The organism is Ruegeria sp. AM4 (assembly GCF_056540665.1).
Genome location: NZ_JBQFXD010000003.1, coordinates 110,769 through 166,097 on the forward strand (window position 1 = coordinate 110,769; position 55,329 = coordinate 166,097).

General features: G+C 59.1%; 56 protein-coding genes and 1 tRNA gene (2 of these 57 running past the window's edge). 24 read left to right on the top strand and 33 right to left on the bottom strand.

Annotation, left to right across the window (positions count from 1 at the left end; translation table 11 throughout):
• Positions 1 to 484, bottom strand: the 5' portion of a protein-coding gene (locus tag ACR0JA_RS08330) for a nitroreductase family protein (protein ID WP_480572674.1). It extends 95 nt beyond the left edge of the window; only the first 484 of its 579 coding nucleotides appear in the window; it begins with the start codon at positions 482 to 484; its stop codon lies beyond the left edge, outside the window.
• Positions 485 to 624: 140 nt separating this feature from the next.
• Positions 625 to 873, bottom strand: a complete 249-nt coding sequence (locus ACR0JA_RS08335; RefSeq protein WP_480572676.1) for a hypothetical protein — start codon at positions 871 to 873, stop codon at positions 625 to 627.
• Between the two features lie 121 nt (positions 874 to 994).
• Here ACR0JA_RS08335 and ACR0JA_RS08340 point away from each other — a divergent pair, with 121 nt between their 5' ends.
• From ACR0JA_RS08340 to ACR0JA_RS08355, 4 genes are all read left to right on the top strand, one after another.
• The gene (locus tag ACR0JA_RS08340) at positions 995 to 1,699 is read left to right on the top strand and encodes a M48 family metallopeptidase (RefSeq protein ID WP_480572678.1); all 705 of its coding nucleotides are present in this window, start codon (positions 995 to 997) and stop codon (positions 1,697 to 1,699) included.
• A complete protein-coding gene (locus tag ACR0JA_RS08345; protein WP_480572680.1) occupies positions 1,696 to 2,064 on the top strand; it encodes a YigZ family protein in 369 nt (122 codons plus the stop codon). Before ACR0JA_RS08340 ends, ACR0JA_RS08345 begins: the two co-directional genes overlap by 4 nt.
• Before the next feature lie 69 nt (positions 2,065 to 2,133).
• The gene (locus tag ACR0JA_RS08350) at positions 2,134 to 2,385 is read left to right on the top strand and encodes a DUF6455 family protein (RefSeq protein WP_480572682.1); all 252 of its coding nucleotides are present in this window, start codon (positions 2,134 to 2,136) and stop codon (positions 2,383 to 2,385) included.
• Complete coding sequence (locus ACR0JA_RS08355) at positions 2,385 to 2,666, top strand: DUF6455 family protein (protein ID WP_480572684.1); 282 nt, start codon at positions 2,385 to 2,387, stop codon at positions 2,664 to 2,666. The genes ACR0JA_RS08350 and ACR0JA_RS08355 overlap by 1 nt, the downstream gene beginning before the upstream one ends.
• Positions 2,667 to 2,735: 69 nt before the next feature.
• Here the strand turns inward: ACR0JA_RS08355 and ACR0JA_RS08360 are convergent, their stop codons facing one another.
• A complete protein-coding gene (locus ACR0JA_RS08360; protein ID WP_480572686.1) occupies positions 2,736 to 2,978 on the bottom strand; it encodes a CDGSH iron-sulfur domain-containing protein in 243 nt (80 codons plus the stop codon).
• Between the two features lie 229 nt (positions 2,979 to 3,207).
• Between ACR0JA_RS08360 and ACR0JA_RS08365 the strand changes: the two genes are divergently transcribed.
• On the top strand, positions 3,208 to 3,396 hold the full coding sequence (locus ACR0JA_RS08365) for a hypothetical protein (protein ID WP_480572688.1): 189 nt from the start codon (positions 3,208 to 3,210) through the stop codon (positions 3,394 to 3,396).
• 113 nt (positions 3,397 to 3,509) lie between these two features.
• Positions 3,510 to 3,866, top strand: coding sequence for a diacylglycerol kinase (locus ACR0JA_RS08370; RefSeq protein ID WP_480572690.1), 357 nt, complete (start codon positions 3,510 to 3,512; stop codon positions 3,864 to 3,866).
• Positions 3,867 to 3,872: 6 nt separating this feature from the next.
• On the opposite strand, the gene rimO is transcribed toward ACR0JA_RS08370, so the two are convergent.
• A complete protein-coding gene (gene rimO, locus ACR0JA_RS08375; protein WP_480572692.1) occupies positions 3,873 to 5,270 on the bottom strand; it encodes a 30S ribosomal protein S12 methylthiotransferase RimO in 1,398 nt (465 codons plus the stop codon).
• 97 nt (positions 5,271 to 5,367) lie between these two features.
• On the opposite strand from rimO, the gene ACR0JA_RS08380 reads away from it, so the two are divergent.
• Positions 5,368 to 7,329, top strand: a complete 1,962-nt coding sequence (locus ACR0JA_RS08380) for an AsmA family protein (protein WP_480572694.1) — start codon at positions 5,368 to 5,370, stop codon at positions 7,327 to 7,329.
• Between the two features lie 29 nt (positions 7,330 to 7,358).
• On the opposite strand, the gene ACR0JA_RS08385 is transcribed toward ACR0JA_RS08380, so the two are convergent.
• From ACR0JA_RS08385 to ACR0JA_RS08400, 4 genes are read right to left on the bottom strand one after another with little or no spacing between them, the layout of a single operon-like run.
• On the bottom strand, positions 7,359 to 8,855 hold the full coding sequence (locus ACR0JA_RS08385; RefSeq protein ID WP_480572696.1) for a phosphomannomutase/phosphoglucomutase: 1,497 nt from the start codon (positions 8,853 to 8,855) through the stop codon (positions 7,359 to 7,361).
• Positions 8,856 to 8,870: 15 nt separating this feature from the next.
• Complete coding sequence (gene kdsA / locus ACR0JA_RS08390) at positions 8,871 to 9,704, bottom strand: 3-deoxy-8-phosphooctulonate synthase (protein ID WP_480572698.1); 834 nt, start codon at positions 9,702 to 9,704, stop codon at positions 8,871 to 8,873.
• 6 nt (positions 9,705 to 9,710) lie between these two features.
• Positions 9,711 to 11,279, bottom strand: a complete 1,569-nt coding sequence (locus tag ACR0JA_RS08395; protein WP_480572700.1) for a KpsE/RkpR family capsule polysaccharide export protein — start codon at positions 11,277 to 11,279, stop codon at positions 9,711 to 9,713.
• On the bottom strand, positions 11,257 to 11,916 hold the full coding sequence (locus tag ACR0JA_RS08400; RefSeq protein WP_480572702.1) for an ABC transporter ATP-binding protein: 660 nt from the start codon (positions 11,914 to 11,916) through the stop codon (positions 11,257 to 11,259). The genes ACR0JA_RS08395 and ACR0JA_RS08400 overlap by 23 nt, the downstream gene beginning before the upstream one ends.
• Positions 11,917 to 12,120: 204 nt before the next feature.
• On the opposite strand from ACR0JA_RS08400, the gene ACR0JA_RS08405 reads away from it, so the two are divergent.
• Both ACR0JA_RS08405 and ACR0JA_RS08410 read left to right on the top strand, forming a co-directional pair.
• Positions 12,121 to 12,708: a uracil-DNA glycosylase family protein gene (locus tag ACR0JA_RS08405; RefSeq protein WP_480572704.1), complete on the top strand. Its 588-nt coding sequence runs from the start codon at positions 12,121 to 12,123 to the stop codon at positions 12,706 to 12,708.
• Positions 12,701 to 13,489 (top strand): SseB family protein, encoded by a 789-nt coding sequence (locus ACR0JA_RS08410; protein ID WP_480572706.1) that lies wholly within the window; start codon positions 12,701 to 12,703, stop codon positions 13,487 to 13,489. Before ACR0JA_RS08405 ends, ACR0JA_RS08410 begins: the two co-directional genes overlap by 8 nt.
• Positions 13,490 to 13,502: 13 nt before the next feature.
• Here ACR0JA_RS08410 and yghU read toward each other — a convergent pair whose 3' ends face one another.
• A complete protein-coding gene (gene yghU, locus ACR0JA_RS08415; RefSeq protein ID WP_480572708.1) occupies positions 13,503 to 14,378 on the bottom strand; it encodes a glutathione-dependent disulfide-bond oxidoreductase in 876 nt (291 codons plus the stop codon).
• Positions 14,379 to 14,624: 246 nt separating this feature from the next.
• Between yghU and ACR0JA_RS08420 the strand changes: the two genes are divergently transcribed.
• Positions 14,625 to 15,143 (top strand): YHS domain-containing (seleno)protein, encoded by a 519-nt coding sequence (locus tag ACR0JA_RS08420; protein WP_480572709.1) that lies wholly within the window; start codon positions 14,625 to 14,627, stop codon positions 15,141 to 15,143.
• Between the two features lie 66 nt (positions 15,144 to 15,209).
• Here the strand turns inward: ACR0JA_RS08420 and ACR0JA_RS08425 are convergent, their stop codons facing one another.
• Together ACR0JA_RS08425 and metF are read right to left on the bottom strand one after the other, a co-directional pair.
• Entirely contained in the window at positions 15,210 to 15,872 is a 663-nt protein-coding gene (locus tag ACR0JA_RS08425) for a J domain-containing protein (protein WP_480572711.1), read from the bottom strand.
• A 143-nt stretch (positions 15,873 to 16,015) separates the two neighbouring features.
• Positions 16,016 to 16,882 (bottom strand): methylenetetrahydrofolate reductase [NAD(P)H], encoded by an 867-nt coding sequence (metF, locus tag ACR0JA_RS08430; protein ID WP_480572713.1) that lies wholly within the window; start codon positions 16,880 to 16,882, stop codon positions 16,016 to 16,018.
• 95 nt (positions 16,883 to 16,977) lie between these two features.
• Between metF and ACR0JA_RS08435 the strand changes: the two genes are divergently transcribed.
• Positions 16,978 to 17,883: a LysR family transcriptional regulator gene (locus tag ACR0JA_RS08435; protein ID WP_480572714.1), complete on the top strand. Its 906-nt coding sequence runs from the start codon at positions 16,978 to 16,980 to the stop codon at positions 17,881 to 17,883.
• Positions 17,884 to 17,979: 96 nt separating this feature from the next.
• Complete coding sequence (locus ACR0JA_RS08440) at positions 17,980 to 18,765, top strand: inositol monophosphatase family protein (RefSeq protein ID WP_480572716.1); 786 nt, start codon at positions 17,980 to 17,982, stop codon at positions 18,763 to 18,765.
• A gap of 56 nt (positions 18,766 to 18,821) precedes the next feature.
• Here ACR0JA_RS08440 and bhcD read toward each other — a convergent pair whose 3' ends face one another.
• From bhcD to bhcA, 4 genes are all read right to left on the bottom strand, one after another.
• Positions 18,822 to 19,787 carry an iminosuccinate reductase BhcD gene (gene bhcD / locus ACR0JA_RS08445; protein ID WP_480572718.1) on the bottom strand — a complete coding sequence of 322 codons (966 nt, stop codon included), beginning with the start codon at positions 19,785 to 19,787 and terminating at the stop codon, positions 18,822 to 18,824.
• 84 nt (positions 19,788 to 19,871) lie between these two features.
• Positions 19,872 to 21,035: a 3-hydroxy-D-aspartate aldolase BhcC gene (gene bhcC / locus ACR0JA_RS08450; RefSeq protein WP_480572720.1), complete on the bottom strand. Its 1,164-nt coding sequence runs from the start codon at positions 21,033 to 21,035 to the stop codon at positions 19,872 to 19,874.
• Positions 21,036 to 21,046: 11 nt separating this feature from the next.
• On the bottom strand, positions 21,047 to 22,018 hold the full coding sequence (bhcB, locus tag ACR0JA_RS08455) for a beta-hydroxyaspartate dehydratase BhcB (protein ID WP_480572722.1): 972 nt from the start codon (positions 22,016 to 22,018) through the stop codon (positions 21,047 to 21,049).
• Positions 22,019 to 22,028: 10 nt separating this feature from the next.
• Entirely contained in the window at positions 22,029 to 23,219 is a 1,191-nt protein-coding gene (gene bhcA, locus ACR0JA_RS08460) for an L-aspartate--glyoxylate aminotransferase BhcA (RefSeq protein ID WP_480572724.1), read from the bottom strand.
• Between the two features lie 204 nt (positions 23,220 to 23,423).
• Between bhcA and ACR0JA_RS08465 the strand changes: the two genes are divergently transcribed.
• Entirely contained in the window at positions 23,424 to 24,245 is an 822-nt protein-coding gene (locus ACR0JA_RS08465) for an IclR family transcriptional regulator (RefSeq protein WP_480572726.1), read from the top strand.
• Between the two features lie 9 nt (positions 24,246 to 24,254).
• On the opposite strand, the gene ACR0JA_RS08470 is transcribed toward ACR0JA_RS08465, so the two are convergent.
• A complete protein-coding gene (locus tag ACR0JA_RS08470; RefSeq protein WP_480572728.1) occupies positions 24,255 to 24,998 on the bottom strand; it encodes a rhomboid family intramembrane serine protease in 744 nt (247 codons plus the stop codon).
• Positions 24,999 to 25,040: 42 nt separating this feature from the next.
• The gene (putA, locus tag ACR0JA_RS08475) at positions 25,041 to 28,442 is read right to left on the bottom strand and encodes a bifunctional proline dehydrogenase/L-glutamate gamma-semialdehyde dehydrogenase PutA (protein WP_480572730.1); all 3,402 of its coding nucleotides are present in this window, start codon (positions 28,440 to 28,442) and stop codon (positions 25,041 to 25,043) included.
• A gap of 103 nt (positions 28,443 to 28,545) precedes the next feature.
• Here putA and ACR0JA_RS08480 point away from each other — a divergent pair, with 103 nt between their 5' ends.
• A complete protein-coding gene (locus ACR0JA_RS08480) occupies positions 28,546 to 29,034 on the top strand; it encodes an Lrp/AsnC family transcriptional regulator (RefSeq protein ID WP_480572732.1) in 489 nt (162 codons plus the stop codon).
• A 69-nt stretch (positions 29,035 to 29,103) separates the two neighbouring features.
• On the opposite strand, the gene ACR0JA_RS08485 is transcribed toward ACR0JA_RS08480, so the two are convergent.
• The gene (locus tag ACR0JA_RS08485; protein WP_480572734.1) at positions 29,104 to 30,993 is read right to left on the bottom strand and encodes a PhoX family protein; all 1,890 of its coding nucleotides are present in this window, start codon (positions 30,991 to 30,993) and stop codon (positions 29,104 to 29,106) included.
• 232 nt (positions 30,994 to 31,225) lie between these two features.
• On the opposite strand from ACR0JA_RS08485, the gene ACR0JA_RS08490 reads away from it, so the two are divergent.
• The 4 genes from ACR0JA_RS08490 to ACR0JA_RS08505 all read left to right on the top strand — a co-directional run bounded on the left by ACR0JA_RS08490 (position 31,226) and on the right by ACR0JA_RS08505 (position 36,263).
• A tRNA-Gly gene (locus ACR0JA_RS08490) sits at positions 31,226 to 31,299 on the top strand.
• A gap of 158 nt (positions 31,300 to 31,457) precedes the next feature.
• Positions 31,458 to 33,278 (top strand): ABC transporter transmembrane domain-containing protein, encoded by a 1,821-nt coding sequence (locus tag ACR0JA_RS08495; protein ID WP_480572736.1) that lies wholly within the window; start codon positions 31,458 to 31,460, stop codon positions 33,276 to 33,278.
• Between the two features lie 156 nt (positions 33,279 to 33,434).
• Entirely contained in the window at positions 33,435 to 35,324 is a 1,890-nt protein-coding gene (locus tag ACR0JA_RS08500; RefSeq protein ID WP_480572738.1) for an acyl-CoA synthetase, read from the top strand.
• Between the two features lie 15 nt (positions 35,325 to 35,339).
• Positions 35,340 to 36,263 (top strand): alpha/beta hydrolase, encoded by a 924-nt coding sequence (locus ACR0JA_RS08505; protein WP_480572740.1) that lies wholly within the window; start codon positions 35,340 to 35,342, stop codon positions 36,261 to 36,263.
• Between the two features lie 4 nt (positions 36,264 to 36,267).
• On the opposite strand, the gene ACR0JA_RS08510 is transcribed toward ACR0JA_RS08505, so the two are convergent.
• The 12 genes from ACR0JA_RS08510 to ACR0JA_RS08565 form a co-directional block, all read right to left on the bottom strand.
• Positions 36,268 to 37,104 (bottom strand): alkaline phosphatase family protein, encoded by an 837-nt coding sequence (locus tag ACR0JA_RS08510; protein WP_480572742.1) that lies wholly within the window; start codon positions 37,102 to 37,104, stop codon positions 36,268 to 36,270.
• A gap of 144 nt (positions 37,105 to 37,248) precedes the next feature.
• A complete protein-coding gene (locus tag ACR0JA_RS08515; protein ID WP_480572744.1) occupies positions 37,249 to 38,886 on the bottom strand; it encodes an ABC transporter ATP-binding protein in 1,638 nt (545 codons plus the stop codon).
• Positions 38,883 to 39,698 (bottom strand): ABC transporter permease, encoded by an 816-nt coding sequence (locus ACR0JA_RS08520; RefSeq protein WP_480572746.1) that lies wholly within the window; start codon positions 39,696 to 39,698, stop codon positions 38,883 to 38,885. Before ACR0JA_RS08520 ends, ACR0JA_RS08515 begins: the two co-directional genes overlap by 4 nt.
• Complete coding sequence (locus ACR0JA_RS08525; protein ID WP_480572748.1) at positions 39,695 to 40,651, bottom strand: ABC transporter permease; 957 nt, start codon at positions 40,649 to 40,651, stop codon at positions 39,695 to 39,697. Before ACR0JA_RS08525 ends, ACR0JA_RS08520 begins: the two co-directional genes overlap by 4 nt.
• A gap of 12 nt (positions 40,652 to 40,663) precedes the next feature.
• Complete coding sequence (locus ACR0JA_RS08530; protein WP_480572750.1) at positions 40,664 to 42,253, bottom strand: ABC transporter substrate-binding protein; 1,590 nt, start codon at positions 42,251 to 42,253, stop codon at positions 40,664 to 40,666.
• 356 nt (positions 42,254 to 42,609) lie between these two features.
• Positions 42,610 to 43,047, bottom strand: a complete 438-nt coding sequence (gene dtd, locus ACR0JA_RS08535; RefSeq protein ID WP_480572752.1) for a D-aminoacyl-tRNA deacylase — start codon at positions 43,045 to 43,047, stop codon at positions 42,610 to 42,612.
• A gap of 113 nt (positions 43,048 to 43,160) precedes the next feature.
• Positions 43,161 to 44,252, bottom strand: coding sequence for a TFIIB-type zinc finger domain-containing protein (locus ACR0JA_RS08540; protein ID WP_480572754.1), 1,092 nt, complete (start codon positions 44,250 to 44,252; stop codon positions 43,161 to 43,163).
• Between the two features lie 39 nt (positions 44,253 to 44,291).
• Positions 44,292 to 45,440 (bottom strand): SPFH domain-containing protein, encoded by a 1,149-nt coding sequence (locus ACR0JA_RS08545; RefSeq protein WP_480572756.1) that lies wholly within the window; start codon positions 45,438 to 45,440, stop codon positions 44,292 to 44,294.
• A 21-nt stretch (positions 45,441 to 45,461) separates the two neighbouring features.
• Positions 45,462 to 46,418, bottom strand: a complete 957-nt coding sequence (locus ACR0JA_RS08550) for a DUF2927 domain-containing protein (protein WP_480572758.1) — start codon at positions 46,416 to 46,418, stop codon at positions 45,462 to 45,464.
• Between the two features lie 7 nt (positions 46,419 to 46,425).
• Positions 46,426 to 47,616 (bottom strand): toxic anion resistance protein, encoded by a 1,191-nt coding sequence (locus tag ACR0JA_RS08555; protein ID WP_480572760.1) that lies wholly within the window; start codon positions 47,614 to 47,616, stop codon positions 46,426 to 46,428.
• 29 nt (positions 47,617 to 47,645) lie between these two features.
• Complete coding sequence (locus tag ACR0JA_RS08560; protein ID WP_480572762.1) at positions 47,646 to 48,560, bottom strand: 5-bromo-4-chloroindolyl phosphate hydrolysis family protein; 915 nt, start codon at positions 48,558 to 48,560, stop codon at positions 47,646 to 47,648.
• Between the two features lie 173 nt (positions 48,561 to 48,733).
• Entirely contained in the window at positions 48,734 to 49,549 is an 816-nt protein-coding gene (locus ACR0JA_RS08565) for a pseudouridine synthase (protein WP_480572764.1), read from the bottom strand.
• A 61-nt stretch (positions 49,550 to 49,610) separates the two neighbouring features.
• On the opposite strand from ACR0JA_RS08565, the gene ACR0JA_RS08570 reads away from it, so the two are divergent.
• Positions 49,611 to 50,060 carry a nucleoside deaminase gene (locus ACR0JA_RS08570; protein ID WP_480572766.1) on the top strand — a complete coding sequence of 150 codons (450 nt, stop codon included), beginning with the start codon at positions 49,611 to 49,613 and terminating at the stop codon, positions 50,058 to 50,060.
• 2 nt (positions 50,061 to 50,062) lie between these two features.
• Here the strand turns inward: ACR0JA_RS08570 and ACR0JA_RS08575 are convergent, their stop codons facing one another.
• Entirely contained in the window at positions 50,063 to 50,755 is a 693-nt protein-coding gene (locus tag ACR0JA_RS08575; protein ID WP_480572767.1) for a metal-dependent hydrolase, read from the bottom strand.
• 57 nt (positions 50,756 to 50,812) lie between these two features.
• Between ACR0JA_RS08575 and ACR0JA_RS08580 the strand changes: the two genes are divergently transcribed.
• Positions 50,813 to 51,469, top strand: a complete 657-nt coding sequence (locus tag ACR0JA_RS08580; RefSeq protein ID WP_480572769.1) for a ceramidase domain-containing protein — start codon at positions 50,813 to 50,815, stop codon at positions 51,467 to 51,469.
• Between the two features lie 108 nt (positions 51,470 to 51,577).
• On the opposite strand, the gene ACR0JA_RS08585 is transcribed toward ACR0JA_RS08580, so the two are convergent.
• Positions 51,578 to 52,141, bottom strand: a complete 564-nt coding sequence (locus ACR0JA_RS08585; protein WP_480572771.1) for a DUF4202 domain-containing protein — start codon at positions 52,139 to 52,141, stop codon at positions 51,578 to 51,580.
• A 148-nt stretch (positions 52,142 to 52,289) separates the two neighbouring features.
• On the bottom strand, positions 52,290 to 52,454 hold the full coding sequence (locus tag ACR0JA_RS08590) for a hypothetical protein (protein ID WP_480572773.1): 165 nt from the start codon (positions 52,452 to 52,454) through the stop codon (positions 52,290 to 52,292).
• Between the two features lie 196 nt (positions 52,455 to 52,650).
• Here ACR0JA_RS08590 and gatC point away from each other — a divergent pair, with 196 nt between their 5' ends.
• The 4 genes in view from gatC to ACR0JA_RS08610 are tightly spaced (at most 41 nt apart) and all read left to right on the top strand, a layout consistent with a single transcriptional unit that may run on beyond the window.
• Entirely contained in the window at positions 52,651 to 52,938 is a 288-nt protein-coding gene (gatC, locus tag ACR0JA_RS08595) for an Asp-tRNA(Asn)/Glu-tRNA(Gln) amidotransferase subunit GatC (RefSeq protein WP_170325838.1), read from the top strand.
• A gap of 3 nt (positions 52,939 to 52,941) precedes the next feature.
• Positions 52,942 to 54,429: an Asp-tRNA(Asn)/Glu-tRNA(Gln) amidotransferase subunit GatA gene (gene gatA, locus ACR0JA_RS08600; protein ID WP_480572775.1), complete on the top strand. Its 1,488-nt coding sequence runs from the start codon at positions 52,942 to 52,944 to the stop codon at positions 54,427 to 54,429.
• Positions 54,430 to 54,470: 41 nt separating this feature from the next.
• Complete coding sequence (locus ACR0JA_RS08605; protein WP_480572777.1) at positions 54,471 to 55,163, top strand: hypothetical protein; 693 nt, start codon at positions 54,471 to 54,473, stop codon at positions 55,161 to 55,163.
• On the top strand, positions 55,147 to 55,329 hold the beginning of the coding sequence (locus ACR0JA_RS08610; protein ID WP_480572779.1) for an N-acetylmuramoyl-L-alanine amidase. It continues 474 nt past the right edge of the window; the window shows 183 of its 657 coding nt (coding positions 1–183); it begins with the start codon at positions 55,147 to 55,149; its stop codon lies beyond the right edge, outside the window. The genes ACR0JA_RS08605 and ACR0JA_RS08610 overlap by 17 nt, the downstream gene beginning before the upstream one ends.

The following is a 55,329-nucleotide window of genomic DNA, read 5'->3' on the forward strand; positions in this document are numbered from 1 at the left end:
CGCGTTCGTTTTTGGCCAGTCCCAAAGCCTGTTCACAGAACTCGCGATCATGAGCTTGCCAGCCCGTCAGCCAGTTGGCGCCCCAGCCCGCGGCCAACGCCGCATTGAGCAGCGCAAGGCAGACCGCCCCGGTGGAATACGTCTGTTCGATGGCAGGGATCTTTTCCGAGGGTTTCTGTACCTCGATCACCGCGACGGCCAGCTGACCCATATCGAACTGGCTGCGGGCCTTGGCGATGTCATCTTCGCCCTTGCCCAAAGCCCGCGCACGCATTTCGGTCAGATCAGCCAACCGCGACATGGCACCTTTTTCAAGGACGACAAAGCGCCAAGGCTCAAGCTTGCCATGATCCGGGCTGCGTGCCGCAGCGGTCAAAAGTGGCATAAGCTCGTCCCGCGTGGGTGCAGGGCCGGTCAGCGTTTTTGCAGGTCGCGACCGGCGGGTCAGCAGAAATTCAAGCGCTGCGGGATTCTTGAGGGACATATGTTAACTCTCTTTACATGGGGCGAGCTTTATCTCGGCCCAAATGGGTCGGGTTTCAAGGGCGAATTGAACGAAATACCGCCGCAAATTCAATCGCACCCCCCGGGGTCAGTCCAAGCGGGCAGGCAAATGGCGGAGGCTTAAGAATCCTGAGGGTCGGTTTCGCGAATTTGATAGACACCTTCGGGCAAATCCAGCGCAGCGGCCAGATCACGGACCTGTTCGGGCGACAGGGTTATCTTTTGGATCTTGTCGGTGCGCGGGTCGAATTGCTCGAGCGTAACGCATTCGGCAAAGCTGTTGATAACGATGTCCTCTTGCAAAGGCTTGGGGCCTTCGTCCACCAGCGTAATCACCGTCGAGTCGAATTCATGCTCAATAGAAAACATGACGTCACACTGCCGGGCGACGGGCGGTATTGCAACCCGTTGCGGTCGAATTCGACGGTGGCCCCTCTGTGAAGGCCGCGTTATGGTTGCTTGCTGGCAGGACTGACTGAAAGGAAATGGAATGCGCCGTCTGGCCCTGATGCTGGTCCTGTTTCTGGCGGCGTGTGACACAACGTCGGTTGTAGCCATTCCGGTGCAAGAGTGGACCCCTTCGTCTCCGAATCTGCGTGCTGTTGCACCTGCTTTCAAACAGGTGAGCACTTCGGTTGGCGCTGCGTCTCGTTCAGAATGCCAGCGTCGCGCCCGCGCAGTGAACTGCGATTTCGTGGTTCTGGTGGACTTGGATCCGCGCGCGCCTGCAAACGCCTTTCAGACATTGGATGAAAATGGCCGCCCGCTGATCATCTTCACTCAGGAAATGATCCTGTCGACCCGAAACGCCGATGAGATGGCATTTGTCATGGGGCATGAGGCAGCACATCACGTTCTGGGCCATATCGCGCGACAGGCCGAGAATGCCAAGGAAAGTGCGCGGATTTTTGGGGAGCTGGCACGCAGTCAGGGCAAGGACGCCGCCGAGATCGAGCGCGCCCAGGAAATCGGAGCCGAGGTTGGCGCGCAGTATTATTCGCGCGCGTTCGAGCTGGAGGCCGATCAGCTTGGCACCATCATCACCAATTCTGCCGGATACAATCCCCTGATCGGGGCCGAATATTTCCAGCGTATCCCCGACCCTGGCGACCGGTTTCTGGCATCGCACCCGCCCAATGCTGCGCGGGTTCAGGCGGTTCTGCAGACGGCGACCGAGTTGGGGCTGACGCGATGACAAACATGGCGCGCCTTGGAGTGATTCTGACGGATCGAGGGTCGAAATACGCGGTCTCTGGCGGGTCCGCCAGCAGCCGCGCTGATGTTGATGCGATGCTGGCCGAGCTCAAATCCGACAAAGCCTATGCCAAGGCTACGCATAACACCTGGGCGGCGGTTCTGCCGACAGGCGCGCTCAAGGCGGATGACGGAGAGGCAGGGGCAGGAATGGTCATTCTGCGAATGATGGAACGGGCCGAGCTTGCAAATCATCTGATCGTGGTGACGCGCTGGTATGGTGGCAAAAAGCTGGGCGGGGACCGGTTCCGCCGCGTTCAGGACGCGACGCGGGCGTATCTGGATCACCTCGATTCCGGTCCTTGACCTGAATCAAAGGCGTAGTCCCCAAACCCCGATACCTTTCCTCTGTAGGCACAACGGAAAGGACTGCGTATGCCTGACCGCAAACAACTGAAGCATCACGCGGGTCTTGTCGATCGAATGGCCCAGAAACTTGGTGTCGACCTGCAGGACGCAGCGATCGCCGGTGCCATCGAAATCGACGAGATCTCTGAGGCCGTGTTGCGATGCACCAACTGCCCCAATCCGGGGCACTGTGAGACGCTTCTGGATCAGGCACAGCCCTCGCGCCGCACTCCGGAATATTGCCGCAACCAGGAATTGCTGCACAGGCTGCAACCCTAGTGCTGCGGACGCCGCAACTGGGTCGTGCCATGACCCACCTCCGACTGGTGTTGCGTATGGGGCAGGCCACCGGCAGCGATATTGTCGCTGCGTATCAAGACGGGCACCTCACACAGCAGGAATGGGCCGAGATGGTTCAAGCATGCCGGGGGTGCGAATGGGCCCGGCATTGCCCGGACTGGCTGGACAGGAACGAAACTTTGAAACAAACGCCGATGGAGTGCGCGAACAGGGACAGGTTTGCCACCCTCCGGGTCAGACAGTCGCGGGTAGGCGGCTGACGCAAACCGATTCTCCCGAGTGGGCCTCATTTGCGGCAAAAAACCACTCAACCACTGGATTTGATTGGATCAAAGCTTGGCGTGCGTGCCGTCGCAAAGTGGTGGTTTGCCGCAGTGTTTGCAGCCGCAAAAAAACACTTTCTTGCTGGCCTCGGCGGTGTATTTCACCGGCTCGAACCCGGTATCCTTATGTGACCCATCGCAAAACGGTTGTCGCTTGGATTTTCCGCATGCGCACCAGAAATAGGATTTACCTTCGACAACATCGACAGGATATGGGGTCTTTTGGGCAATTACCGGGGGTTCGGACATGTGGCTACTCCGTCTTTTGCTGATGTCACGGGCAAAGTGTAAGCCGGTGATCAAAAATTGGTAGCCTGCCGTAAGATTTCTGGCCCCTCGGATCGTCGATGCAGCGTGGTTTCGCCTTAAATCACGGTGTTGTGATCAACGCTGTTGCCAGAGCGATAACTTGCGCCTATCCTGATCGCGGCCCCGAAAAACTGGGCAATATCAGAAAAGTAATAGAGGACTGACGGACATGAAACTCAAATTCGCTGCCATCTGCGCTACGGCCTTTGTACTGACCGCTTGCTCGCAGCAGGAAGAGCCGACCCCGGTGTACATCACACCTGAGTATGACAAGTACGGCTCTCCAAGCTGTCCGGCTGGTTACGATGTGGCCACGACCGAAGCAGGCCAGACCGTCTGTAACCCGGCTGCTCAATAAACAGTTTCGCAGGCGGTCCCATTTCGGGCCGCCTGCCTCCGCCAGACGAGAAACCGCCCACTGGGCGGTTTTTCTTCGTCAGACGATGGCACGCACAATTCAGGAGCTGGAAGATGCGCAATTTCTTTGTCCGGCTGCGTGACCGCACCCGCTGGAGCTGGCAGGGACTGGCAGCGACGTTCCGAGAAGAGTATTCGTTTCGGACCTGGGTCTGGGCCAACGTGATCTCGGCGGTGCTGGCGATCTGGTTGCCCGTTGATGGGGGTCTTCGGGCGTTGATCCTTGTTCTGGGTCTGCTGGTTCTCGTGGCCGAACTGTTCAACACCGCAATCGAGCGCGCAGTTGACCATACCTCGACCGACCATCACACGTTGGCGGGGCAAGCCAAAGATGCCGCAAGTGCTGCGGTTGCTTTGACCGCCATCGCTGCGGGCGTGGCATGGGCCGCAGCGTTGCTCAGCCTGATCTGATCGAAGCTATGCGCCGCCGGACAGGCGGCCCCAAAGGTCGTACTCGCCCGCCTCGTCAACCTCGACCGTCACGATGTCTCCGGGGTTCAACCCTTCAAAGCCCTCGTCAATGAACAGGTTGCCGTCGATTTCGGGCGCATCTGACTTTGTGCGGCAAGTTGCGGCCTCAGCATCGACCTCATCGACGACGACCTGCAGGGTCTGGCCGACCTTGGCCGCCAGTTTGGCCTCGGAAATGGCCTGCGCCTTTTCCATGAAACGCTCCCACCGGTCCTGTTTGATTTCGGCCGGGACGTGATCGGGCAGATCGTTCGACCGCGCGCCGTCGACGTTTTCGTACTGAAAACAGCCGACGCGATCCAACTGCGCCTCATCCATCCAATCCAACAGGGTCTGAAATTCAGCATCGGTCTCGCCGGGGTAGCCCACGATGAAGGTCGAGCGCAGGGTGATGTCCGGGCACACCTCGCGCCATGCGGCGATTTCATCCAGCGTCTTCGCTGCGGCCGCAGGGCGGGCCATGCGTTTCAAGACATCCGGATGAGCGTGCTGGAACGGGATATCCAGATAGGGCAGAACATTGCATCCGGCATCCGCCATCAGTGGGATCAACTCGCGCACATGGGGGTAGGGATAGACGTAATGGAGACGCACCCAAGCGTCGAACTGGCCCAGCTCACGCGCCAAACCTGTGATGTGGCTACGCACCTCACGGTCTTTCCACGGGTTCACATCGTACTTGCGATCCAATCCATAGGCCGAAGTATCCTGCGAGATCACCAGCAATTCGCGCACGCCGTTTTCGACCAGCTTCTCGGCCTCACGCAGAACTGCATGGGCTGGACGGCTGGCCAGTTTACCGCGCATGTCCGGGATGATGCAGAACTTGCACTTGTGGTTACAGCCCTCGGATATCTTGAGATAGCTGTAATGGCGCGGTGTCAGCTTGACGCCCGAAGCTGGTAACAGATCGACGAACGGATCGGGATCGGGCGGCACGGCGGTGTGTACCGCGTCCAGCACCTGTTCATATTGATGCGGCCCGGTAACAGCCAGAATGCGGGGGTGATGTTCGCGGATGTAATCCGGTTCTGCCCCAAGACAGCCTGTCACGATGACCTTGCCGTTTTCGACCAAAGCCTCGCCGATCGCGTCCAGCGATTCGGCTTTGGCGCTGTCGAGAAATCCGCAGGTGTTCACGATCACGGCATCCGCCCCTGCGTAGTCAGGTGAGATGCCGTACCCTTCTGCCCGCAGGCGGGTCAAAATACGCTCGCTGTCGACCAGAGCCTTGGGACAACCAAGGGACACCATACCAAGGGTGGCCTGGCCGCGGCGCGGCGCATCGGTGATCCGGGCGGCAGGTGCCAGATCGGGTCGGAGGTTCGGCGGGTTCGTACTCATGGCCGGGCATATAGTGGGGAAAGCTTCCCCTTGCAAATGTCGCGCTCTGGGCCGACCCTGAACAGGAGCAGAAAAGCCGAAAAGGCAGGTGGCGGATATGAAGTGGCTGATACGACTCCTATTCATTCTTGTTGCGGTGTTTGGACTGGTCATCGGTGCCTTGCTGCTGATGCCCGCCGACAAGCTGGGCAAGATCCTTGCAGAACAGGTCAAGGCGCAGACCGGACGCGATCTGACGCTGTCAGGTGAAGTCAAGCTCTCCATCTGGCCCGTACTGGGAATGGAAACCGGACCTGTGACTTTTGGCAACGCATCCTGGGCCGGGCCGGAACCGATGCTGAGTGCACAGAGCCTTTCGGTCGGCGTTGATGCATCGGCGCTGCTGTCCGGTGAAATGCGGATCAAGCGTGTTGTCGCCGACAATCCCGTTCTGCGGCTTGAGGTGTCGGACGGGCGCGGGAACTGGGTGCTGGGCAATCCGACGTCCGGCACGGCGGCAACGTCGGGCGGAACCTCCGCACCTGCAGCTGAAAGCAAGCCGGTTACGCTGGACCGGTTGGAACTGTCCGACGCCAAGCTGATCTACATCGAAAACGGCGCCACCAGCATGGATTTTGCCGAGGTCGATCTGTTTGCCAGCTGGCCCGACGTGTCTTCGCCGATGGAGATGCAGGCGCAGATGCCAGTTACCGGAGGCACGGTGCAGGTGGATATGACGATCCCGGACCTGCCGGCGTTCTCATCAGGCGTCGTGACGCCTTTGCAGGTGTCTCTTCTTGCACCGGGTGGAAGTGTCGAGTTTTCGGGCCGTGTAAATCTTGCCGGCGAAATGGACGGCAAGATGACCGTTACCGCCAAAGACACGCATAAGATGCTTGCGGCTTTCGGGCAGGGTGGCGTCAGCGTTCCCCAAGGGTTGGGCCGGGTCGCAAAGGTCGACGGCCAAATGACCTATACGCGAGAGGGGCGCATTGCGCTGCGGGAAATGACAGCGCAACTGGATCACAACCGTCTGACGGGAGAGGCCGACATTGTCATTGCGGATCCGCCGCAGGTCACCGCGCGCCTTGATGCGGGGGACCTTGATTTGTCGCGCGTCGCTGATAGCGAAAGCTCTGGTACTGGCTCGGGTGGCGGCGCTTCCGGTGCCAGCGCTCCGGATGGATGGTCGAAAGACCCTATTGATGCCTCAGCGCTGGCGCTGGCAAATGCGTCAATCCGGTTACGTGCGGATTCGATCGCAGTGCCAGACATGACGCTTGGAAAAAGTGATCTTACGCTGTCTCTGGACCGATCGCGCGCGGTTCTGAAAATGCATCCCGCGACGCTGTTTTCCGGTCAGTTGAACGGTCAGGTCGTGGCGAACAACCGCAATGGGTTGTCGGTCGGCGGTGATCTGACGGCCAAAGACATCGATCTGAAACAGGCGCTGGAAACATTGGGAGACATCAAGCGGCTGTCTGGCAAAGCCTCTGGGTCTTTGCAGTTTCTGGGCGTTGGCCAGACCGAGGATCAGATCATGCGGTCCCTCAGTGGCAAGGGGGATATTGCGGTGGGCAAGGGCGTGATCTCGGGGTTTAACCTTGACCGACTGATGGGCCGGGGCGGCGGGTCGGGCGGAACAACCGTGTTCAACAGCCTGACGGCCAGCTTCACGATGACAGATGGCGATCTGAAGAATGATGATCTGCTGATGAAGCTGGACAATTTCCGGGCCGACGGCAAAGGCCGCGTTGGGATCGGTAAGCGCGACATCGACTATCTGTTCACGCCTGTCGCATTGCGCGTCAATTCGGGCGAGGGCATCTCGGTTCCGGTGCGCATCAAGGGACCGTGGAGCGACCCTTCGATCAAGCCAGATCTGACCAAAGTGATCGAAGCGGCAGCTGAGGGTAAGGTCAAAGAACTGGAAGATGACGCCAAACAGAAGGTTCTGAAAAAGGTCGGGAAGGAATTGGACACAACAATCACTGACAGTGATCAGATCGAGGATGCGCTGAAAAACAAGCTTGAAGACGAGGCCAAGAAAGGGCTGCTGAAACTGTTTGGCGGCGATTGAAGGGGCGCGTGGGTTGCGCCCCGGCCTGTTCAGATCGTCTGGTCGTAGTCACCGACACCGGGTTCGGTGCGGATGACAGCATCGATATCGGCAAAGATGGCGCGCATTTCCTGCTCGCTTTCGCTGCTTTCGCAGACCACCACAAGATTGGGCGTGTTCGAGGATGCGCGCACCAGACCCCAGCTGCCATTGTCCAGGATGACCCGCGCGCCGTTGACGGTCACGACCTCTTTGATGGTGCGCCCGGCAAAACTCTCTCCGGCCTCTGCCTTGGCAACCAGCTTGTCGACCAGCCGTTGCAGAATGTCATACTTTTCGGTGTCCGAGGCATAGGGTGACATGGTTGGGGTCGACCACGTTTTCGGCAGGGCTTTGCGCAGATCAGACATGCTCTGATCCGGGTTGCGGTCCATCAGTTTGCAAATCTCGACCGCCACGCGCATTCCGCAGTCGTAGCCGCGCCCGATGGGTTCGGCCAGAAAGTAGTGACCGGACTTTTCAAAGCCCGCCAATGCGCCGATTTCCTTGACCCGTCGCTTCATATGGCTATGACCGGTTTTCCAGTAATCCGCCGTGACGCCCTGTGCCTGCAGTTCTGGGTCGCTGGCGAACAGCCCGGTGGATTTCACGTCCGCCACAAAGGTTGCACCTGGATGCAGTTTGGACAGATCGCGGGCCATGATGACGCCAACCTTGTCGGCAAAGATTTCTTCGCCCTCGTCATCGACAACGCCGCAACGATCGCCGTCGCCATCAAATCCCAGCGCCAGATCGGCACCGCTGGATTTGACCGTATCTGCCATGTCATGCAGCATTTCCATCGCTTCGGGGTTCGGGTTGTAGTTAGGGAATGTATAGTCCAGCCGGTTGTGGCTAGGTACAACCTCAACGCCCATACGTTCGAAAATCTCGGGCGCAAAGGCCGACGCGGTTCCGTTGCCTGTGGCGCAGACAACCTTGAGGGGCCGGGTCATTTTGAAGTCACCGACCAGATCGTCGATATAGGCGTCCTTCACCCCATCAACGAATTCATAAGATCCGCCCTCGCGTGCGACACCTTCGCCGTTCAGGACGATGTCGCGCAGCTCGGACATCTCATCCGGGCCGTGGGTTAGCGGACGCTCGAAACCCATCTTGACCCCGGTCCAACCATTCGGGTTGTGGCTGGCGGTCACCATGGCGACGGCAGGCACATCCAGATGGAACTGAGCGAAATACGCCATCGGGCTGAGCGCGGGGCCAATGTCCTTGACCTGAATGCCCGCTTGCATCAGCCCAAGGATCAGCGCGTTCTTAACGGATAGCGAATAATCACGATAGTCGTTTGCAACCGCGATCACCGGTGCAATGCCGCGCTTGTGCATCTGGGTTCCAAGCCCCAGACCCAGCGCAGTCATGCCGGGCAGGTTGATCTCATCCGGGTATTTCCATCGGGCATCATATTCACGAAAGCCGGTGGGCTTGATCATGGGGTCACGCAGGAAATTCCAGGTGTTCGGGGTCACCTCGGGGGCTGGTTTGGTCATAACAATTCTCGGTCGTTAAATCTGAACAGGATTGGCTTTCGCCAGCGCATCAAAGCGCATCAATGTGTCAATCAGTTGGCCCATTTGGTCCAGCGGGATCATATTTGGCCCGTCCGACGGGGCGGTGTCGGGGTCCTGATGCGTCTCGATAAATACGGCCCCGACGCCCAGCGATACCGCCGCGCGCGCCATGACCGGAGCGAACTCGCGCTGCCCGCCCGACGATCCACCTTGGCCGCCCGGTTGTTGCACCGAATGGGTCGCGTCCATAACCACCGGGTAACCGGTCTTGGCCATCTGCGGCAAAGACCGCATATCCGCCACCAGCGTGTTGTAGCCGAACGAGGTTCCACGCTCGGTCAGAAGGATGTTCTGATTGCCGGTGCTTTCGATCTTGGTGACGATGTTTGGCATCTCCCACGGGGAAAGGAACTGCCCCTTTTTCACGTTCACCGCTTTACCGGTGCTTCCAGCGGCCAGCAGCATATCTGTCTGGCGGCACAGGAACGCAGGGATTTGCAGGATATCCACGGCTTCAGCGGCGATGGCACATTGTGCTTCGGTATGAACATCGGTCAGGACCGGGATGCCCATACCCGTACGGATATCATCGAGAACCTTGAGGCCCGCATCGATCCCCATGCCGCGCTTGCCGGAAAGTGAGGTGCGATTGGCTTTGTCATATGAAGCCTTGAAAACATACTGCGCGCCTACGGCCTCGCAGGCTTCTTTCATTGCGCCCGCGATCATCTGCGCGTGATCTGCTGTTTCAAGCTGGCAAGGACCGGCAATGACGGTCAGCGGAAGATCGTTGCCGACGGTGATGTCGGCGATTTTTACATGTTTCATGGGTCTTTACGAGGATACCTGTTCACGAAGGACCGACGCGGTAAGCGAGATCATCAGGTAGATACCAGCAAACAACAGGAAAGCCAAAATCGTATTTTCGAACTTGCGCGGATAGGTGGGCGACTGACTGGCAACGGGGTTCACCGAGACGGTCAGATAGCGCACCTTGCGGTTCGCTTCGGTCCGCGTGGTTTCCACTTGCTGCATTGCCGATTGCAGCATCATGTCCCGCGCAGCAAGGTCCGCCTGCGCCATCTGAATCCGGACGTTCAGGCGCGCCAGCGAGTTTTCGCCGGCAGAGACATCCAGCATTTCGGCATTCAATTCTGCCAGAACCGCCTCGAGGCGTTCAATATCGGCACGAACACCATCCACCTTGGCCTGATTGGGCCGCAGATTGTCCAACAAAGCCGCCAGTTGCAGCTCTTTGTCCTGAAGCTGAAGCTCGAACTGGTCGATACGGGTCCGCAGGCTGAGAATCACGCTTTGCGGGTCCAGCACCGCGCCTTGCAGTTGCAACTCGATCAGGTCCTCCTGCGCCTGTTTGCGCGCGGCCTGCGCATTTTCAAAGCTGTTGAGCGCCTCGCGCATCTGATCCTCGCGTTTCAGCTCGGACAGGTTGTTGATGGTTTCTTCTGCGTATTGGATCAGGCGTTGCGAAACCTCGACCGAATAGTCCGGGTCTGGCGTCGCCACCTCCATACGGACGATGCCGTCCGAAGGGTCATATCCGATGGTGACCACTTTCTTATAAAGCTTGTATTCTTCTTCGAGCGTCGCGTCGGGCGACAGGCGCTGGATCGGGTCGATCCAAGATTGTTTGAACACATCCTTGAACCCAAGGTCACCGTTCAGCCGTTGGAGCGCATCCTTGGACTCCAGAAACTCCTGACTGGCAACTGAGTCCTGCGCCGTCGCATATTGGGTGCCGGATAGAAACCCGCCAATCGCGCCTGCCGCCCCATCCGCCTGAAGAATCGAAAAGGCTGAAGAGCTGGCATACATTGGGGTCGCCACGCGATAGAAGTAATAGCCGACAACAAGGGTGGGCAGAAAAACAAACACCGCCAGTCGCGCGAACATGGCAAACAGTTTGCGCTTGCGCCGCCGGGCGATGTCCTTCTGGATCTGGCCGATCTCGAATTCCCGGCGCTGGCTTGGGGTCAGTTCGGGGCCGGGCAGATTTTTGGGCGCATCACCCATCGTCTGCGGCAATTGTACTTTAACCTTTGCCGCGTCCGACTTGGGTTGGTCATTGGCTGCCAGATCCAGAAGGTTCGCCCGCTGAAACGGATCAATGCCCTTTTGCCGCAACAGGCGCACCGCGTCATAGTCCGAGGTGGCCGGCAACCCGTTCTTTTGCGCCAGCCGCCGTGCGACGCGTAATTGTCGCCCAGTCAGACCTTCGCGTTTGATTGCGTCGATATCGGTCGCGGGGCTGACCTCTTGCGGCTGGTCCTGATCCTGGGTTGCACGCCTGATCCGGGCAATTGCGTCGGAACGCGCCTCAGCCGTGCCTTCACCGCTGGGCGAGCGATTGGGATTGTATTTTCTAGCCTTGGGTTTGGTAGTCATAGAGCTGCTTCGCCTCTTCCAAGGAATCAAACATATACAATTGCCCGTCCAGCAAAACGGCTGCCTGACGGGCAAATTTTTCCAGAACCGAGGGGTTGTGGGACACCAGTACCAATGTTGTTGTGCGCAGCCGTTCCCGCAGGATGTCGCCCGCCTTTTTGTTGAATTCGACATCTGTAGTCGACGGCATTCCTTCGTCAATCAGGTACATGTCGAAATCCAGCGCCAGCATAAGCGCAAACGTGAACCGGGCTCGCATCCCTGACGAGTATGTGCCCAGCGGTTGATCGAAATACTCACCCAGATTGCACAGCCACTTGCAATACGCTTCGACGTAATCAGGGTCCATGCCGTAGATATTCGCGATATAGCGCGCGTTTTCCAGCGCGGACAGACGTTTAGCGACGCCACCCGTAAAGCCCATCGGAAAGGACACGCGACAATCGCGGCGGATCACGCCTTCATCCGGTTTTTCCAGACCGGCCATCATGTTGATCAGCGTCGTCTTTCCTGTACCGTTCGGGGCCAGCACACCCAGCGAGGTGCCAAGTTCGACGCGAAACGAGACCCGGTCCAGAATCACCTTGCGGCGCGTTCCGGTCCAGAAGGACTTGCTGACATTCTCAAATTCCAGCATGCGAGGCCTGTATTTCTTTGTTTTGCGTCGGTTTGAAGACGTGGGTTCTACCGATCCATGTTGGCTACATTATGTCGAATTATGAAACAAATGATCAATGCGCGTCCGCAAGCCATCAGGCAGGTGTGATCTCGGGATGGTTCTGGACCCAGTCGTCTGGGGTTATATGTTCATCCGATAGCCGATGGAACGCGCGACCGAGACATGACCAACCTGATCAAAGCCATTGAATCCTGCCGGATCTGCGAAGACCGGTTCGCCCGGACCGCAACAGCGCATCAGCCGCGGCCGGTTGTCTGGTTTCGACCCGGCGCGCGTCTGCTAATTGCCGGGCAGGCACCTGGGGCGCGCGTGCACGAGTCTGGTCGGCCCTTCACCGATCCCTCCGGGGATCGGCTGCGCGACTGGCTTGGTTTGACCGAGCAGACTTTTTACGACCTTTCCGTTGTATCAGTCGTCCCGATGGCATTTTGCTTTCCCGGCTACAACGACCGAAAGGCCGACTTGCCGCCGCCTGCGGTTTGCCGCCGAACCTGGCATGACAAGGTGATGGCCACGTTGGGCGAGGTGCCCTTGACCGTCCTGGTCGGCGGGCACGCGCATACCTATCATCTCGGCTCCAAAACATCGGTAACGGAGACAGTGCGGAACTGGCGGGACCATGCGCCGCGGGTCTTTGCCTTGCCTCATCCGTCCTGGCGCAATACGGCTTGGCTGAAGAAAAACCCCTGGTTCGAGGCCGGCCTGTTGCCGGTTCTGCGGGCCCGGGTGCAAGAGGTGCTGAATGACTGACACAACCGCATTGGACAGGGCGCATGCTGCGATGGAAGCTGTGCCGCAAGACGACGCCGCGCGGTTGCGGTTTTTCGAGCGCCTGGCAGATTCCGAGCTGTTTTTGATGCTGAGCGAAGAGGCGCGGGACGAAAACATCTCGCCAGAATTGTTCGAAGTGGCGGATGGACGGTTCGTTCTGGCCTTTGATCGTGAAGAACGTCTGGCGCAATTTGCCGGACGTCCTGTACCCTACGTTGCTTTGTCGGGCCGGGTGTTGTCTTCGATGTTGTCAGGGCAAGCGGTCGGGCTGGGCCTGAACCTTGAAGTGGCGCCGTCATCGATGCTGATCCCGTCCGAGGCGCTGGGCTGGCTGTCGGAAACACTGCAACACGGGCCAGAAGAGGTGCAGCAAGAGTTCGCCGCGTTTCTGCCACCGGCGGGTTTGCCGGAAACCTTGCTGAAGGCTTTGGACGCCAAATTGGCGACAGCAGCAGGATTGGCCGCTGCGGCTTTTCTTGTGGGAACCAAATCCAAGTCCGGCGGACAAGGCCACCTGTTGGGGTTTGTGGACACGGTCGAGGGCGCAGAACCGGCTTTGGCCCGCGCCCTATCCGAGGCGCTTACGTTCTCTGGGATAGAAGCTGGCGCGCTGGATGTGGGGTTCTTTGCGGCAGACGACCCTGCAGCACAGGCTCTGGCTCGGGTCGGTTTGCGGTTTGATCTGCCGCAGCCACATGCACCAGCGATGGAAAGGGCCGCCCCGGGCAGTGATCCCGCGCGGCCCCCAATTCTAAAATAGAAATTCCGGCTGCTTAGTCCGCGGGCTCAAGCTTGTCCTGGGTGCGGGTCTCAAAGTCACTGGCATCGTGGCGTTCATGCAGTTGGGTGTGCAGCTCGCCAAACGGCCGGTTGACCATGCGTCCACGCTGAACTGTCGGACGGGCGTCGGTGGTCTTGGCCCACCGCATAACGTTCTTGTACGATTCGACTTCCAGAAATTCTGCCGCCTCATAAAGACGGCCCAGAACCAATTGCCCGTACCAGGGCCAGATGGCGATATCAGCGATCGTATACTCGTCACCTGCGATATAGGTCTTGTTTTCCAGTTCCCGATCCAGGACGTGCAATTGGCGTTTGGCTTCCATGGCAAATCGATCAATCGGATATTGCCATTTTTCCGGTGCGTAGGCGTAGAAATGGCCAAACCCGCCACCCAGATAGGGCGCGCTGCCCATCTGCCAGAACACCCAATTCATCACTTCGGTGCGTTCCGGGCCCGCTTCGGGCAGGAGCGCGCCAAACTTTTCTGCCAAATGAAACAGGATCGAGGCGCTTTCGAATACCCGGACCGGGTTTTCGCCTGACCGGTCCCACAACGCGGGAATCTTCGAGTTCGGGTTGGCATCGACAAAGCCCGAGCCAAATTGATCGCCCTCACCGATGTTGATAAGCCAGGCGTTGTATTCGGCCTCGGAATGACCCAAGGCCAGCAACTCCTCGAGCATGATGGTTACTTTGACCCCGTTGGGTGTCGCCAGCGAATAAAGCTGAAGCGGGTGCTTCCCAACCGGCAGATCCTTGTCATGCGTCGCCCCGGCGATCGGCCGGTTGATATTGGCAAACTGCCCACCGCTTTCGCTGTCCCAGGTCCAGACCTTCGGAGGGGTGTAGGTGGATTGATCGCTCATGTCCTGCATTCCTTATCAAAGCCCGGTCAGCGGGCGGCTGTTCTGACAGCTAATATTGCAATCGGCAAAGTCCAACCCCTGATGATCGACGGGTTTTGTAACAATCCGGCCCTTTCGCCCTCACGTTTGCTGTTTGATGGTCACAGGGGCGCGAGGTGCACTTCGCGTATCCTCAGAATCACCTATTGTCTGATCAGACCCGCAGTTCGGGCACCCTGAAACCGTAAGGATACGAAGGATTACCACATGAAACGCTTTGCGCTGACCACCGCATTCGCCCTTGCATTTGCTGCACCCGTTTTCGCTGGGGACCAATATGTCGATGGAACCGGATTTGCAGTCTCGGGCTACGATGTCGTCTCGTATCGCAGTCTGGATCAGTCAGCGATTGGCCAGTCGCAGCCTGCGCCAGTGCGCGGTCGTGCGGACATCACTGCCGACTACAACGGCGCCACCTGGGCTTTTGCCAGTGAAGAAAACCGTGACAAGTTCCTTGAAAACCCAGCCTTCTACGCCCCCCAGTATGACGGTCACTGCGCCTATGGCGTCTCAAAGGGTGGCAAGGTTCCGGCCAATCCAAACCTGTGGCGAATTGTTGATGACAAGCTGTATCTGAACATCACTGATGTGGTTGTTGGATTCTGGGAAGAGGACGTGCCCGGCAACATCAATCTGGCCGAAGGCAACTGGCCTGGTATTGAATCGGATGCCGCATCGACCAGTGTGATCCCGAAATTTACCTCGGAAGGTCCGATCTCGAACTAATCGGGACGGATAGTATGAAAGCCCGGTCCCAATTCGGCCGGGCTTTTGTCTGGCGTATGGCCATATCTACGAGGCGAGCCAGAACGCGTCACGCATGCTCTGATCCGCTTCGAACCGGATTTTGACACTCTTGGCCCCGGGGAATTTCCGCTCGCGGATGGTGTCGGGGACGATGACTTCGCCCGGACCTGCGTTCTTGGACTGGAACGACAGGATTTCGGGGTCGGACTTTCGACCACTGGCCAGGACCGACGTGGGCAAAGCCACGCGGTTCGAACCCTCGCAGACTGGCGTTGTGACAAAATACGTCAATTCTCGCCCGAAACATCCGATGGCGTCCGGCACGTGATCCGCAATATCTGAGTCGACGGCACCCAGAGCGTCGTCCTGATTGCCCCGCATGTGGCACAGCGCCTGATCCGGGCGCAGCATGCCGCGGCAAATTTCGATTTCTGATGCGGCCAGATCGATCAATCGCTTTTTCAGTGTCGGACGCTTCGGTGTGGCCGGACCGTCTGGGCCTGTCGTTGTCAGACCCTCTTTGCGCAGAAAATCATACGCGGTCTTGGCCTTCGAGAAATCGGAATAATCCCCACCGGTGTGGTCGGGATGTGCATGAAAGGCGATGTCGCGCCAGGCATTGCGAATGTCTCTGGCCGTAGCGCCTTGGGATAGCCCGAGGGCGTGCAGGGCCTCGGCCCGTGCATTTACTTTGTTTACTGGTTCCATAACTCGGAAAACTCTTCAAAACTTAACCAAGGCCAGTTTGCCATCGGTCACATTTTTGTCAAATTTTTCCGTGTATTGGCAGTGGTTTGGCGCACAGTCGCTACGCCAAACCCGGATTGTTGCGAAAGTCGAATCCCAAGGCGTCAGGCAACGTTCTGCAATGCGGTGCGCGGCGTGATCCCCAACGCAAAGCACACGTCACGGGTCAGTTCCGGGCGGTTAAGCGTGTAAAAGTGCAGCTTGTCCACGCCACCGTCGATCAGGTCGGAACACAACTCGGTGCAGAGCGCTGTTGCCAACAGCTCTTCGCGGTCGTCGCGCAGTGCCTTCTCAAACGCTTGCTCGACCCAGTCCGGTATGCGCGTCCCGCAGCGCCGTGCAAAGTTCCGCGCACCTTTCCAATTTTCGATGGGCAGTATGCCCGGGACGATCGGCTTGTCGATCCCAGCTTTGGCGCAGGCGTCGCGAAAGCGGAAGAAAGTCTCGGCCTCGAAAAAGAACTGCGTCAGCGCCTCGTCCGCACCGGCGTCCAATTTAGCCTTGAGCCAATCAATATCCGTGCGCGCGTTTTGAGCTTCGGGGTGGATGTCAGGGTATGCGCCAACGCGGATATTGAACATCTCGGTCTCGGCCAGCGCCGAAATCAGCTCGACAGAATTGGCGAAACCGTCCGGGTGCGGCTCAAAGCGGTCGGTTCCTTTCGGGGGATCGCCCCGCAAGGCAACAATGTTCTCGACCCCGGCGCGCGCAAAACTATCGGCGATATCCAGGGTTTCCTGACGCGACGCATCCACGCAAGTCAGATGCGCCGCCACCTTGAGACCAGATGATTTGTGCAAAGTCGCAACCGCATCGCGAGTCAGTTCACGCGTTGTTCCACCCGCACCGTACGTCACCGACACAAACCGGGGTTCCAGCGGCGCGAGTGTCTGAACCGTATCCCAAAGCCGGAAAGATGCCTCAAGCGTCTGGGGCGGAAAGAACTCAAAGGATATCTCGGGCTGGGTCATCATGGCCTCTCGGGTTGTCGTTTGTGCCCTTGTGCCATGTCTGGCAATGTGAGACAAATTCATATTGCTCAAGAACAACATGAGTCATGTGAAAGATGCATATCGAATTCCGGCACCTGCGCACCATCAAGGCGATCCATGAATGCGGCGGTCTGGCCCGGGCTGCGGATCAGCTCAACATCACGCAATCGGCGCTGAGCCATCAGATCAAGGGGTTGGAGGATCAGGCCGGGGTCGAACTGTTCCTGCGTCGGTCCAAACCGATGAAACTGTCGGCTGCGGGGTTGCGTCTGTTGCGTTTGGCCGAACAGATATTACCGCAGGTCGAGGCGATGCAGGATGAGTTTTCGTCGCTGCGCGACGGCAAGACCGGGCGCATGCATATCGCGATCGAATGCCACGCTTGTTTCGAATGGCTGTTTCCCGTGCTGGAAAACTTTCGAAAATCCTGGCCTGACGTGGATGTCGACATCCGCCCCGGACTGGCCTTCGACGCCTTACCGGCCCTGCAAAAAGAAGAGGTGGATCTGGTCGTTTCATCCGACCCCGAAAATTTGCCGGGCGTCGAATTCGTGGAGCTTTTTGACTACAACGCGGTTTTTGTCGCGGCTTCGGCGCACCCTCTGGCCAAGAAGACATATATCGAGGCCGAGGATTTTCGCGGTCAGACCCTGATCACCTATCCCGTCGAACGCACGCGCCTGGATGTGTTCAGCCAGTTATTGATCCCCGCGCGGGTGGAACCGGCGACGATCCGACAGGTTGAACTGACCGCAGTGATCCTGTTGCTCGTTGCCTCAAACCGGGGAATATCTGTCCTGCCCGACTGGGTGGTGCGCGAGGTCAAGTACAACTCGGACTACGTCACGCGGCCCCTGACCAAAGACGGGATCACGCGCAGGCTCTACGCCGCTGTGCGGTCCGAGGATCTGGAAAAACCCTTTGTTCAGGAGCTGGTGAAACTGGCCCGGACCGAGGCGCGCAAGTTGCAGTCACAATAGGCGTAAATTGCGGGTCTGCTATGCGCATCATTCCTCTTGGCAAGGACGCATTGCCCCAGTATACGCGCGGTTTGACCGGACAGGAGCCTTTGGACAATGGTTGGCAGTGCAAATCTCAACATCATGATCAAAGCCGCGCGCAAGGCGGGGCGGTCTCTGGTCAAGGATTTTCGTGAAGTCGAGAACCTGCAAGTGTCGATGAAAGGCGCGGGGGACTTTGTTTCCAAGGCCGACATCGCCGCCGAAGCGATCCTGAAAGAGGAACTGCTGGGTGCGCGTCCGACCTATGGCTGGCTGGCCGAAGAGGGCGGATCCATCGATGGCGAAGACCCGACCCGCCGCTGGATCGTCGATCCGCTGGACGGCACCACCAACTTTCTGCACGGTCTGCCGCACTGGGCCGTTTCGATTGCGCTGGAACACAAAGGCAAGATCGTAGCCGGTGTGATCTATGACGCCGCCAAGGACGAGATGTTCTTTGCCGAAAAGGGCGAGGGCGCGTGGATGAATGACACCCGAATTCGTGTCTCGGGCCGTCATCGCATGATCGAATCGATCTTTTCGACCGGTCTGCCGTTCGGAGGTCGCTCGGACCTGCCGGCGACATTGCAGGACTTGGCCCGACTGATGCCCGCCTGCGCCGGCGTGCGCCGCTGGGGCGCCGCGGCGCTGGACATGGCCTATGTGGCCGCCGGTCGTTACGAAGGATTCTGGGAACGCCGCCTGAACGCCTGGGATCTGGCCGCCGGTATTATCATCGTCAAGGAAGCCGGAGGCTTTGTTCAGGCGCTGAACCCCGAGGGCAGCGTGTTGGACGATGGCGAAGTGATCTGCGCCAATGAGCCGATCTTTGACACGTTCGCCAAGGTTATCCGCGGCTAAGCACTCTGCTTACCTGAAAGCGAAAGGCGCGCCCCGTTTGAGGCGCGCTTTGTTGTTCAGAAGTCAACTTCAATCGCGATGCCTTGCTTGGCGGCCAGATCAACAACCGCGCTTGCGACGGCCAGATCCTGTAATCCGACGCCTGTACCATCGAACAGAGTCACTTCGTCGTCCGACTGTCGCCCGGGATGCGTGCCGTTGATCACCTCGCCAATCTGCCGAATATCGGCTTCGGTCTTCGAGCCTGCGGCGACCGCGTGCTGACATTCGCCGAGCGTTATCGATTGCGCAACTTCGTCGGTAAAGACGCGCGCACGGGCGACCAGATCGGTCGCGACCTCTTGTTTGCCAATGGTGTCGGTTCCCATGCAGGCGATGTGCGTGCCGTCCGAGACATGCTCTGACATCAGGGACGGGGCAAAGGACGAGGTGATAGTGATTATGACATCCGCCTCAGTCAGTCCCGACAGATCCACGGCCTCAAATGGCAATCCCGCTTCGTCTGCGACTTCGGCAATGTTTGGCAGCATCTCGGGATGCAGGTTCCAACCGATGACCTTTTCAAACGCGCGCTGTTCCAGCGCGGCCCGTAGCTGGAATTTGGCCTGATGCCCCGCTCCAACCATCCCGATGACCTTGGCGTCCTTACGCGCCAGATGATTGATCGAAACCGAAGAGGCCGCAGCGGTTCTGAGCGCAGTCAGAAGGTTGCCACCGACCACCGCCTTGACCCGTCCTGTGTCCGGATCAAACAGAAATACGGTCGACTGGTGATTGATCAGCCCATGTGTTTCCAGATTGTTGGGCCAATACCCACCGGCCTTTAGGCCCAGCGTCATGCCCGCCCGGTCAAATCCACCTTTGAATCCGTAAAGCGCATCGGCGTGTCCAATGGCCTCGCGCACCACCGGAAAGTTATACGCATCGCCCGAGGCCATCGCGGCAAAAACCTGCTCGACCGCCTCGTAACTTTCCGTCCGCCCCAACAGGGCGCTGATTTCCTTTTCAGGTACGATGATCATCGTTTGTGCCTTTCTCGTGCCGTGATGGCCGCAATGCAAACGGGGCGGTGGAAACGCCGCCCCTTTGATCAACAAAAACCGTGTTCAGTACGCTTTGCCGCGTGCCGAAACCGGCCAAAGGGCTTCGACCTTGCCGTTTCGAACACCGACATACCAATCGTGGACATTGCAGGTAGGGTCGCAATGGCCGGGCACGAGACGCAGCTTGTCGTTGACCTTCAGAACAGCATCAGGATCGCCGATCACGCCGTGCTCGTCCGAGCATTTGAGGTATTCGACATCGTCACGGCCATAGATGAAAGGCAAGCCGCTATCGACCGACTGCGCCTTGAGGCCCGCGTCGCAGATGGCTTTATCCGCTTTGGCGTGGCTCATAACGCTGGTCAGAATGAACAGCGCGTTCTCCCACTCGCCCTGATCGATCCGCTTGCCGTTCTCGTCCAGAATTCGACCATAGTCCGCATCCATGAACGCGTAAGAGCCGCACTGAAGCTCGTTATAAATGCCCGAATTGCTTTCGAAATAATACGACCCGGTACCGCCGCCCGAGACCAGTTCGCAGTCGATCCCTTCGGCCTTGAGCCCATCAACCGCTTCCTTGACCATAGCGATTGCAGTGTCCAGCTTTTCCTTGCGGGCCTCATAGGTATCGAGGTGCTGCATCGCGCCCTGATAAGCTTGAATGCCGGTGAATTTCAGGTTGGGCGCTTCGTCGACAGCCTTGGCGATTTCTATGACCGCTGGGGTGGTGGTCACGCCGCAGCGGCCAGCGCCGCAGTCGATCTCGACAAAGACCTCAAGCTCTGTTCCGTGGTTGGCCGCCGCTGCCGACAGATCGGCGACGTTGTCAACGTCATCGACACAGACAATCGTACGGGCACCAAGCTTTGGCAGCTGCGCCAGCCGGTTGATCTTGGCCGGATCACGCACCTGATTGGATACCAGAATGTCCTTGATGCCGCCGCGCGCAAAAACCTCGGCCTCGGACACTTTCTGGCAACACACACCTATCGCGCCACCCAGCTTTTCCTGCAGCTTCGCGACATCAACCGATTTGTGCATCTTGCCGTGCACCCGATGGCGCATGCCATGAGCCTTGGCATAGTCGCCCATCTTCTTGATGTTCCGCTCGAGCGCGTCCAGATCAAGGATCAGGCATGGGGTTTGGATCTCGCTCTCATCCATGCCGATCGCGGCAGGGATATCGAAACCGACGTCCAGTTCATTGATGTTTACGGGTTTGTTCATCTCGTTCCTCCTTACCCTTTCAGCCAGGGCAGTTTGTCCAGATCCACGTTGCCGCCGGTGACAATCACGCCAACGCGTTTGCCGCGGAATATGTCCGGGTTCTTAAGAATGGTCGCGAGGGGCACTGCCGAAGATGGCTCCATCACCACGCGTAGATATTTCCAGGTCAGCTTCATCGCATCGACGATTTCGGCATCCGATGCAGTGAAGATGTCCGTCACGTTCTTGGACACAAAGTGCCAGGTGTTTTCCTTGAGCGGCACGAGCAACCCGTCGGCTATGGTTTTCGGCGCGTCATCAGCGATGATGTGGCCCGCCTTGAACGACCGGTATGCATCATCCGCCTGCTCGGGCTCTGCCGCATAGATCGCGGTTTCAGGCGCCAGGTTCGAGACCGTCAGGCAAGTGCCCGAGACCATCCCACCGCCACCAATCGGCGCAATAACCGCGTCAACGCCGCCTGTCTGTTCAAGCAATTCGGCCGAACAGGTTGCCTGACCCGCGATCACTCTGGGATCGTTGTAGGGGTGTACGAATTCGCCGCCGGTCTTTGCCTGTACTTCGGCAAAAGTGGCCTCGCGCGATGAGGTCGACGGCTCGCATTCGGTGATCGTGCCGCCAAACCGGCGAACCGCATCCTTCTTGGCCTGTGGCGCAGTGCGCGGCATAACGACGTTGCACGGTATGCCCCGGCGACCAGCGGCGTAGGACAGAGACAATGCGTGATTGCCGCTCGAATGAGTGCAGACGCCCTTTAGGGCCTTTTCATCATCAAGGCCGAACACCGCATTGCATGCGCCGCGCACTTTGAAGGCGCCGGCCTCCTGAAAGTTCTCGCATTTGAAAAACAACTGGGCTCCGGTCAGATCGTTCAGATAGTCCGAGTGCAGAACCGGAGTTTGCCGGATATGCGGCCTGATCCGATCCTGTGCAGCGCGCATATCGTCGATCGTCAGGTCGGCGGCGGGAATATGGTCCAACATCAGAAGCTCCTTATGCTGCGGCTTGCGCCCGGCCATGCGGGCCAGAGCGGTAGTATTCCTGTGCCGCAGCCACGCCGCTACCCAACTGAATCGGGTAGTTCAGATCGGCCATCGCCATCTCGATTGTGGCCAGCCCGGACAGAACCATAACATCCGTCAGACTGCCGAGGTGCCCGATACGAAAGGCCTTGCTGTTCAACTGCCCCAGGCCGATGCCAAATGAAACGCCATAGGCGTTGAATGCATGATCCGTCAGGGCATTGCTGTCGAACCCTTCGGGAACGTAGATCGCGCTGACAGTGTCCGAATACAGCTCGGGCGAGTTGGCAACCAGTTCCAGCCCCCAGGCATCAACGGCGCGGCGGACACCTTCGGCCAGTCGGAAGTGGCGGGCATATACATTGTCCAGACCCTCTTCGAACAGCATCTTCAGGCTTTCTCGCATGCCGTAGATCAGTTGCAGCGGCGGGGTGTAGGGAAACCCGCCGGACGCATTCGCCGCAATCATGTCGCTGAAATCGAAAAACGTACGCGGCAGAGTGGCGGTGTCCATCGCAACCAAAGCCTTTGGGCTGACGCAGAGGATTGCCATGCCCGTCGCAAGCATGAACCCCTTTTGCGAGCCAGAAACTGCAATATCGACACCCCATTTGTCGAACTCGAAGGGCATTGAGGCCAGCGAACTGACACAATCGACAAACAGCATCGCCGGATGGCCTGCCGCATCGATGGCCTGCCGAACCGCACCGATGTCTGAGCGCACTCCGGTCGCTGTTTCATTATGCGTGACCAGAACGGCACGGATGTCATGGGCTGCGTCGTCCGACAGGATGTTCTGGAACGTATTGGCGGGTGCGCCATCGCCCCAGGTGCATTCAACGACCTGAACGTCCAGCCCATGCCGTTCACACAGGTCAATCCAGCGGTGGCTGAAAACCCCGTAGCGCGCAACCAAGACCTTGTCGCCGGGGCTGAGCGTGTTTGTAACGGCAGCCTCCCACCCTCCGGTCCCGCTGGACGGGAAGGTGACGATCTGACCGCTCTGGGTGCCAAACACCTTTTTGGTATCTTCAAGAACGGGCGCAAAGGTTTCGACAAAATCCGGCGCGCGGTGATCCTGAGTCTGCACCTGCATGGCAAGGCGCAGCCGATCAGGGATGTTCGTTGGGCCGGGAATAAAGACCGGGTTCTGATTTGACATCGCTGTGTCCTCCGCTTTGAAGATAAGTGTCGCCGGAAATGGTGGATTTCGCAATTTTCTTGAAAAATATTTTCATTTTTTGATTTTACCCGCTAATATGCTGTTAAGAAACGCGTTCCTGTTTTCCATTCCTGCGGGTGGAGATTGGGGCTGAAAATAAACTTCTGGGCCGAAGGGCGATTTGGCGTCGAGGATGGGACCAAAATGGAGACTCAGAAAAGACCACGGGGCAGGCCCAAATCACAGTTCAAGGAAAGCTCGGCCGGGACGATGCAGTCGCTGGACCGGGCCTTGGGTGTTCTGACTGCGGTCGCCCGCGTCGAGCGCGCAGCACTAAGCGATCTGGCGCGCGAAACCGGCGTGCCCACGGCCACTACGCATCGGATTCTGACCACGCTGCAAAACCATGGTTTCGTCACCTTCGACGACGAGCGGCAGGAATGGATGATCGGGATCGAGGCATATCGGACCGGAGCGTCGTTCCTGCGCCGCAACAGCGTGCTTGAGGTTGGACGCCCGATCCTGCGCCGCCTGATGCAGCAAAGCGGTGAAACGGCCAATCTTGCGGTACCAGATGGGGCTGAGGTTGTGTTTGTGGGGCAGGTCGAAACGCAGAACCCGATCCGTGCCTTTTTCCCGCCGGGTGCGCGGACGCCCATGTATGCCTCGGGCACAGGTAAGGCGATCTTGTCAGAGCTTGGCGAAGGCGCTGTGACCAAACTGATGCAACGGTTGGACGCTGAGGCTTTTACTGAACATACGCGGTTGCCGGGCGATGACTTGAGGCGGGATCTGGCGGAAACCCGTGCCCGGGGCTGGTCGCATGACCGGGAAGAACGATATTATGGCATGTCCTGTATTGGTGCGGCCATTTTCGACAACAAGGCTGAACCCTGTGCTGGTGTTTCGGTTTCGGGACCGACGGTGCGGTTCGGGCAAGATCGTGCGGCGGATCTGGCCGCGCTGGTGGTTGAGGCAGCATCCGAGATCACCGACCTCAGCGGTGGCCACCGTCCATCAGACTGATCCCCGTTTTTACCTACGGGGCACGCGCGGTATGCGCGATTGCGACAGCTTGTATTTGTGTTCCGGGTGAGGCGGGTGCCCGTGTGTGCGCGTCCAATACTCGGCGCCGCCGCGTTTCAACCAAAGCGGAATGCACAAAACAAGACCCACGGCGAAGCCGCCGGTATGAGCCCAATAGGCAACTCCGCCCTGATCCGGGTCGTTGGCGAAGCTACCAACGAATTGCATCCCAAGCCATACGCCCAGCATTATGTAGGCAGGGATCGTGAATATGCGGAAATAAACGATCAATATCAAAAGGATATCAACGCGGGCTTTGGGGAACAGCAGCAGATAGCCTCCCATCACCGCAGCAATCGCACCGGACGCGCCGATGGTCGGCACAACTGAACCCGGTGCGGTCACAACATGGACAAGCCCCGCCCCAATACCGGCGACAAGATAGAACAGAAGAAATGGCAGGTGACCCATTTCGTCTTCCAGATTGTCACCGAAGATCCAGAGGAACAGCATGTTTCCAGCAAGATGCATCCAGCCACCGTGCAGGAACATCGAAGTTACAAGAGTTTCCAGCGCGAAACCGTCCGCAATCCGGGCCGGGATAATGGCATAATCGAAATACAGCCGGTTGATCAGCCGCACCTCGTCCATGATCCCGACATAGCTGAGGAAGATCAGGATATTCAATGCCATCAACGCATAGACGACATAGGGCGTGCGGCCCGAGGGATTATGATCGCGGATCGGAAACATGGCGCGACGCTGGGCTTTTCGCGGCCCAGCGTCAAGGGCCGCTTACGCCGCACCTCCCAACAGGGCAGCATTGCCACCGGCTGCGGTGGTGTCGACGCAGACATGGCGTTCGGCCAAGACCCGCGTCCTGTCCGGAAGACCGGGGATCAGCGGCAGGATCGGTCCGGGACGACGCGCCAGATGTTGCTCGATCTCGCGCGCGGTGCTGTCATCCCCCCACCAAAGGACGCCGGCGAACCCGGTCAGGTTCTCAAGCCGGTGCAGATCCAATGCGCCAGTCGCGCGGATCGCGATGCCGCCGAGGGCCTGCACCGCGTCGACCTGAGCCTGTGCCGCGTTTTCCCCCGGACCCAGGCACAAAAGCGGGGGGCGAGGGAATTCACTCAACCGGTTGGACTCACCGGTTGGTCCGGGCAAAGATCGGGTCTCTTCCTGAGCCGGGCGGCCCGTGGCGGCGGGCAGGTCGGCCATTGTCGTGTCCCACGTCTCAGACGTCGCTTGCCGATCCGGAGCGCAGAATCTGGCCAGGTAGTTCGGCCCGCCCGCTTTGGGACCGGTGCCGGACAAGCCTTCACCTCCGAACGGTTGCGAGCCGACAATGGCGCCGATCTGGTTGCGGTTGACATAGATATTGCCCGCGTGGATGGCGTCGGTCACATGCTGTACGCGGTCGTCGATCCGGGTGTGCAGACCAAAGGTCAGACCATACCCAGTTGCGTTGATATCGGAGATGACTGCGTCGATCTCCTGCGCTTTGAACCGGGCGACGTGCAGGACGGGGCCAAATATCTCGCGCTCCAGCGCCGCGATGCCCGATACCTCGATCAGAGTTGGCGCGACGTATGTACCAATCGGCGGGGTCGGCAATTCTTTCAGAACCCGGCCCTCTAGGCGCGCCAGTGCGATGTGATCGGTGATCGTTTGCAATGCCTGCGCATCAATGACCGGACCGCAATCGGTAGAAATCTTCCAGGGCTCGCCAACCTGCAAAGCATCCATTGCGCCTTGCAGCATGGTCAGGAGGTCGTCGGCGATGTCTTCCTGCACATACAGGCAGCGCAGTGCCGAACAGCGTTGTCCCGCCGACTGAAACGCGCTTTCGATGATCGATTGTACGGCTTGTTCGGGCAGGGCGGTACTGTCGACGATCATGGCATTCAGACCGCCGGTTTCGGCGATCAACGGCGTCCCGGGGCGCAGATTGTCCGCCATTGCGGATCGGATTTTCTGAGCTGTTGCCGTTGACCCGGTAAAGGTCACGCCAGACACGCGCGGATCCGATGTCAGCGCTGCACCGACCGACGGACCGCCGGGCAGCAATTGCAGCGCGTCGCGCGGCACCCCTGCCTCGTGCATCAACTGGACCGCGCGATGTGCAATCAGAGGCGTCTGCGGCGCGGGTTTTGCAAGCACTGCATTGCCAGTGGCCAAAGCGGCGGCAATCTGACCGCTGAAGATCGCCAGAGGAAAGTTCCACGGGCTGATGCAGGTGAAAATGCCAGCAGGGTCTGCCTGCGGGATTCTAGCGGCGTAGTAGCGCAGGAAATCCACCGCCTCGCGCAGTTCCGCGACCGCGTCCGGTACGGATTTTCCAGCCTCACGCGCCAGCAGGGCAAAAAGCTCGCCGTAGTGCGTTTCGTAGAGGTCGGCGGCGGCGTTCAGCGCGCGGCTACGGTCCTCGGGCGTCGCATTCCACGGTCGCGCGGACGCCAGTGCGAGTTCCACATCAGAATCGCTGGCTGCTGCAACCGAGCCGACACGATCCTGTGGCAGCGCCGGATTGATGACCGGGTGCTCATCCAGCGGCTTGGCATCACCGGACAACAGTGGGCAGGCGTACCAGTGATGCGCGCGGAACGCGTCGCGGGCAGCATCGATCCGGTCCAGCGTAGGTGTGTGCTGCAGATCGAACCCTCGGGCGTTCGGGCGTTCGGGCTCAAACAGTTCCGGCCCGGTCGGCAACGACGTAGATGGGGCTCCTACGGTCAGGAATGGATCGGCGGCCACTTCTTCAGGTGCGACATCCTCATCAACGATCTGGTTCACGAAGGATGAATTCGCACCGTTTTCCAACAGGCGCCGGACCAGGTAAGCCAGAAGATCACGGTGCGCACCAACCGGGGCGTATATGCGGCAACGGGTGTTTTGCTGATCCATGACGATTTGATGCAACGTTTCACCCATGCCGTGCAGGCGCTGAAACTCGAACGGCTGACCATCTGCCATATGCAGGATGGCGCTGACAGTATGGGCATTATGCGTCGCGAACTGCGGATAGATCCGGTCGGTCATGCCCAGCAGTTTGCGCGCATTGGCGATATAGGACACGTCCGTCGCGGCCTTTTGCGTGAAGACCGGAAACCCATCGACACCTTCGACCTGCGCGCGCTTGATCTCGGTATCCCAATAAGCACCTTTGACCAGCCGTACCATCAGCTTGCGGTCATACCGTTCCGCCATGTCGTATAGCGTATCCAGAACCAAAGCCGCACGCGGGCCATAGGCCTGAACGACCACGCCAAATCCGTCCCATCCGGCCAAAGCGGGCTCGGCCATCACCTCTTCGATGACCTGAAGCGACAGGGACAGACGGTCGGCTTCCTCGGCATCCACATTCAGGCCCATACCTGCGGCTTTGGCCAGCAAGGCCAGCGCCCGCAGGCGCGGAACCAATTCGCCCATGACTTGCTGTTCCTGCGCCAATTCGTAGCGCGGGTGCAAAGCGGACAGTTTCACCGAGATGCCCGGATTGGCGCGGATATCGTCGTGGGTGCAGGCCTCGGCAATAGCTGCAATGGCGCGCGAATAGGACAGATGATAGCGCGCGGCGTCGGCTTCGGTCCGGGCGGCCTCACCCAGCATGTCGTAGGAATAGGTATAGCCTTTGCCTTCCATCCCGCTGGCGCGGGACATGGCGGACTGGATGGTCTCGCCCAGAACGAACTGGCGCCCCATCTCTTTCATCGCACGACCGACGGCGGTGCGGATTACCGGTTCGCCGAGCCGCTTGATCGCACCCCGTATGGCGCTGACGGGCGAGGTTTCGCCATCGTCCAGAACGCGCCCGGTCAGCATCAACGCCCAAGTCGATGCATTGACCAGTGGCGACGACGACTGACCCAGGTGTTTGCCCCAATTCGATGGTGCAATCTTGTCTTCGATCAAAGCGTCGATCGTGTCGGCATCAGGGACACGCAGCAGTGCTTCGGCCAGACACATCAGCGCCACGCCCTCGTCGGTGGACAGACCATATTCGGCCAGAAAGACCTCCATCAAACCCGGCGCGGTGCTTGAGCGGATGTCGCGCACCAACTGTGCCGCTGCCTCGCAAATGGCGCTGCGGTCGGCTTGTGCCAGATCGGCCTGCGCAATCAGCGCATCAAGAATGTCGGATTGATCGGCATAGGTGAGAGAGTCGATCTTTGTGCGCAGGCTGTGTGACATGTGTACTCCGGTGTTTTTGTCCAGTATAGCTGTGTGTGACCGGGACGATGGACCGAAAATTGACATTCAGAGGTCGATTGGATCGAAATTAAGGGGATTTGCGATGCAAAAAGACTTGTCCGGCCTTGACCGCTTTGATCAGGCGATCCTGACCGCATTGGCCGAAGACGGACGGATTTCGGTGGCGGATCTGGCGCGTCGGATCGGGCTTTCCAAATCGCCAACGCAGGCGCGGCTCAAGCGGCTTGAGGCAGACCGGATCATTACCGGATATCGCGCCATGCTGGACCCGATACGGTTGGGGCTTGATCACGTGGCCTTTGTCGAGGTGCGCCTGACAGACACACGCGAACGGGCGCTGGCTGAATTCAACGCTGCGGTCCAGCGGATTGCCGAGATCGAACAGGCCCACATGATCGCTTCAAATTTCGACTATCTGCTCAAGGTACGTACCGGTTCGATGTCGCAATACCGCGCTGTGTTGGCCGAAAAGATCTCATCACTGCCGCATGTGGCCAACACGTCGACCTTCGTTGCGATGGAGGCGGTTAAGGAGACGGGTTTGATGGACCCACCGGGTTCAGAGGGTTGAGCCAAATAAAAAACGCCCCCAATTCTTGGGGGCGCTGTATTCTTATGGACAATATTCTTATGGACAATGTCAGCCGACCAGACCGTTGTCGGCCCGCTTAATCGCGATCACTGAAGAACGGGGGGTGCCGCCGTCGGGCCAATTGCTGCCCGGGTGCTGAATGCCGACAAACATGGTGCGCCGATCGTTTGACCACGCCAGCCCGGTGACTTCACAGCCATTCGGGCCGGTCATGAAACGAGCAATCTCGCCGGTGACGGGGTCGCCAACCAGCATCTGGTTGTTGCCGTTACCCGCGAAATCGTCTTCGTTGTCGTCATTGCCGTCGGTCTGAATCCAGACCAGACCGGTTGAGTCGATGGCCATACCATCGGGCGAATTGAACAGGTTGCCTTCGTTCACGTTGGGCGAACCAGCGCGGTCGTCCGAATGTACCGTAGGATTGCCCGCCATGACGTAGAGATCCCAGTCAAAGCTGGTGGCCGCGTGATCCTCGTCTGTCGGACGCCAGCGAACAATCTGACCGTACTTATTGGAGTCACGCGGGTTGGGGCCGTTGGCAACGGTGTCATCCCCTCCGGCATTTGGTTTCACGCCTCGGTTCTTGTTGTTGGTCAGGCAGCAATAGGCCTCGACCGTGACAGGGCTGGAGGCCACCCATTCGGGGCGGTCCATGGTTGTGCCGCCCGCAGCGGATGCGGCCATGCGGGTGAAAATCAGGATTTCGGCCGCGTCCATGCCAGTGGTTTCCGGCGTCAGCGGCAGCCATTCGCCGGACATGTCATCATTGAACTTTGCAACATAGAGCGTGCCGTCGTTCAGCAGGTTCTGGGTATCGACACCGGGCGCGTAGGCGGCGTTCGAGACGAACTTGTACAGATACTCACCCCGCTCATCATCGCCCATATAGACAACGACACGACCGTCCGCTGCCAAGGCAACTTCAGCATTCTCATGCTTGAAACGGCCCAGGCCAGTGTGCTTGACCGGGGTGCTTTCGGGCTTGGTCGGGTCGATTTCAACGATCCAGCCCGCGCGGTGCGGCTCATTCGGGTTTTTCGACGTGTCAAAGCGCGGGTCGAACAGCTCGTAGCCGTTCCAGCTTTCGGCCTTTACGCCATAGCGCTTGAAGCCGTCGGCAACTTCTGGGTCGTAGTTGGCATTTTCGTCGGACGAGCCAAAGTAACCGTTGAAGTTCTCTTCGCAGGTCAAATACGTGCCCCAGGGGGTCTTGCCCGACCCGCAATTATTCATGGTGCCGAGCGACGCGGTACCGGTCGGGTCGGCTTCGGTCTTCAACAGGTCATGACCGGCGGCGGGACCGACGATTTTCATCGGGCTGTTGTGGTGGATACGACGGTTGAAGGGGCTGTCCTTGACAACCGACCAGCCCTCGGGGCCTTCCGTGATCTCCATCACCGTCACGCCCTGAATGTTCTGAAGTTTCAGGACATCGTTGGCGCTGGCCGGTACACCTTCTTGCGCGGCGGGCAGGTTGATCTTGCGGTTCGGGTATTCGTGATTGATCGCGATCAATTCATGACCCCGGAACGAGAAGGTCTCCATTCCATCGGTGTTCTCGCCAAAGATTCTGTCGGAGTTTTCGACCGCACCGCCGTCGGTCAGATCATAGGCTTCCGCATCCGAAAACAGCGGATCGCCCCAACGCATCAGCATTTTCCACTCGTACCCCTCTGGTACGTGGACATTACCGTCTGTTTGCGCGGCAATCGGGGTAAAGGCGTAGCGCGACGCTTCCACAGCCTGCGCGGCTGTCGAGCTCAACAGACCTGTGCCTATCGCGGCAGCGCCGGACCCAAAGGCCACGACTCCGGCCAAAAATCCGCGTCGGGAAATGGCGGCTTCCACAACCCGGTCAAAGTCGTTTTCCGCAGGGCGTGGGAAATGCAACTCGTCCCAGTCGTCGGCAGACAATGTGGTGGGGTTGATGTCGGTCATGGATAGCTCCTGGCTGTCTGAGTCGGTAGAATGAGCCGGATGTAACCGTGGATTGTGACAGGAAAGTTAAACATGTCTTAAGGCAAGGTGCAGCATTTGTCCGCGCGCGTCTGTGTATTGGAACAAGACTATTCAATCGGTATCGCTGATGATGCAGCATGGCTGAGCGGAAAGAATTCCAACTTCCTGCTTGACGACAGTTGGCACATAAAATAATCAGCCAAGACGCTGAGCGGGTATAGCTTAATGGTAAAGCCCCTGCCTTCCAAGCAGGCTATGTCGGTTCGATTCCGTCTACCCGCTCCACCTCAGCCGGACAGCTTCATACAGGTTATTGCTTGCGTCAAATGGCCCCCAATGGACGTGGCATTCGGGTTGACCGCTTGACCCCGGGTGCCCGTATCGCCAAGAAGTTTTGACACCGGGGACACCCCGGTCCCGAAATCTGAAGGCAAGGGCCAAAAATGGCAAGATCACGTACCGATACCCAGGTTCAGACCCAGGCCCCCGGTGCCCAGGAAGAGCGGGCGAGCTCGAAAAAGCTGGGTGTTCTTGCGTCCTTGTGGCCCTTCATGAAAGCGTATCGTGGGCTGATGATCGGTGCCACGCTTGCGCTGGTGTTGACAGCCGGGATGACCTTGACGCTGCCACTGGCGGTGCGGCGGGTCGTCGACAATTTCCGCATCGAGGACGGAGAGCTGCTGGATTGGTATTTTCTGGCGGCGCTGGGCATCGCGGCCATTCTGGCGGTGGGAACGGGCGTGCGCTACGCGCTGGTCACGCGGCTGGGCGAAAGGGTCGTGGCGGATATCCGCAAGGCGGTGTTCGACCGGGTCATCGGGATGAGCCCCGAGTTCTACGAACGCATCATGACTGGAGAGGTCCTGAGCCGCATCACCACCGACACGACCCTGATTCAATCGGTCATCGGCTCATCGGTGTCGATTGCGTTGCGCAATTTGCTGATGTTCATCGGCGGGCTAGTGCTGATGTTGCTGACTTCGGCTAAGCTGACCGGTCTGGTGTTGTTGCTGATCCCGATCGTCATCGTCCCGATTTTGGTTCTTGGGCGCCGCCTGCGCGTCATCAGCCGCGAAAATCAGGATTGGATCGCAGCATCTTCGGGCAATGCAGGCGAGGCGTTGGGTGCGGTGCAGACCGTGCAGGCCTTTACACACGAACAGGCTAGCCGCAAACAATTCGGTGACATGACCGAGACGTCCTATCTGGTGTCTCTGAAACGCATCTGGACGCGCGCGATTCTGACGGTCATCGTCATCTTTCTGGTATTTTCGGGCATTGTCGGCGTGCTGTGGATGGGTGCCAACGACGTGCGAAACGGCATCATGACCGAGGGCGTTCTGATCCAGTTCGTGATCTATTCAGTTATCATGGCGGGCTCGGTTGCGGCGCTGTCCGAAATCTGGAGCGAATTGCAACGCGCCGCCGGGGCGACCGAACGTCTGGCCGAGTTGCTGAATGCGCAAGACACCGTGGTCGATCCGTCACGGACCGTGGCTCTGCCGCAGCCGGTACGTGGCGAGATATTGTTCGACGACGTCACCTTCCGCTATCCGTCGCGGCCCGAACATGCGGCGCTGGAGCAACTCAACCTGTCGATCAAACCGGGGGAAACCGTGGCATTTGTCGGCCCGTCCGGTGCGGGCAAGACAACTGTCATCCAGCTCATTCAGCGGTTCTACGATCCCGAGGCTGGACAGGTCTGTCTGGACGGTGTGAACCTGCGCGATCTCGACCGTGCGGAATTTCGTAAACATATGGCATTGGTGCCGCAAGACCCGGTGATCTTTGCCGCCTCGGCCCGTGAAAATATCCGGTTCGGGCGTCTGGACGCCACCGATGCCGAGGTTGAAGCCGCCGCCCGCGCCGCCGCAGCACATGACTTCATTGCCGCCTTGCCGCAAGGCTATGACAGTTTCGTCGGCGAGCGCGGCGTCATGCTGTCTGGTGGTCAAAAGCAGCGTATCGCCATCGCACGGGCCATTCTCAGGGATGCGCCGGTCCTTTTGCTGGACGAGGCGACCTCGGCCCTTGATGCCGAAAGCGAACGTGCGGTGCAGGGCGCGGTCGACCAGATGCGGGCTGGTCGGACAACGTTGATCGTCGCACATCGGCTCGCGACCGTAAAAAAAGCGGATCGGATCGTGGTGCTTGAGGCAGGCCAAATCGTGGCGCAGGGCACGCATGACGATCTGGTGGCACAGGACGGGCTTTATGCCCGCCTTGCGCGGCTTCAGTTCACCGATGGTGTGGCCGCCGAATGAAGTGACGTACCGGCATTCCGGGACTCGCCGTAGCGTCATTCTACATTTTGTTGCTTTCCATAGCTAAGCCCTTGCTTGCGCGGGCCCTCATTTGCTTCCATCTTGGAGCGAACAGAAGCCCGTGCACGACACGGGAGAAAAATGGGGAGGAGCCACATGGCCTTTGTGGGATTGGAAGACAAAGCGCGCATCGAACAGGAAATGCCATGGGAGGATCGGGATGTGCCGGTCACATTCCATCAGTTGTTGTCGCGTACCGCGGGAAAATTCCCAAACCACAAGGCGATCAGTTTTCAACTGTTGTCTGGTCCGACGGACAGGGCCGAGACGCTGACATGGTCCGAATTGCTGGGCAAGGTCAATCAGGCGGCCAACCTGTTCCGCTCGCTCGGTATCGGGGAAAAAGACGTGGTTGCCTATGTGCTGCCCAATTGCAACGAGACGCTGGTCACCATGATGGGCGGTGCTGTCGCCGGGATCGTGAACCCAATCAACCCGCTGCTGGAACCCGAACAGATCGCGGCCATTTTGCGCGAAACCGGTGCCAAAGTTGTTGTCACGCTGAAATCCTTCCCCAAAACGGATGTGGCCCAGAAGGTTGAAGAGGCCGTGCGTCACGCGCCGGGGGTCAAGACCATTCTGGAAATTGACCTGAACCGTTATCTGACGCCGCCAAAATCGTGGCTGGTCCCGTTTCTGCGCCCCAAAATGGGCGACAAGGAAAAGCTGGCACACGCAAACTATCTGAACTTCAACAACGAACTGGCCAAGCAGCCGACGACCTTGGGTTTTGAAGACAGCAAGGAAGATCGGGTCGCCTGCTATTTCCACACCGGCGGCACGACGGGCATGCCGAAAGTGGCGCAGCACAAGTATTCGGGCCTGATTTACAACGGCTGGCTGGGCAACACGCTGCTTTTTGACGAAAATGACGTCATCATGTGCCCGCTGCCGATGTTTCACGTCTTTGCGGTACATGTGATCGTCATGGCCGCTGTGTCGTCGGGCGCTCATGTCATATTCCCGACACCCGCCGGGTATCGCGGCGACGGTGTGTTTGACAACTTCTGGAAGCTGATCGAACGTTGGAAGGTGACATTCATCATCACCGTCCCGACCGCAATCTCGGCCAAGATGCAGCGGCCCGTCGATGCTGATATCTCAAGCGTGAAAACTGCGTTCTCAGGCTCGGCACCTTTGCCGGTCGAACTGTTCCGCCGCTTTGAAGAAGCGACAGGTGTGACCATCGTCGAAGGCTACGGCCTGACCGAGGCGACCTGTCTGGTGTCGTGCAATCCGGTGGACGGCGAGAAAAAGATCGGCTCAATCGGCATTCCGTTCCCGTACACGGATGTCAAGATCCTGAAGGACGGACCGGATGGGCCGACCGAGTGCGGGGCGGATCAGATCGGCGAAATCTGCATCTCGAACCCCGGCGTCTATGCGGGCAACACCTATACCGAGGTCGACAAGAACGCGAACCTCTACCATTTCGACAAATACCTGCGGACCGGAGATCTGGGCCGGTTTGACGAAGATGGCTATCTGTGGATCACAGGCCGCGCCAAGGACCTGATCATCCGCGGCGGTCACAATATCGACCCGGCTGAAATCGAAGAGGCTTTGCTGGGCCATGACGCCGTCGCTTTTGCCGGGGCAATCGGCCAGCCGGACGCGCATTCGGGTGAAGTTCCTTGCGCCTTTGTGGAGCTTGTCGAGGGGGCGACCGCAACCGAAGAAGAATTGATGGAATTCTGCAAGGTGCACGTGCATGAACGCGCGGCGCAGCCAAAGCACATGACCATCTTGGGCGAGTTGCCCAAAACAGCCGTTGGCAAAGTTTTCAAGCCCGATTTGCGGAAACAGGCCATCACCCGCGTTTACAATGGCGCGTTGGAAACTGCCGGTGTCGCTGCCCGGGTCGTTTCGGTCGTTGACGACAAGAAACGCGGGCTTGTCGCGCAGCTTGACGCGAACGGCTCCTCCGAGGACGATGTTTCGAAAGTGCTGGGCTCATTCACCCGGCCGTGGGAATGGTCTGACTAAAGAGCCGGAGGAACAATGGACTATGAACGCCTGATCGACGAAGAGACTTGGGCGTTCATACGCCGTTCCAACGAAAGCTATCCGGACAACGCGGTTGATTTGTCGATCGAGGATCAGCGCCGCGTCTACAACGCGATGTGCGCCGATTTCCAACAGCCAAGGCCGAAGGGCGTTAGCACCAAAGACCAGATGGCCGACGGCGTGCCGGTTCGCGTCTACACGGCCGGAGACCCCACCCGAACTGTCGTCTATTTTCATGGCGGCGGTTTTGTCGTTGGGGGATTGGACAGCCATGACGATATCTGCGCCGAGATATGTGCGCAGACCGGGTACCGGATTGTTGCCGTCGATTATCGTCTTTGCCCTGAACATGTGCATCCGGCGCAGTTTCAAGACAGCTGGACGGCAACCAACTGGGCCGCTCGGGAATTTGGCGATCCTTTGGTACTGGCGGGCGATAGCGCGGGTGGCAATCTTGCTGCGGCAGTTGCGCATCATGCGCGCGGTCGGTTGCCGAATGTGTTGGGGCAGGTTCTGATTTATCCCGGCTTGGGCGGAGACAGCGACAAGGGCTCGTATGTCGAACACGCCCAAGCGCCACTTCTGACGTGCGACGAGATCGCATTTTACGACAAAGTGCGATGCAACGGCACAGCCCCCCAAGGCGATCCGACATTTGCGCCTTTGCACGACCCGGACTTCTCAGGCCTGCCGCCGACAGTGGTTGTGACTGCGGATTGCGACCCCTTGCGGGACGATGGCCCCGCCTATTGCGACAAGATCACCGCCGCTGGCGGGCAGGCGTGTTGGATAAACGAACCTGGTCTGGTCCACGGCTATCTGCGCGCGCGCCACTCGGTCAAACGCGCGGCGGATAGTTTTGAACGTATTTCTGTCGCGATTGAGGCGCTGGGGCAGGGGCTTTGGGCCTACGACTGATCGATTACCTCAAAAACGGTGTCGCTTTCATCGTCTCCGCCAGAGGAGCGCCCAAACGGTTCAGGATCGTAGGCGCAAGCTGTAGCTGGTCGATCACCGCATCGGCCTCGGGGCCTTCGGCATCACCGAAGTAGTACAGAGCGGTTTCCTGCTGCAGCGGGTCCCTGCCACCGTGGTGGCCACGTTCGTCTTGCCCATGATCGGCGGTCACGATGACCTCGTAGCCCATCTGCCGCCAACGCGGGATGAACGGGGCCAGCATTTCGTCCATGACGAAGCAGGCATGGTCCATCTCTTCACAGTCGTGATAGAACCGGTGTCCCATACTGTCCAGCGTGCAGGTATGCAGGATGCCGTAATCCAGCCCGAACCGCAGGCACAGATTGGTGAGCGTCGCAAACAGGTCCAGATCACATGGCGTCATCTGGTTCGCCTTGCCGTAGCCGGTCATCGAGTGAAACCGGCCATGGTTGATCGTCATGCTGTCCGGTTCGTCATATTCCACGTCGCGAACATAATCGAAGGGATGGCGATTGAAGAATGAAGACCAAAAGCTGTGGGTGACTGCGCCGGTCACACCACCGGCCTCGCGGACCTGGCTGAAGATATCCTTGTGTTTCAGGCGAAAGACATTTCCGTTGCCGGTGCAGCCGTGCTCTTGCGGGGTCAAGCCGGTGTGGATCGACGCGTAGCAACTGGCCGAGGTCGAAGGCAACACCGAGCGATGTTTCCAAATCCGCGCCGTGCCGTCGTCGACCCAGCCTTCGAGATTGCCAAAGAGGCGACGAAAATTGCGGTAGGGAACGCCGTCCAGGATGATCAGCAGCAGTTTGCGGTCCATGCGTGGTCTTTCTTGATGCAGTTTCGATTGGCACTCTACGCGTACACTTCAGGTGCGGTCGCCTGTTCGCGCCCTGGATAGCAAAATCCCGACACTTGATTGTGACAAGCGCCGGGATTTTGAAGTTTTGCAGGCAGGACGGGCTCAGTTCCCGGCGCTTTCCATCTTGCGGTGGGCAACGACCTCTTCCAGCCAACCCAGATGCATCTCGGGCACCGAGCTGAGCAGAAGGTCGGTATAGTCGTCGAAGGGCGGCGTCAGCACTTCGCTTTTTGAGCCATAGCGCGCAACACGCCCCTGATACATCACCGCGATGCTGTCGCTGATGGCACGCACCGTTGCCAGATCGTGGGTGATGAACAGATAGGCCACATCCTCGATCTTCTGCAATTCCAGCAGCAGCTTGAGGATGCCGTCCGCCACCAGCGGATCCAGCGCCGAGGTGACCTCGTCACAGATGATCATCTTGGGCTTGGCCGCAAGCGAGCGCGCAATACAGACACGCTGTTTCTGACCACCGGACAGTTCCGCCGGATAGCGGTCGATGAACTTCTCGCCCAACTCGATCTCATCCAGCAGTTCGATGATCCGCTTGCGTTTTTCAGCACCCCGCATGTTGAAGTAGAACTCCAACGGACGGCCGATGATCGTACCAACTGTCTGACGCGGGTTCATCGCCACATCGGCCATCTGATAGATCATCTGCAACTCGCGCAGATCCTCGCGAGAGCGGCCCGCGAGGTCAGAAGACAGCTTGCGCCCTGCAAATGTGATCTCACCTTCGCGCGGTGGAAGCAGCCCGGTGATCACTCGCGCCAGTGTCGACTTGCCCGAACCGGATTCTCCGACAATCGCCAGGGTTTGACCCGGATGAAGCTCGACATTGACGTTGTGCAGCACATCGAAATTCAGCCCCTTGTAGCGCGCGGTGATACCCTCGACGCTCAGCACCGGTTCCGGCGTGGGATTCTTTTCTTCGTGCTCGATCGACCGTACCGAAACCAGAGCCTTGGTATAGTCTTCCTGCGGATTGTTGATGATCTGATCGGTGGTTCCGTATTCGACCGTGTTCCCCATGCGCAGCACCATGATGTCGTCGCTCACCTGCGCCACAACCGCCAGGTCGTGGGTGATATATAGCGCGGCAACACCGGTATCCGCGATGGCCTCCTTGATCGCCATCAGAACGTCGATCTGGGTGGTCACGTCCAGCGCAGTTGTCGGTTCGTCGAACACGACCAGATCGGGCTCGGGACACAGCGCCAGCGCGGTCATGCAACGCTGCAACTGACCGCCCGAAACCTGGTGCGGATACCGCTCACCGATATTGTCCGGGTCGGGCAGGCCAAGCTTGGCGAACAACTCGCGCGCGCGGGCCTCAGCCTCCTTGCGCGAGAACTTCTTGTGTTCGACCGCCGCTTCGATCACCTGATCCATGATCTTCTTGGCCGGGTTGAAGGACGCAGCAGCGGATTGCGAGACGTAAGTGACTTCGCCCCCGCGCAGGTTGCGGATATCCCCCAGACCTGACTTCAGAATATCACGGCCATTTACCCAGACCTCGCCACCGGTGATCTTCACACCACCTCGGCCATAAGCCATCGAGGCCAGACCGATGGTGGATTTACCGGCACCGGATTCACCGATCAGCCCCAGCACCTTGCCGGGCGCGAGATCAAAGCTGACCCCGTGCACGATCTCGATGTCATGGGGCTTTTCGCCTGGCGGATAGACAGTCGCGCCGATCTTGAGGTCGCGGACCTTGAGTAGTGGATCGCTCATCCCCGGCCTCCTTTCAGCGATGTGGTACGGTTCAGGACCCAGTCAGCCACAAGGTTGACCGAGATCGCCAGCGTCGCAATGGCCACAGCCGGCAACAGAGCCGCTGGAATGCCGTAAACGATGCCTTCCTTGTTCTCTTTCACGATGCCACCCCAATCAGCCTCGGGCGGTTGTACGCCAAGACCCAGGAACGACAGCGTCGATACGAACAGAACCGCAAAGATGAACCGCAGGCCCATTTCGGCGACCAGCGGAGACAACGCGTTGGGCAAAATCTCGCGGAACACGATCCAGTTGCGGCCTTCGCCACGCAGTTTGGCCGCTTCGACGTAGTCCATGACATTGATGTCCACTGCGACGGCGCGGGCCAGGCGGTAGACCCGGGTGGAATCCAGCAGGCCCATGACGATGATCAGGATCGGGACCGTCACCGGCATAACCGACAGAACCACCAGCGCGAAGATCAGCGTCGGGATCGACATGATCAGATCGACAAAGCGCGACAGAACCTGATCGACCCAACCACCGATCACGGCAGCAAAGAAGCCCAGAACCGAGCCGGTTATGAAGCTGATGAGCGTTGCAGCCGTGGCGATGAAGATTGTTGTCCGGCCACCATAGATCATCCGGCTGAGCAGATCGCGACCGATATTGTCGGTGCCCAGCAGAAATTCGGATGACGAAGGCTCCCACACATCGCCGACAACTTCGGCCATGCCATAGGGTGCAAGGATCGGCGCGAATAGGGCCATCAGAAAGTACAGGGCCATGAGGAACAGCCCGATCATTGCGGAAATTGGGATGTTCTTCATTTCGGGTGCCTCAGTCTCGGGTTCGCCAGGATCGCAACGATGTCGGCGATCATGTTGAGGCCGATATAGACGGCCGCGAAGATCAGACCGCAGGCCTGAACAACCGGAACGTCACGTTTGGACACATGGTCAACCAGGTATTGACCCATTCCGGGATATACAAAGACCACTTCGACAACCACGACGCCCACGACCAGATAGGCCAGGTTCAACATCACGACGTTGACGATCGGCGCGATGGCGTTCGGGAAAGCGTGCCGGTAGATGACCATGAAGGTGCTCAGGCCCTTCAATTCAGCTGTCTCGACATAGGCGGATTGCATCACGTTCAGGATCGCTGCGCGCGTCATGCGCATCATATGCGCCAGAACAACCAGCGTCAGAACGATGACAGGCAGGGCGATTGACCGAAGCCGTTCTAACACGCCCATGTCATCGTCGAGCATGGCCACGGACGGGAACCAGCCCAGCCGCACGGCCAGAAAATACATCAGCAGATAGCCGATCAGGAATTCCGGGATCGAGATCGATGTCAGCGTGACCGCCGAAATCAACTTGTCGGGCCAGCGGTCGCGATAGCGAACAGCAAGCAGGCCCAGCAGAATAGCAAGCGGCACCGAGATGAGTGCAGCCCAGAATGCGAGGAACAGAGTGTTGTTCAGACGTTCACCAAGGCTTTCGGCGATGTCACGGCCATTGGTCAGCGCGGTGCCAAGGTCGCCCTGCATCGCACCGAACAGCCAATCGAAATAGCGGGTCAGCGCAGGTTTGTTCAGCCCAAGCTCTTCCCGTAGGTTGGCAAGCGATTCGGGGGTGGCGGATTGTCCGAGAATGGATTGAGCCACATCGCCCGGCAGGATCATCGTTCCCGCAAAGATCAGGGCGGAGGCCGCGATAAGCAAAAGGGCACTCAGCGCAAAGCGCTGAGCCACCAGTTTTATAATGGGATGCATCGACCTGGTACCTTAGGCTTTCCAGGTGTATTTCGGAGCATACCAGTACATCATTGCGCCGTTTGGATCAGGCACATACCCTTGAACTTCATTGCTGACCGCGTCGATGAAGTCGTTGAACATCGGCAGGATCAGGCCGCCTTCATCACGCACCATCTGACCCATTTTCGAGTAGATTTCCTTGCGCTTGGCATTGTCCAGTTCGCTGCGTGCCTCCAGCAGCATCTCATCGAATTCAGTGCGTTTGAACCGGGTGTCGTTCCAGTCCGCAGTCGACAGATAGGCCGTAGCATACATCTGGTCCTGAACCGGGCGACCGCTCCAGTACGATGCGCAGAACGGCTGTACGTTCCAGACTTCGGACCAGTAGCCATCATTGGGTTCGCGCTTGACTTCGAGCGGAATGCCAGCGGCCTGTGCCGATTGCTGGAACAGCGCTGCTGCGTCCACCGCACCCGGGAAAGCGCCATCTGCGACACGCAAAATGATTGGCGAACCGTCGTGGCCGGATTTTTTGTAGTGCTCAGCAGCTTTGGCCGTATCGAACTCTCGCTGCGGGATTGTATCGTCAAACAGCGGATACGCGGCGTTGATCGGCATGTCGTTTCCGATACCGCCATAGCCACGCAGAATCTTGTCGACCATTTCCTCGCGGTTGATTGCATATTTCAGCGCCAGCCGCAGTTCGTTTGAATCAAACGGCGCAGTGTCCACATGCATGATGAACACGTAATGTCCACGACCCGAGACGTTCTGTACCGACAGGTTCGGCGCCCGGTCCAGAAGTTGTGCAATCTTGGGCTCGACCCGGTTGATGATGTCCACCTGACCCGACTGTAGCGCCGCGGTACGGGCGGTTGCGTCGTTCAGAGTGATGACCTCGACACCATCATAGTGAGCAACCGCGTCGCCGCCCCAATAGTTGGGGTTGCGGACAAACTCCATACGGACGCCCGGCTCGTCGCTTTCGAGCACATAAGGTCCTGTGCCCACGGCCGAGTTCGGATCGTCGAAGCCTCCATCCGGCTGAATTTTCAGGTGATAGTCCGCAAGCAGGTAAGGCAAGTCGGCGTTGCCGATTTCCATTGTAACTTCAAACGTATCGCCATCGACCCGCATCGACTCGATGCCCTGCACGATACCCAGCGCACCGGATTGCGAATCTTCGTTCGTATGACGTTCCATTGTACGCATGATGTCTTCTGGCGTCACGGTCTTGCCGTTGGAAAACTCGATTCCGTTGCGCACCTTGAAGCGCCATGTCTTGGCGTCAGACGAACCTTCCCAGCTTTCGGCGACCAGACCTTCCAGTTCGCCCTTGCCGTTCACCTCAACAAGCGTCTCGCCCCATTGCTGCCCACCGGCAATCGGTACATCCGATGACCACAGCGCCGGGTCTTGTGTATTTGTGCTTTCGCCGCCCTGAACGCCCATTTTGAAGGTGCCGCCCTTGACGGGATCGGCCGCGCGGGCCGCATCCGCGAACAGGGTGCTTGCCATCGCTGCGGATACACCCAGTGCGGCTGCCTTTCCCATGAACTCGCGACGAGTCAGCTTGCCGGCTGTCACCTCTTTGGTCATGTGAGTGAGTTGTTCGTTCATCCAAATTCTCCCAATTGGTTGGATCATGCCCCTTGCGGGCTTTTTATTGACGTCCGAGTCAACGTTGGCGCAATTTTGTTTCGCGGGCAAGGTGAAATCTGGGTGGAATGGGCATTGGTGATACACCTCTGCGCGAGGTGTTCAGTACACTCCGGCGCGTGTGCTAACCGGGTGCACGGTTTTGGTGCTCGATGAATCGCTTGTCTAATACAGCATTCTAAAGCTGAATCGCTTAAAACACCGTGACTGGATTTGTCGCTTTCACTGCAGAAGACCGCCGCTTGCGTGCAGAACCGGCCTTAAGGAAATCGCGCTGAGTCATGCCAGTTTTGTTTGATGCGCAGCACCTATTGGGCTCAGGTTTCCATCCAGATCGTGACTGGCCCATCATTCACCAATTCGACCGACATATCGGCCCCGAATGCCCCTGTTTCGACCGCTATCCCATGCCCGGCCAATTTTTGGGCAAACGCTTGATACAATCGCTCACCTTCGGCGGCCGGGGCGGCCTGGGAAAAGCCGGGCCGGTTCCCGCGCGATGTATCGGCAGCCAGCGTGAATTGGCTGACCACCAAGGCCGAGCCGCCGATATCCAGAACAGACCGGTTCATTTTGCCAGCGTCATCCTTGAAGATCCGCAGCTTGGCAATCTTTCTTGCCATCTCTTCGGCTTGTGCCACATCATCGCCCTGCATGGCGCAAACCAGGATCAAAAGCCCTGGACCCGATTTTCCGATCACCTGCCCCTCGACCGAAACTGAGGCGCTTGAAACTCTCTGCAACAGGGCGCGCATGACTGGGGTTTCCTTTCTTTTGGGGCGGTCAGAGGTGACCGCCTCGGTGGCCGAGCTTTACCAGGGTCAATGTTTGCAAAAACTCAGGTTCAAATCGGGCGACATGTGGCGGATCACTGCTGCCCCGTCGCGACCAGATAGCCAACGCCCGCCGCAACCAGAAGCCCCAGAACAACAGCAATTGTGATCTTGATGGCGGACCAGGGTCGCTCTCCCTGCACGCGGCCGGTCCTGCCGTTAACGACAAAGCGATAGGTCTGTCCGCGGTACTTGTAGGCCGCCATCCAGACCGGCAGCAGGATATGCTTGAACGTGACATCGCGTATGTCGGTATCGACCGCGTGAATGCGTTGACGATCCCCACCGATGTCGAACCGGACATCCCGTTCGATCACCCGCGCCATATGCGCGCGCGCCTCGGTGTAGCCGTCATCTAGATCGACGGTATAGGCTTCGGCCCGGAAACCGGCGAGAAATTCTGGCTGATAAGGCTCGAGCGCGGGCAGATCCCAGGGCTCCAGCGCGTCGGTATACCTTTTGGGCAGCGACCGCGAGGCAAGTACAAGCACATCGTCGAAGAAACGCGCCACGCGCCCTGATTTCCGCGTCCAACGTACCTTTGGCACCTGCTGCTGAACACGCTTGCCATCCCGCATGACAGAGCGCGTTTCATAGTAGACCGTGCCGCGCTCGCCCCGATAGCTCGACTTGGTGTCTGCGTCGAAGGTCCAGTAAGGCACATAGATACCCTGCATCTTGCGCCCTTTCCGGGCGTAATCCTTCAATCCGTTTGGGGCGAACCACAGCCGACCCAGCCAGTCTCCCATCGCCTTGTGGGCGGCGCGTTCGTCCAGCGCGAACGGCAGCACCCCGCGCGGCTTGATATGTCGGCTGACCCCGGTATCCGTGACAACCGGCGTTGCGCAAAACGGGCATTCGGCCGCATGTGTGTTCGGGTCGAACTCGACCTGAGCCGCACAATTGGGACAGGTCAGAACGCGCGTTTCCTCGATCTCGCTGTCTGGCAGGCGATCCGCGACCGCCGCGTCGAAATCCAGCTCTTTCAGGCTGGCACCGCCCCAAGGTCCCGCCCCGATAGACTCGGAATGCCCGCAATGGTCGCAGGTCAGCGTTCCGTTGGACGGATCAAAACGGTAATCCGCACCGCATTGCTCGCAGGGGAAACGGTGTTCGTCGATGCTCATGTTGCGGTTCCGCGTGTCGAGTTCGCTGGCATTTGGGGCCTACGACCCCGGCGGCGGAGGCGGTAGAATAGTGAACAATTGCGCCAGTTCCTGCACATCGCCCGCCTTCTTCCAGCCATCCTGACCGGCAGTCCAAACAAAAGTGTCCCGGGTGATTTCCCCGTCGGTTGCCATGCGCCCCATCTTGGCCTTCGAGAACGGCCCGCTGGTCTGGCCATCCACCGCGACATGCCAAACATGTTCGACGGGTGGTGGGGGCGGCGGTGCCGCATGCGCAGCCGGTTGCGGGGCAGCGGGCGCGGGGGTGCCCCACGGGCCGCTCGGTTGACCCGCTGCCATGTTCGACATCTGCTGCGCCATCGCCATGCCCATACCCATGCCTAGACCTGCGCCCATGCCGCCGCCCTGACCCGGGTTGTTGGCCGCCGCAGTCATCGCCTCGGCCGCCGAGTACTGGGTGAACTTGCCCAGATCACCGGCCAGGCCCATCGAGGTTCGCTTGTCCAGCGCCGCCTCGACCGCAGGCGGCAATGAGATGTTTTCGATGTAAAATTCCGGCATCTCCAGCCCATAGCCTTCCAGAACAGGCGACACTTCAGCGGCGATCAGTTTACCCAGATCAGCAGTATTGGCGGCCATGTCGAGCACCGGGATGCCTGATCCGGCGATTACGCGGGAAAACTCCTGCACGATGATGTTGCGGACCTGAAAGCTGATCTCGTCCATGGTGAACTCACCATCGGTACCGACGATCTCGACCAGAAACTTCGCCGCGTCCTTCACCCGCACCGTATAGGTTCCAAAGGCCCGAATCCGCGTTGGTCCAAATTCGGGATCGCGCAGCATGATCGGGTTCTTGGTGCCCCATTTCAGGTCGTTGTAGCGGGTGGTGTTGACGAAATAAATCTCGGATTTGAACGGCGACTGAAACCCGTGATCCCAATGCTGCAACGTCGTCAGGATCGGCATGTTGTTGGTTTCAAGCATATAGAGACCGGGTGTGAACACGTCCGCCAATTGGCCCTCATGTACAAACACGGCGGCCTGACCTTCGCGAACGGTCAGTTTGGCACCGTATTTTATCTCGTGACCCTCACGCTCGAACCGCCAGACCATCGTGTCGCGGGTGTCATCGACCCAGTGGATGACGTCGATGAATTCTCCGGTCAGAAAATCAAAAATTCCCATAAGGTTCTCCTGTTTCCGGGGTCAGAGCGACTGCCCCATCAATTCGCGTGCAATGATACGAGCCACCGGGCGGGCCTCTTCCCCGGACATGCCGGGTTTCAGGCGGGGATCATACAACATCGACAGCAGTTTTTCGTCATGGCTGGTCAGCAATGCAAACTCGTCATCGTCGTTGAAGATCGATGGCCGCGCCGACGGGCTGTCATTGGACAAGCCCAATCCTTGCGCGATTTCTTCGTGGATACAGCTGAGCCTCAGCAGGTCCGAGTTTTCCGCCCGGATAAAAGCCACGGCTCGGGTGATCGTATCCGCCGCATTCGGGCTGGCAAAAGTAAACACAAAGCAAAAGTACGGGCGCTGAAGATTTCGCAGCAACGCAAGCCTGTCGGGTGGAATGTTCGGAACCAGCGTTTTCAGCCTTTGCTGTACATAGGTGGTATCGTCCTTTCCTGCGACAACCACAATAAAGTTCCCGTCGCGCTGGACACCGCGAATATTGTGCCCAGTTACGCGCGCCAGCCGTTCGGCGAAACGATCAATTTCGGCGCGATCTGCGGAACGTGTGTCCGGGGGCACTGTCGGGCCGAAATCCGTCATGATCCGGACCGGCTTCTCCCAGCGTGTAAGCTTTACCTCTGATTGACCTCCGGCATAGAGACCGGTCCGGCCCGAATGTTCGTTCACAAAGGCGATGGCTTCAAAGTTGCGCGCCAGATCGTCGGCGTCATAAGGCGTATCCGGCCCGCCTCCGTCGGTCCGCAACAGGCCGCGCGTCAGCAGATCGTTTTCGACCCTGCTGTAATAGCGCGCCAATTCCTGGCTGGCCTCTGATGGCGGCACATAGGCGTTTGATGCCTCCAGCGGTTGCGCCGGTCTGGGCGGTGGCACGATCGAGGTCGGCAACGCGGTCTCACACCCCGCCAGAGCGAACAGCAACAGGACCCCGAAGGCCGTTCTGAGATGCCCAGCGGGGACCATGCCGACCTCAGCCGGGAACCGAGGTGCTGGCCGTGTCGCCCAGCCCGTCCTTGCGTGCCTTGGCCGAGGCCAGCGTGTCGCGCAGTTCGACTTCCATTTTCTGCAATTCGGCTTCGGCAGCGGCGCGTTTGGCTTTGCCTTCGTCCGCGATCGCCAGGCTTTCGTTAATGGTGCCGATCAGGTCCTCGTTTGCCTGTTTGACAGCTTCGATGTCAAAGACGCCGCGCTCTATTTCCTCGCGGATCATCTTGTTGGATTCGCGCAGATTGGCCGCGTTCGAGGTCAGCAATTCGTTGGTCAGATCATTGGCATCGCGAACGGCAGCGGCGGCTTCGGCGCTGCGTTGGATGGTGACCGCCTGCGCCAGCTGCGTTTCCCACAGCGGTACGGTGTTCACCAGGGTCGAATTGATCTTGGTGACCAGAGACTTGTCGTTCTCCTGCACCAATCGGATCGAGGGCAACGATTGCATCGTCACCTGTCGCGTCAGTTTCAGGTCATGGACCCGCCGCTCGAGATCGTCGCGCGCGGCGCGCATGTCGCGCAACTCCTGCGCTTTCATCACCTGTTGATCCTCGGGCGCCGCCTGAACTTCGGCCTCTTTTTCCGGAATGTCCTGGCTGTCCAGTTCAGTCAGTTTTTCCTCACCCGCTGCGATATACAGAGCCAATTCATCGTAGAAATCCAGGGTCTTTTCATAGAGCAGATCCAACGACTTGATGTCCTTCAGCAACGTGTGCTCATGCCCCAGAAGATCGTCGGTGATCCGATCAATCTGCCCCTGAACCTCTTCGTATTGTGCGGTAAACTTGGCAAAAGGCGCGGCTTTGCCGAGCAATTTCTCCCACCAACTGCGCTCGCGGCGGACATCCAGTTCGCTGACCGAAAAGCCGCGAATGGTTGTCACGATATTGCGCAGGCTGTCACCTGCCGGGCCCACATCCTTGTTGCGCACATCCGCCAGCATGGCCTGACTGATTTCCTGCAACTCGGCCTGCGCTGATGAACCGAACGCGACAATCGAGTTCGTGTTGTCCATGTCGATCTCATTCATGCGCTTGCGGATTTCGGCGCTGACGGGCTCGTCGGCCTCTTCAAGTGGCACGATCTCGGCCTTTGGCTCGGGCAGCGCAACAGCGGTTACTTCCTGCACCAGAGACTCGGCCTGAACCGCCTTGTTCTTGATATCTTCGGACATGGGGTAATCCTCGCTCAAATAATGGCCGGTCAGTCCAGCCGCACTCCTTCGCGCTGCAACCGTTCGCGCAACACATCGATTTCGACCGTCAGATCGCTGCGGTCATCCAACAGCATTTTTCGGGTGCGGGCCGCAAAATTCTGTTCGAGATCGTCAAGCAGCGCAGTGTAATCCGCCAGCGCCTGAGCATCACGAGTGCGGGCGTAGACATCGGCGAATTTTACGGACGCATCCCGTGCCCCCCGCAGGTAAACCGTCAGGTATTTCCGTGCACCCGACAGATCACGCGGATCTTCCTCAACCGTGCGAAACAGATCGCGGGCGGTGTCCTGAAACCGTTCGACGCGTGCCTCGACCCTGCGGTCGCCGGCGCGTTTGATGGCGTCGGTCATTTCGGACAGATGCGCCTCGGCGTCTTCGACCACACGGGCAACACGGTCCTGCTGGAAGGTGTCGATCCCTTCCATCCCTTTGTCTTTCATCGGGTCGATGCCGAAAGCCAGCGCGTGCAAGGTGGTTGCCACGACGCCGAACAGGATCGGTGCGATCACACCTGCCTGTGCTGCCGTTTCCGCATCCAGAAACTCGGTCCGGTAGGCGGCCAGAGCCGTGCCCAGACCTGTCAGTACGCTGGCAAAGATCTTGCGCGGAAAGGCAGGGCGACGGGTGGTCCGTCTTGCGTGATAGGCCGCTTCGGCGCGCAACCCCTCGCGCAGAAGAAAGGCGGCGGCGATCAGAATCCCGGCTGCGATAAAACCGATGGTCATGCCAATCGCGCCATCATTGATCGAGAAAAAGATCAGCGGAATTGCCGGAAGGAACAGGAGGTTCGCCCGCGCGCCTGCGGGTTCAACACGCGCGCCGTCGAACTGGCCGCGTGGCAGAGGCTGGTTCGAATCGTCACCGCCTTGTGGGCTGAATTTGCCGCCAAACCGCTTGGCCATGTCCTACAAGCCCCCCAGCACGCCGGTACAGACGCCGAATAGCAGCACAAGCAGCGCCGCATAGGCCAGTTTTTGCATTCCGGTCCCGGACATCAGGTCCCCCACTGAAACTTTCAAAGAAAAGGTAGTGGATGCGCAGGATTGGCGCTAGGGGGAAGGTCGCGAAACATGCATCAGTTTCGATGTTTCCTGTTGGCGGTGGGGCGTTTTCTTTGCGGTCGCGACGGCCGCTTTGCGGCGGGTTGCGGTTTGGCGTCTCCATCGAGCCCCAACTGGTCGCGCAAGACCCGTCGGCGGATTTCCTCGACCTCTCCGGGTTTCAGCTTGCCAAGCTGGAACGGTCCGTACGAGACGCGCAGCAGGCGGTTCACGCTGAACCCGATATCTTCCATCGCCCGGCGGATTTCGCGGTTCTTGCCTTCGCGCAGCCCGATGGTCAGCCAGGCATTTGCACCTTGCTGGCGGTCAATGGAAACCGTCATGGGCTGAAACCGTTCACCCTCAATCACCAGCCCCTGACGCAGCGGCGCGAAATCTTCGTCCTTTGGGCGTCCGTTCACGCGTACACGGTACTTGCGCAGCCACCCTGTCGCGGGAAGTTCCAGCTTGCGCTTGATGCCGCCATCATTGGTCAGCAACAACAGCCCTTCCGAGTTCAGGTCCAGTCGCCCGACGCTCATGACGCGCGGCATGTCCTCGGGCAGATTGTCGAAGATCGTGGCGCGGCCCTTTTCGTCGCGGGTCGTTGTCACCAAGCCAGAGGGCTTGTGATACAGCCAAAGGCGCGACGGTTCGGGTTCGGACACAGGCTTGCCGTCGACGGTGATCTTGTCCTTGGCTGTGACGTTCAGCGCAGGGCTGTCGATCGCGGTGCCATTCACGGCCACACGTCCGGCCTCGATCATGCGCTCGGCCTCGCGGCGCGAGGCAATGCCCGCGCGGGCCAGTACTTTGGCGATCCGGTCGCCGGGAGGAGGGGTTTTGCTCATCCGCAGGCCATAGCGCATCCCGTCCGCTTGCGAAAGTCAGGTTTCTGATGCAGTCAGGGGCATGACGTTCAGATCACATATGGACAAGGCGTTGGCCGAGGCGCGGGCGGCGGCAGAACGCGGCGAGGTGCCGGTCGGGGCCGTCATCATTGCGCCCGACGATCGTGTTGTGGCGACCGCAGGCAATCGCACACGCGAATTGAACGACCCCACGGCTCACGCAGAAATTCTAGCCCTGCGCGCGGCCTGCGCCGCGGCCGGATCGGAACGGCTGCCGGACCACGATCTCTATGTCACGCTGGAACCCTGCGCGATGTGCGCAGCCGCATTGGCGGCAGCGCGAATTCGGCGCATCTATTACGGCGCGTCCGATCCCAAATCCGGCGGCGTAGCGCATGGCGCGCGGGTGTTTTCTCACCAGCAGGCGCACCATGCCCCGGAGGTTTATGACGGCATCGCAGCGCAGGAGGCTGCGGATCTGCTAAAGGCGTTCTTTGCGACGCGGCGGTGAGGTCACAACGTAATCGGCTGCATCACCTCGGGCTCGATCACGTCGACACCAGGTAGGCCGTCGGTGAGCGCTTGGGCCGATTGTTCCAGAATCGGAAATGTCTTGTAGTGGCAGGGAATGACGGTTTTGAAGTTGAAATACCGCTTGGCCGCGTAGGCGGTGCCTTTCATGTCCATCGTGAAATGCCCACCGGCTGACAGGATGCCGATATCGGGTTTGTAGTAATCCCCCATCCACTCCATATCCGCCATGATGTCCGTGTCACCAGAAAAATACAGCATCCGACCTTCGGCTGCGATCATGAACCCAACCTCGGTGCCACCGGTCCGCAGCCCGTCAGGCGTCGAGAAAGTCGAGCTGTGAGAGGCCGGAACCATCGTGACCTTGACGCCATTCAAATCGACGGTACCGCCCTTGTTGAAACCGACTGTCTCGATTCCTTCGGCCTCGGCCCAATAGCCCATCAGGTCATATTGACCGACCACCGGTACGCCCAGATGCTTGGCCAGTGGCAGCACGTCGACCACATGATCAAAATGCGTGTGCGTCAGAAGGATATGCGTTGCACCATTAACCGCCTCGTCATGCTGGTCCTCGGACAAGGAAGGGTTCCCGGTGAGCCATGGGTCGATCAACAGAACTTGACCTTCCGTTTCAATACGAAAGCTTCCATGACCCAGCCAAATGATATTCATCAACAATCCTCCCGATATTGGTTTGGCACCACCCTAGCATCGGCTATGTAAAAATCCATGAACTGGATGCAGCAGATTGACGGCTATTGCGAGCGGTTGTCGCCCGCCTATTGGGCCGAACCGATAAACGCAGTGACAAATGCCGCCTTTCTGGTGGCGGCTTTTGTCATGTGGCGGCGGATGCGCGGGCAGCAGGCCCCGCTGGCGCAGGTTTTGATCTCCTTGCTGGCGATCATCGGCGTCGGCAGCTATCTGTTTCACACCCACGCCCAGGTCTGGGCGGCGATTGCGGATGTCACACCTATTCTGCTGTTCGTGCTGGTCTATATCTTTGCCATCAACCGCGACGTCTGGGGGATGCGGCTCTGGCCCGCTTTGGGAGTGACAGTGCTATTCTTTCCCTATGCCGCCGCGACAGTCCCTGTATTCCAGCAAGTACCCGGGTTGGGCGGTTCGGCGGTTTACGCTCCGATTCCGCTGCTGATTCTGATCTACGCCATGCTGTTGCGCCGTCGCGTGCCCGAGATTGCGCGCGGTTTGGCAATCGGGGCTATGATCCTGATTGCCTCGATCACGTTCCGCGCCATCGATCAGCCGCTTTGTCAGCAGTTTCCACAGGGTACGCATTTCATGTGGCACATTCTCAATGCCACCATGCTGGGCTGGATGATCGAGGTTTATCGCCGGGCACTGTTGCGCGTTCCCGCGACCTGAAAGCAGCGACTGGCTTCTGCAGATTAGACGTCGCAAAGGTTACCAACACAAAACTGCTTTGCGGGGTAAACCCTGTTGTGACGTTTCCTGCGCTTGGATCAGCGTGATTCAGGTCCGAAAGGCGGCAGCCAGCGCGTCGGGCAGATCGAACTCTGACAAAACCTGCGCGCGCGCTTTATCCGACATTTTCCGGGCGGTCTTTTCGACGATCCGCTGGATTTTCTCGTCCGAATGCTTGGCGGCGAAGGGCTGGAAGTACCATTTCAGAAAGACGAAACAGATCACGTCCTCAAGCGCCTGCACGTCGGCATCGCGTTTGATACCCTGCTTGCGCAGCATGCGACCAGCGGTTTCGATCCTTTCAGCGTCATAACCCGCCTCGTTCATCAGGCTCATGACAACGTCTGCGTGAAAGACGCCTTGTGCCTTGCGCCAGGCCAGATACCCGGCGCGACCTTCGGGATATTCGACCCGCTTCAGTTTCCAGCGTTCCACATGCTGTCCGCGCGCTGCGATCTGCAGTTCTTCGGATGCGTCCGGAAACAAACGGCTCAACTCTTCGCTCATCCGTTGGCCGTACAAAAGCGCCTCGGGCGTGCCGTCTTCAAGATTGGGATCTTGCGAGTTGGCCGCATCGATCGCGTTCAGAACGGTTTGTTTTTGTACGCTCATCTACTGCTCCGCTGGCAGGCCTGTTCCAAGGGTCTGTTGCATCTGACAGACGACCTCAGTCTAGCGGTCCGGGGCAGGCAGCGCATCATCCAATTGCGCAATCCCCGGACAAGGCGCGGTACGTCCTGTCCGGGGTGCTGTGGGCAAATCAATTGCCCGAGGGGGTTCTGTCTTTGGTGACCGGCTGCGCAACCGGAGTGGGGAAATTCAGATCGCGGGTCAGAGTGTCCATTGTCGGACCAAATGATCCGGCCTGTACCGGTGCTGCCAAAACTGCAAGGGACAATACAACTGCGGTTGTCAGGGATTTCATTGTCTTTCTCCGATTTGACGTGTGTCGTAGATATGAAGTGAACTGTTTAGTTCAGATTTCAAGAGGCAAAGTGAACCGATCAGTTTATTTTTTTTGAGGCTGGTTCGGAAATGGACCCGGCGAGACTGTTGCCCAGCGGTCTTGCGACCCGTGCAGCAGACGGGTAAACGCCCTCTAACGCATATGAGGAAATCCGATGTCGATTGACCAAAGCACCGCCGCCAAGGTGGCCAAACTGGCCCGGATCAAGGTCGAGGATGACGCGCTGCCGGCGCTGGCATCCGAATTCAACACCATCCTTGGGTTCATCGAGCAACTGAACGAAGTGGATGTCGAAGGTGTCGAGCCGATGGTCTCGGTCGAACCGATGCGTCTGAAACGCCGCGAGGATGTGGTCACCGACGGCAATCAGCAGGACAAGGTTCTGGCCAACGCCCCAGACGCGCGCGAAGGGTTCTTCGCTGTTCCCAAAGTGGTGGAGTAAGACATGAGCGATCTGAACAAACTGGGCCTGGCCGAAGCCCGCGACGCGCTACGCAAGGGTGAAGTGACCTCGGTTGAGTTGACCGAATCCTGCCTCAAGGCCATCGACGATGCCGATGCGCTGAACGCGTTTGTCCACAAAACCCCTGAGATCGCGCTGGAGCGCGCCAAGGCGGCGGATGAGCGGATCAAGGCGGGCGACGCGTCGTCGATGTGCGGCCTGCCGATCGGTATCAAGGATCTGTTCTGCACCAAGGGTGTGCCGTCGCAGGCGGCGTCGAAGATATTGGAAGGGTTCAAACCCGAATACGAATCCACCGTGTCGCAGCAATTGGCCGATGCCGGTGCCGTGATGCTGGGCAAGCTGAACATGGATGAGTTTGCCATGGGGAGCAGCAACGAAACATCCGTGTACGGCAACGCGGTCAGCCCGTGGCGGCGCGGCAATGACGACGCGCAACTCACGCCGGGCGGCTCGTCAGGTGGTTCGGCTTCGGCTGTGTCCGCCGACCTGTGTCTGGCCGCAACCGGCACCGATACCGGCGGCTCGATCCGCCAGCCCGCCGCGTTCACCGGCATTACCGGCATCAAGCCGACCTATGGCCGCTGCTCGCGCTGGGGCATCGTGGCCTTCGCCTCCTCGCTGGATCAGGCCGGTCCGATGACCAAGAATGTGCGCGATGCAGCCATCATGCTTGAGGCGATGTGCGGACATGATCCCAAGGACTCGACCAGCACCGAGCTTGCGGTTCCGAATTTCGAGGCGATGCTGACCGGCGACATCAAGGGCAAGAAAATCGGTATCCCCAAGGAATACCGCATGGACGGCATGCCCGCCGAGATCGAAAAGCTGTGGTCCGACGGCGCCGCGATGCTGAAAGACGCAGGCGCCGAGATCGTCGATATCTCGCTGCCACACACCAAATACGCGTTGCCTGCCTATTACGTGATTGCCCCGGCCGAGGCGTCCTCGAACCTCGCCCGCTATGACGGTGTCCGTTATGGCCGCCGCGCCACGCTGGCGCAGGGCGATGGCATCACCGAGATGTACGAAAAGACCCGCGCCGAAGGCTTTGGCCACGAGGTGCAGCGTCGCGTGATGATCGGCACTTATGTCCTGTCGGCGGGTTTCTACGACGCCTATTACAACCGCGCACGCCGGGTCCGTACCCTGATCAAGAAGGACTTCGAGGATGTCTTCGCCGCAGGTATTGATGCGATCCTGACCCCTGCGACCCCGTCCGCCTCGTTTGGTCTGGGTGAGATGACCGAGGCTGATCCGGTTCAAATGTACTTGAACGATGTTTTCACTGTCACCGTGAACCTTGCGGGCCTGCCGGGTATTTCGGTGCCTGCGGGCCTCGATAAACAAGGGCTGCCGCTGGGTCTGCAGCTGATCGGGCGTCCCTGGGACGAAGGCGATCTGCTTAACACCGCCTATGCGCTGGAAAACGCCGCCGGGTTTGTGGAAAAGCCCGGAAAATGGTGGTAAGCCTGCGGGCGATTAGGCAAAGCAAGACGACGGAGCGGCCCATGCGCAAGATGCTTCTGATCCCCGCCCTTGGCCTGCTCGCCGCCTGCGAAACGGTGGCGCCGGTGCAGGGCACTGGTTTCAACACGCCGGAATACCAGGCGCAGCGCGAGGCACAGCTTGCCGGGCAGGGGTACGGCGGAAATCCGTTGCTGCCCCCCGAGGATGTGTCGCAGCAGCCGTTGTCCGCGCAGGGTGCGACGGGCGACAGCGCTGCCGACATCGCCAACCAGACCGCCGCCGCCCTGGCCAGCACTTCGGGTCAGGCCGCACCTGTCAGCGCCGCACCAGCGGCCAACAATACCGGCATCTCGGATGAACAGGATTTTGCCGCCGTCTCTAACCGGCGCAGCATCGAATCCGACGCGGCGCGCATCGAACAGAACCGCCAGACCTATGAGGTCGTCGCCCCCACAGCGGTGCCGGAGCGCGGCTCGGATGGTCAGCCAAATATCGTGCAATATGCGCTGAGCACCTCGAACCCGGTTGGCACGCCGGTCTATAGCCGCGCGGGCTTCAACCTCGAAGCCAAAGCAGAACGCAACTGCGCTCAGTTCCCGTCACCCGATCAGGCCCAGATCGAATTCCTGTCCAGTGGCGGCCCGCAACGCGACCGCAAAGGGCTTGACCCGGACGGCGACGGTTATGCCTGCGGTTGGGATCCGAGCCCGTTCCGAAGTGCCGTCAATAACTGAGTCTCTGACACCGGTCTGGCACCCGTCGCCCAATTTCGGACCACGCCGGGATGGGCTGCTGCCTTCGCTCATCGTCTTGCACTACACTGCGATGGACAGCGCAGCAGCCGCCTTGGAACGCTTGTGCGATCCTGTCCACGAGGTTTCGGCCCATTACCTGATCGGT

Bases quoted from the DNA above. Each gene is read 5' to 3' on its own strand.
- ACR0JA_RS08335 (WP_480572676.1), bottom strand. From the start codon at position 873: ATGTTTTCTATTGAGCATGAATTCGACTCGACGGTGATTACGCTGGTG.
- ACR0JA_RS08340 (WP_480572678.1), top strand. From the start codon at position 995: ATGCGCCGTCTGGCCCTGATGCTGGTCCTGTTTCTGGCGGCGTGTGAC.
- ACR0JA_RS08345 (WP_480572680.1), top strand. From the start codon at position 1,696: ATGACAAACATGGCGCGCCTTGGAGTGATTCTGACGGATCGAGGGTCG.
- ACR0JA_RS08350 (WP_480572682.1), top strand. From the start codon at position 2,134: ATGCCTGACCGCAAACAACTGAAGCATCACGCGGGTCTTGTCGATCGA.
- ACR0JA_RS08360 (WP_480572686.1), bottom strand. From the start codon at position 2,978: ATGTCCGAACCCCCGGTAATTGCCCAAAAGACCCCATATCCTGTCGAT.
- ACR0JA_RS08365 (WP_480572688.1), top strand. From the start codon at position 3,208: ATGAAACTCAAATTCGCTGCCATCTGCGCTACGGCCTTTGTACTGACC.
- ACR0JA_RS08370 (WP_480572690.1), top strand. From the start codon at position 3,510: ATGCGCAATTTCTTTGTCCGGCTGCGTGACCGCACCCGCTGGAGCTGG.
- rimO (WP_480572692.1), bottom strand. From the start codon at position 5,270: ATGAGTACGAACCCGCCGAACCTCCGACCCGATCTGGCACCTGCCGCC.
- ACR0JA_RS08380 (WP_480572694.1), top strand. From the start codon at position 5,368: ATGAAGTGGCTGATACGACTCCTATTCATTCTTGTTGCGGTGTTTGGA.
- ACR0JA_RS08385 (WP_480572696.1), bottom strand. From the start codon at position 8,855: ATGACCAAACCAGCCCCCGAGGTGACCCCGAACACCTGGAATTTCCTG.
- kdsA (WP_480572698.1), bottom strand. From the start codon at position 9,704: ATGAAACATGTAAAAATCGCCGACATCACCGTCGGCAACGATCTTCCG.
- ACR0JA_RS08395 (WP_480572700.1), bottom strand. From the start codon at position 11,279: ATGACTACCAAACCCAAGGCTAGAAAATACAATCCCAATCGCTCGCCC.
- ACR0JA_RS08400 (WP_480572702.1), bottom strand. From the start codon at position 11,916: ATGCTGGAATTTGAGAATGTCAGCAAGTCCTTCTGGACCGGAACGCGC.
- ACR0JA_RS08405 (WP_480572704.1), top strand. From the start codon at position 12,121: ATGACCAACCTGATCAAAGCCATTGAATCCTGCCGGATCTGCGAAGAC.
- ACR0JA_RS08410 (WP_480572706.1), top strand. From the start codon at position 12,701: ATGACTGACACAACCGCATTGGACAGGGCGCATGCTGCGATGGAAGCT.
- yghU (WP_480572708.1), bottom strand. From the start codon at position 14,378: ATGAGCGATCAATCCACCTACACCCCTCCGAAGGTCTGGACCTGGGAC.
- ACR0JA_RS08420 (WP_480572709.1), top strand. From the start codon at position 14,625: ATGAAACGCTTTGCGCTGACCACCGCATTCGCCCTTGCATTTGCTGCA.
- ACR0JA_RS08425 (WP_480572711.1), bottom strand. From the start codon at position 15,872: ATGGAACCAGTAAACAAAGTAAATGCACGGGCCGAGGCCCTGCACGCC.
- metF (WP_480572713.1), bottom strand. From the start codon at position 16,882: ATGACCCAGCCCGAGATATCCTTTGAGTTCTTTCCGCCCCAGACGCTT.
- ACR0JA_RS08435 (WP_480572714.1), top strand. From the start codon at position 16,978: ATGCATATCGAATTCCGGCACCTGCGCACCATCAAGGCGATCCATGAA.
- ACR0JA_RS08440 (WP_480572716.1), top strand. From the start codon at position 17,980: ATGGTTGGCAGTGCAAATCTCAACATCATGATCAAAGCCGCGCGCAAG.
- bhcD (WP_480572718.1), bottom strand. From the start codon at position 19,787: ATGATCATCGTACCTGAAAAGGAAATCAGCGCCCTGTTGGGGCGGACG.
- bhcC (WP_480572720.1), bottom strand. From the start codon at position 21,035: ATGAACAAACCCGTAAACATCAATGAACTGGACGTCGGTTTCGATATC.
- bhcB (WP_480572722.1), bottom strand. From the start codon at position 22,018: ATGTTGGACCATATTCCCGCCGCCGACCTGACGATCGACGATATGCGC.
- bhcA (WP_480572724.1), bottom strand. From the start codon at position 23,219: ATGTCAAATCAGAACCCGGTCTTTATTCCCGGCCCAACGAACATCCCT.
- ACR0JA_RS08465 (WP_480572726.1), top strand. From the start codon at position 23,424: ATGGAGACTCAGAAAAGACCACGGGGCAGGCCCAAATCACAGTTCAAG.
- ACR0JA_RS08470 (WP_480572728.1), bottom strand. From the start codon at position 24,998: ATGTTTCCGATCCGCGATCATAATCCCTCGGGCCGCACGCCCTATGTC.
- putA (WP_480572730.1), bottom strand. From the start codon at position 28,442: ATGTCACACAGCCTGCGCACAAAGATCGACTCTCTCACCTATGCCGAT.
- ACR0JA_RS08480 (WP_480572732.1), top strand. From the start codon at position 28,546: ATGCAAAAAGACTTGTCCGGCCTTGACCGCTTTGATCAGGCGATCCTG.
- ACR0JA_RS08485 (WP_480572734.1), bottom strand. From the start codon at position 30,993: ATGACCGACATCAACCCCACCACATTGTCTGCCGACGACTGGGACGAG.
- ACR0JA_RS08495 (WP_480572736.1), top strand. From the start codon at position 31,458: ATGGCAAGATCACGTACCGATACCCAGGTTCAGACCCAGGCCCCCGGT.
- ACR0JA_RS08500 (WP_480572738.1), top strand. From the start codon at position 33,435: ATGGCCTTTGTGGGATTGGAAGACAAAGCGCGCATCGAACAGGAAATG.
- ACR0JA_RS08505 (WP_480572740.1), top strand. From the start codon at position 35,340: ATGGACTATGAACGCCTGATCGACGAAGAGACTTGGGCGTTCATACGC.
- ACR0JA_RS08510 (WP_480572742.1), bottom strand. From the start codon at position 37,104: ATGGACCGCAAACTGCTGCTGATCATCCTGGACGGCGTTCCCTACCGC.
- ACR0JA_RS08515 (WP_480572744.1), bottom strand. From the start codon at position 38,886: ATGAGCGATCCACTACTCAAGGTCCGCGACCTCAAGATCGGCGCGACT.
- ACR0JA_RS08520 (WP_480572746.1), bottom strand. From the start codon at position 39,698: ATGAAGAACATCCCAATTTCCGCAATGATCGGGCTGTTCCTCATGGCC.
- ACR0JA_RS08525 (WP_480572748.1), bottom strand. From the start codon at position 40,651: ATGCATCCCATTATAAAACTGGTGGCTCAGCGCTTTGCGCTGAGTGCC.
- ACR0JA_RS08530 (WP_480572750.1), bottom strand. From the start codon at position 42,253: ATGAACGAACAACTCACTCACATGACCAAAGAGGTGACAGCCGGCAAG.
- dtd (WP_480572752.1), bottom strand. From the start codon at position 43,047: ATGCGCGCCCTGTTGCAGAGAGTTTCAAGCGCCTCAGTTTCGGTCGAG.
- ACR0JA_RS08540 (WP_480572754.1), bottom strand. From the start codon at position 44,252: ATGAGCATCGACGAACACCGTTTCCCCTGCGAGCAATGCGGTGCGGAT.
- ACR0JA_RS08545 (WP_480572756.1), bottom strand. From the start codon at position 45,440: ATGGGAATTTTTGATTTTCTGACCGGAGAATTCATCGACGTCATCCAC.
- ACR0JA_RS08550 (WP_480572758.1), bottom strand. From the start codon at position 46,418: ATGGTCCCCGCTGGGCATCTCAGAACGGCCTTCGGGGTCCTGTTGCTG.
- ACR0JA_RS08555 (WP_480572760.1), bottom strand. From the start codon at position 47,616: ATGTCCGAAGATATCAAGAACAAGGCGGTTCAGGCCGAGTCTCTGGTG.
- ACR0JA_RS08560 (WP_480572762.1), bottom strand. From the start codon at position 48,560: ATGGCCAAGCGGTTTGGCGGCAAATTCAGCCCACAAGGCGGTGACGAT.
- ACR0JA_RS08565 (WP_480572764.1), bottom strand. From the start codon at position 49,549: ATGAGCAAAACCCCTCCTCCCGGCGACCGGATCGCCAAAGTACTGGCC.
- ACR0JA_RS08570 (WP_480572766.1), top strand. From the start codon at position 49,611: ATGACGTTCAGATCACATATGGACAAGGCGTTGGCCGAGGCGCGGGCG.
- ACR0JA_RS08575 (WP_480572767.1), bottom strand. From the start codon at position 50,755: ATGAATATCATTTGGCTGGGTCATGGAAGCTTTCGTATTGAAACGGAA.
- ACR0JA_RS08580 (WP_480572769.1), top strand. From the start codon at position 50,813: ATGAACTGGATGCAGCAGATTGACGGCTATTGCGAGCGGTTGTCGCCC.
- ACR0JA_RS08585 (WP_480572771.1), bottom strand. From the start codon at position 52,141: ATGAGCGTACAAAAACAAACCGTTCTGAACGCGATCGATGCGGCCAAC.
- ACR0JA_RS08590 (WP_480572773.1), bottom strand. From the start codon at position 52,454: ATGAAATCCCTGACAACCGCAGTTGTATTGTCCCTTGCAGTTTTGGCA.
- gatC (WP_170325838.1), top strand. From the start codon at position 52,651: ATGTCGATTGACCAAAGCACCGCCGCCAAGGTGGCCAAACTGGCCCGG.
- gatA (WP_480572775.1), top strand. From the start codon at position 52,942: ATGAGCGATCTGAACAAACTGGGCCTGGCCGAAGCCCGCGACGCGCTA.
- ACR0JA_RS08605 (WP_480572777.1), top strand. From the start codon at position 54,471: ATGCGCAAGATGCTTCTGATCCCCGCCCTTGGCCTGCTCGCCGCCTGC.